The following is a 57,671-nucleotide window of genomic DNA, read 5'->3' as shown; positions in this document are numbered from 1 at the left end:
CAGCGTCACCCGTACGACGGAACAATAGGCATGCTTGCGTACATTTTCCGGCGCCTACTGCTGATCATCCCAACTCTGTTCGGCATCTTGCTGATCAATTTCATCATCATTCAGGCAGCACCCGGCGGCCCCGTCGAACAGGCGATTGCCAAGCTGGAGGGCTTCGAAGGCGCAACCAGCCGGATCGCTGGCGGAGGATCCGAAGTCGCGACTGGGAGCAACAGCTATCGAGGCGGGCAAGGCCTGGACCCTGACCTGATAGCCGAAATCGAACGCCTGTACGGCTTCGACAAGCCGGCACCAGAACGTTTCTGGATCATGCTCAGCAACTACCTGCGGCTGGATTTCGGTGAAAGCTTTTTCCGCGATGCCAGCGTGACCGATCTGATTATCGAAAAAATGCCGGTGTCGATCTCGCTAGGGCTATGGAGCACGCTCATCATGTACTTGGCATCGATCCCACTAGGGATCGCCAAGGCAACTCGACATGGCAGTGCATTCGACGTCTGGACCAGTTCGGCCATCATCATTGGCTACGCAATACCCGCGTTCCTGTTCGCCATCCTGCTGATCGTGCTGTTCGCCGGAGGCAGTTATTGGAACTGGTTCCCACTGAGGGGGCTGACCTCCGGAAACTTCGAAGAGCTTTCGCTCACCGGCAAGATCATCGACTACTTCTGGCATCTTGCGCTTCCCGTTACGGCGTTGGTGATCGGAAATTTCGCGACGCTCACCTTGCTGACCAAAAACAGCTTCCTCGATGAAATAAACAAGCAGTACGTCATCACAGCACGCGCCAAAGGCTTGAGCAAAAATCGCGTGCTGTATGGCCACGTGTTCCGTAACGCAATGCTGATCATTATTGCTGGCTTCCCCTCAGCATTTATCGGCATGTTTTTCACCGGCTCACTGCTGATCGAGGTCATTTTCTCGCTAGACGGCCTTGGCCTGCTTAGTTTCGAGGCAGCCATCAATCGTGATTATCCCGTCGTGTTCGGCACGCTGTTCCTCTTCACCTTGCTCGGTCTGGTGGTCAAGCTCATCGGCGACCTGACCTACACGCTCGTCGATCCCCGAATCGACTTCGAAAGCAGGGAGGCTTGAGATGAAGCTGTCGCCGCTGAACCAGCGCCGGTTCGCCCTGTTCAAGGCCCACAAGCGCGGCTGGTGGTCACTGTGGATCTTTCTGACCCTGTTCGTACTCAGCCTAGGCGCCGAGCTGATTGCCAACGACAAGCCGATCGTGGTTCGTTTCGATGGCGACTGGTATGTACCCGTGTTCAAGCGCTATCCAGAGACCGTCTTCGGGGGCGAGTTTCCACTGCAGGCCAACTACAAAGGACCTTACATTCAGGAACTGATCGAGAAGAAAGGTGGCTGGATGGTCTGGCCGCCGATTCCCTTTCATCATTCCAGTATCAACTACGATCTGCAGGTACCCGCTCCCGCCCCGCCATCCTGGGAGAACTGGCTAGGCACCGATGACCAGGGGCGCGACGTGCTCGCAAGAGTCATCTACGGCTTTCGGATCTCGGTTTTGTTTGCGCTGACCCTGACACTTATCAGCTCGGTGATCGGCGTAATTGCCGGCGCGCTGCAGGGTTTCTACGGCGGCTGGGTCGACCTCGTTGGTCAGCGAGTCCTAGAAATATGGTCCGGCCTGCCGGTGCTCTATCTGCTGATCATCCTTGCAAGCTTTGTGCAGCCGAACTTCTGGTGGCTGCTCGGCATCATGCTGTTGTTCTCCTGGATGAGCCTGGTCGATGTAGTTCGGGCTGAGTTCCTACGCGGCCGTAATCTCGAATACGTACGGGCAGCACGCGCCCTGGGCATGCGCAACGGCGCAATCATGTTCCGCCACATTCTGCCCAACGCGATGGTGTCGACCATGACCTTCATGCCATTCATCCTTACAGGAGCGATCGGCACCCTGACCGCCTTGGATTTCCTTGGCTTCGGCTTGCCGCCTGGCGCGCCTTCGCTGGGTGAGCTAGTCGCACAAGGCAAGGCGAATCTGCAGGCGCCGTGGCTGGGCATTAGCGCATTCATGGTGCTAGCCGTCATGCTGACCCTCCTGGTGTTTATCGGAGAGGCTGCTCGCGATGCTTTCGACCCAAGGAAATAGCATGACCGAGAACCTTATCGAGGTCCGCGATCTGGCCGTCGAGTTCGTCACGAATGGTCAGGCCCAGCGCGTGGTGACGGGTGTGAGCTTCGATATCCGCAAAGGCGAGACGCTGGCGCTGGTTGGCGAAAGCGGATCCGGCAAATCCGTCACGGCGCACTCGATCCTGCGGCTGCTGCCCTACCCACTCGCACAGCATCCGGTAGGTGAAATTCGCTATGGTGGTGAGGACTTGCTCAAAGCGAGCGAAAAACGCATGCGCGGTATACGCGGCGACCGCATCGCGATGGTGTTCCAGGAGCCGATGACCTCGCTGAACCCGCTGCACACCATTGGCAAGCAGATCAATGAGGTGCTGCAGATTCACAAGGGGCTCAACGGCAAGGCAGCTACAGCCCGTACCCTTGAGCTGCTTGAGCTGGTTGGAATACCCGAGCCTACCAAGCGAATCCGAGCCTACCCTCACGAACTTTCGGGCGGCCAGCGCCAGCGCGTCGTAATCGCCATGGCTCTGGCAAACGAACCCGAGTTACTGATCGCCGACGAACCCACCACTGCACTGGACGTCACAGTGCAACTGAAAATACTCGAGCTGCTCAAGGAGCTGCAGGCCCGACTAGGCATGGCTCTGCTGCTGATCAGTCACGACCTGAATCTGGTTCGCCGAATCGCTCACCATGTATGTGTCATGAAGAGCGGTTGTGTCGTCGAACAGGCACCTTGCGAGGAATTGTTCCGATCACCGCAGCATCCCTATACACGGGAACTGCTCGGGGCAGAGCCTAGCGGCGGACCGGTGCCGGTTGAGCCCTCGTCGCCAACACTGCTGGAAGTGAATGATCTGCGTGTCTGGTTCCCAATCAAAAAGGGGCTTTTCAGGCACACCGTCGACCATATCAAGGCAGTAGATGGCGTCACGTTCAACCTGCCGAAAGGTCAGACGCTGGGCATTGTCGGCGAAAGCGGCTCGGGGAAATCCACGCTGGGTTTGGCTATTCTGCGTCTGCTTTCGAGCAGCGGCGAAATCCGCTTCCAGGGCCATGCGCTTGAGGCGATGTCACAACGGGCGGTACGTCCATTGCGCCGGCAAATGCAGGTCGTGTTTCAGGATCCTTTCGGCAGTCTGAGCCCTCGCATGTCGGTGGGGCAGATCGTCGGAGAGGGGCTCAGTATCCATGGCTTGGGTTCGGCCGAGGAGCAAGCGCAAGCAATCATCGATGCACTGGTCGAGGTTGGACTCGACCCAGAAAGTCGGCACCGTTACCCCCATGAGTTTTCGGGAGGCCAACGGCAGCGAATCGCCATTGCCAGGGCCTTGGTCCTCAAGCCTGATCTGATCCTGCTTGATGAACCAACCTCGGCATTGGATCGAACCGTACAGCGGCAAGTAGTCGAGCTACTGCGCTCACTTCAGGCCAAGTACAACCTGACCTACCTGTTCATAAGCCACGACTTGGCAGTGGTTCGGGCGCTGAGCCATCAGATGATGGTGGTCAAGCAAGGTAAGGTCGTTGAGCAGGGAATGGCAGAAGCAATCTTCGCCGCTCCCCAACATCCATATACACAACAGTTACTGGAATCAGCGTTCATGGTCCCAGCTACTGATGAACAACCAGAAGAGGGACAAGCACATGGGTTTTCTAACCGGTAAGCGCGTATTGATCGTCGGCGTCGCCAGCAAGCTGTCGATTGCCTCCGGAATCGCCGCGGCCATGCATCGTGAGGGCGCCGAGCTGGCTTTCACCTATCAAAATGAAAAGCTCAAGGGCCGCGTCGAGGAGTTCGCTGCTGGCTGGGGCTCGGGGCCGGAGTTGTGCTTTCCTTGTGATGTCGCCAGCGACGACGAGATCGTCAAGGTATTCGAAGAGCTCGGCAAAAAGTGGGACGGTCTGGACGGTATCGTTCACTCAGTCGGCTTTGCTCCGGGCGATCAGCTCGACGGCGACTTCACCGAGGTCACTACACGTGACGGCTTCCGCATCGCCCATGACATCAGCGCCTACAGTCTCGTCGCGCTGGCCAAGGCTGGACGTCCGATGATGAAGGGGCGCAATGGCAGCATCCTCACGCTCTCCTACCTCGGTGCTGAACGCACCATGCCCAACTACAACGTAATGGGCATGGCCAAGGCCAGTCTCGAGGCAGGTGTTCGCTACCTCGCCGGCAGCCTGGGCCCAGAGGGCACTCGCGTCAACGCTGTGTCCGCTGGCCCAATCCGTACGCTGGCAGCCTCTGGGATCAAGAGCTTCCGCAAGATGCTGGCGGCCAACGAAAAGCAGACGCCGCTACGCCGCAATGTCACCATTGACGAGGTCGGCAATGCGGGTGCCTTCCTCTGTTCAGATCTGGCTTCCGGTATTAGTGGCGAAATTCTCTATGTCGACGGTGGTTTCAACACCACTGCGATGGGCGCAATGGAAGACTGATCCACCCGGCGCTATAAAAAACCCGCATATGGATGCGGGTTTTTTTGCGCTAGGACTTGCTCAGAAGGTCTCGATCTCAGCGTCCGCATGGAGCATCTGACGGTAGGCAGCGAAATCTTGCTGGCCACTCCGCGACGCCAGGAAACGACGATAGTTCTGCTTGTCTTCCTGCGAGAGCTCCGCTTTGGGCTCGCTTACACCGCTCAGACGAACCACGACGAGATCTCCGTCGGGCATGCGAACACTGCTGTAGCTCGGCTTGTCGCCTTCCACCGGTTTCGGCATCCGAAACACTTGTTGGAGTACTGCCGGCTCAACCCCTTCCTGGTTGCGCGAGGCGGCTTCGACAGGCTGCCACTGCTGCTGAACCTGTCCGCCACCACGTAGGGTAGCGATCAGCTGCTCACCGGTTTCAATTGCTTGTTCTGCCGCCTTACTGCGCTTGAGTTGAGCGATGATGTCGTCCTTCACCGTATCGAAAGGCAACACTTCGGGTTTCAGGTGCTCCTTCACTCGCACAGCAACGACGGTGTCCGGATCCAGTTCGATCACACCGCTATTAGCACCGTCGATCAGAACCTCATCACTGAACGCTGCCTGGATGACCTGCCGATTTGATGCGACGTCAGCCCCACCTTCACGGCCGAACGCCTCAGTCGTTTGTACCGAAAGACCCAATTCCTGTGCCGGCTGGACAAGATCGGCAGATTCGAATGCCGTATCCTCCAGCTGCTTGCTGGCCTCAACGAAGCGCTGCTCAACCTGTTGAGCTTTGAGTTCTCGCACCAGTTCAGGTTTTAGGCTTTCCAGTGTTGGGATCTCTGGCGACTGAACATCCAGAAGCTTGATCAAGTGCCAGCCGAAATCGGAGCGAACCGGCGCAGAGACCTGACCCTCCTCCAAAGCGTAGAGCGCCTCCTCGAAAGCAGGGTCGTAAACGCCTGGACCAGCAAAGCCGAGGTCGCCCCCTTCGCTCGCAGATCCCGGATCTTCGGAAACCTCCTTAGCCAACGCTGAGAAGTCCTCGCCTGAGGCCAAACGCTTAGCGACCTCTTCGATCTTCTCCCTGGCGCTTGCATCGCCAGCCTCATCGGTCTCGATCAAAATATGCGCCGCACGGCGTTGTTCTGCCAGGTTAGCGATACGCTGCTGATACAGATCCTGCACCTCCTCCTCCGACACCTCGACCTGGTCAAAGAAGGACTCCTTATTCAGCTCGACATACTCGACGATGACCTGCTCGGGCGAGCGAAAGCGGTCGGTATTTTGTTCGTAATACTCGCGCGCCTCGTCACTGCCCACTTCAACGGCATCGGTATCAGCCGGCACGGTGATGGTTGCGAAATCACGTGTCTGCTGCTCAAGCCGAGCGAAGGCTTCGATCTGGTCATCTGTGACGAAACCGGAACCGGAAATGCCGGCGCGAAGTTGGCCAATCAACATTTCCTGTTTCAACAGCTCGCGGAACTGCAGCCGGGTATAACCCATTTGCTGAATTACCTGATCGAAACGCGCAGCATTAAATGCGCCGTCCACGGCAAACTCAGGAGTTTGCAGGATCAGCTGATCAAGCGCCGTTTCGGAGAAGGCGAAATCCGCATCGCGGGCACCTTGCAGCAAAAGCGCACGGTCAATGAGCGCGCGTAGTGATGACTCGCGTACCAGCTTGTCGTCCAGCATCGACGGGTCGAAGTTGCCTCCTAGCTGCTGAGCCAGTTGGCGACGCTGCATGTTCATGGCCTGGTTGAGCTCGTCCAGTGAGATCTCCTCACCGTTGACCTCAGCGGCATTTCGGCTATTGCTGGCGGCATTGAAAATGGCGTCAAAGCCGGTCAAAGCCAGCAGCATCACGATGATGCCTATGATGGTTTTGGCAATCCAGCCTTGTGAATTGTCCCTGATATTCTGAAGCATGCGTCCCCCAGGAGTCAGCTGCGCAGTCGTCGCTGCAGCGCGGGAATCCGGATAAAAAGAAAGGCGCATCCAGGGATGCGCCTTCTCGGAGCTTTTGGAGCAGCTGGGCTTAATCCCCAAGCCCGAACGCAACAAGCAGTGCCTGTTCGAATAACCGCCCCAAGCCAGGGCCAGCGCTAACTGGCAACTGGCCGGATCGAAAACGCTTAGTTGACAGCGTCTTTCAGAGCCTTACCTGCCTTGAATCCCGGGATCTTGGCCGCGGCGATGTCGATCGGCTTGCCAGTCTGGGGATTGCGGCCAGTGCGAGCAGCGCGCTCCTTGACAGCGAAAGTACCGAAACCAACCAGCACCACGGAATCACCAGCCTTCAGAGCGCCTGTAACGGATTCAATTACTGCATCCAGCGCGCGGCCAGCAACAGCTTTCGGGATATCAGCAGATGCGGCGATAGCATCGATCAGTTCCGACTTGTTCACTCTAAGTCCCCTTATTTCTGTTGAGTCGTATCTATAATTTTTAGGTGTAAGCAAAGCGGTGCCGAAATAGCAACTACACAAAAGGCCGGCTTATATCAAGGCCACCGAAAATGTGTCAACCAAGCCTCTCGGACTAATGCGTGCTGATTCGCTCCTTGGAATCAGACTCGCGCTTGTCATCCTTTGCAACGATATCTGGAGCCGCATCGGGCAAGGGCTCCGGCGCGTATTGCAGCGCAATTTGGAGGACTTCGTCAATCCACTTGACCGGTTTAATCTGCAGGTCCTGCTTAATATTCTCAGGAATCTCTTTCAGATCACGCTGGTTTTCTTCAGGAATGATCACTGTCTTGATACCGCCGCGGTGTGCCGCGAGCAGTTTCTCTTTCAAACCGCCAATCGCCAGCACCTGCCCGCGCAGGGTAATCTCGCCGGTCATGGCAACTTCGGCCCTAACAGGAATCTGGGTCATTGCCGAAACCAGCGCCGTGCACATGCCGATGCCTGCGCTAGGACCATCCTTCGGCGTAGCGCCTTCCGGGACATGGATATGAATATCCTGTTTTTCGTGGAAATCGACAGGGATACCGAGACTCTTCGCGCGGCTACGCACCACGGTTAACGCTGCTGTGATGGACTCACCCATCACATCGCCCAGCGACCCAGTTTTGGTCAGCCGCCCCTTCCCTGGAACGACGGCTGCTTCGATGGTGAGCAACTCGCCACCAACCTGAGTCCATGCCAAGCCGGTGACCTGACCGACCTGATCTTGCAGCTCGGCAAGCCCGTAGCGGAATTTGCGAACCCCCAGGAAGTGCTCCAGCGATTCGGCTGTAACACTGACTTCAAAGCGCTTCTCTGCGGCATGCTCCTTCACCACCTTGCGGCATACCTTGGCTATCTGACGCTCCAGTCCGCGAACGCCGGCCTCGCGAGTGTAGTAACGAATGATGTCGCGAATAGCTTCATCATCGAACAACAACTCTGTCTTTTTAAGCCCATTGGCCTGAACCTGCTTCGGGACCAGATAGCGGGTGGCAATATTGATCTTCTCGTCTTCCGTATAGCCGGGCAGACGAATGATCTCCATACGATCAAGCAGTGGCGCCGGGATGTTCATGGAGTTGGCTGTGCAAAGGAACATCACGTCTGACAGGTCGTAGTCGACCTCGAGATAGTGATCGTTGAAGTTGTGGTTCTGCTCAGGGTCTAGCACCTCAAGCAGAGCAGACGCAGGGTCTCCGCGCATGTCGTTACCCATCTTGTCGATCTCGTCGAGCAGGAACAGGGGATTGCGCACACCGACCTTGCTCATCTTCTGGATCAACCGACCCGGCATGGAGCCGATATAGGTACGACGGTGTCCACGGATCTCGGCTTCGTCCCGCACCCCACCCAGCGCCATGCGCACGAACTTGCGATTCGTCGAACGCGCAATGGACTCGGCCAGCGAGGTCTTACCCACGCCTGGTGGACCGACCAGGCACAAAACCGGACCTTTTAGTTTCTTCACACGTTTCTGCACTGCGAGGTACTCAAGAATCCGATCCTTGACCTCTTCGAGGCCGTAGTGATCGGCATCAAGCACTTCCTCAGCCTTGGCGAGATCAAGGCGAACCTTGCTGGCCGCTTTCCACGGTACGTTGACCAGCCAATCGATGTAGGTCCTGACCACGGTAGCCTCGGCCGACATCGGTGACATCTGCTTGAGTTTGTTCAGCTCGGTGGTCGCCTTGGCATAGGCGTCCTTGCTCAGGCCGGCATTCTCGATGCGCTTCTTGAGATCATCGATTTCATTGTGGCCTTCGTCGATATCGCCCAGCTCTTTTTGAATGGCCTTCATCTGCTCATTCAAATAGTACTCACGCTGGCTGCGCTCCATCTGCTTCTTGACTCGGCCACGAATGCGTTTTTCCACCTGTAGCAGATCGATTTCAGCATCAAGTAAGGCCAACACATGTTCGACTCGCGCCGGCAAATCGGTGATTTCGAGAATTGCCTGCTTCTGTTCGATTTTTAGCGCCATGTGCGCAGCCATGGTATCGACCAGACGCGCCGGCTCGTCGATGCTGGCAAGCGAGGACAGCACCTCGGAGGGCACCTTTTTGCCCAACTGAACATATTGCTCGAACTGGCTCAAAAGGCTGCGGGTGAAGACTTCGGCTTCACGCTCTTCGATCTCCGATTCGTCGATCAGTGAGACCTCGGCCCGGCAATGGTCTTCAACGTCGAAAAACCGGTCTATGACGCCACGCTGTTCGCCTTCGACAAGCACTTTTACTGTGCCATCCGGCAGCTTCAGCAGCTGCAGCACAGTTGCGACCGTACCCACACGATAGAGCCCCTCTTCGCTCGGGTCGTCATCGGCTGGGTTCTTCTGGGCCAAGAGCAAAATCTGCTTGTCGCCAGCCATTGCTGCTTCAAGGGCCTCAATGGATTTTTCCCGCCCAACGAACAGCGGAATCACCATATGCGGGTAGACCACTACGTCGCGCAGCGGCAAAAGGGGCAATTCGATGGTTGTCTTCATAAATTCAGCTCTACGACGGCCATACGGCGGTAAACGGGAAATTCATACCCTTGGCAATCAAGATGAGGGCGCGCAACTCAAAAAACAAGGAGACTGTAGAAAAGCAAAGGGGCCCGGAGGCCCCTTGTTCTATCACGCGTCCGGCGCGGCCTTGGCAGGCGGCTCGCTGTTCTCGTATATGAGCAGCGGCTGAGAAGTCCCTTCAATGACGCTCTCGTCGATGACTACCTTGCTGACATCCTTCTGAGAAGGAATCTCATACATGGTATCCAGCAATACGCCTTCGAGGATTGAACGTAGTCCGCGAGCACCCGTTTTGCGCTCCAGCGCGCGAGCCGCGACTGCTTTCAGTGCGTCGGCACGGAACTCCAGATCGACACCTTCAAGCTCGAAAAGCTTGCCGTATTGCTTGGTGAGCGCGTTCTTCGGCTCGGTAAGGATCTGAATCAGCGCCGCCTCATCGAGTTCGTCGAGCGTAGCGATTACCGGCAGACGACCGACGAACTCGGGAATCAAACCAAACTTCACCAGATCGTCCGGCTCAACCGAACGTAGCGACTCGCCAATTTTCTTGCCCGGCTCCGTACTACGGACCTCTGCATTGAAGCCGATGCCGCCTTTGGTTGCACGACCCTGAATAACCTTCTCAAGTCCGGCAAACGCACCGCCGCAAATAAACAGAATATTTCGCGTGTCCACCTGCAGGAATTCCTGCTGCGGATGCTTACGTCCACCTTGCGGTGGTACGGAGGCAACCGTGCCTTCGATCAGCTTCAGCAACGCCTGCTGCACACCTTCGCCAGAGACGTCACGGGTGATCGAGGGATTGTCAGACTTACGCGAAATCTTATCGATCTCGTCGATATAGACAATGCCCATCTGGGCCTTCTCCACATCGTAATCACACTTTTGCAGCAGTTTTTGAATGATGTTTTCAACGTCTTCGCCCACGTAACCGGCTTCGGTCAGCGTAGTAGCGTCAGCGATAGTGAAGGGAACATTCAACAAACGGGCCAGCGTTTCCGCAAGCAACGTCTTACCAGAACCGGTCGGTCCGATGAGCAGTATGTTGCTCTTGCCCAACTCGACTTCTTCCTTCTTATCGCGCTGGTTGAGTCGCTTGTAATGGTTGTACACAGCCACAGCCAGGATCTTCTTGGCTCGCTCCTGACCAATTACGTACTGGTCAAGGATGCCGCTGATTTCCTTGGGTGCGGGCAGCTTTTGCGATGTACTCTCAGCCTGTGCCTCTTGCACCTCCTCACGGATGATGTCATTGCACAGGTCGACGCACTCGTCGCAGATAAAAACCGAGGGCCCGGCAATCAATTTGCGTACTTCATGCTGGCTTTTGCCGCAGAAAGAGCAATAGAGCAGCTTGCCGGAATCCTCGCCGTTGCGGGTGTCAGTCATTCGATCGATCCAATCGGGGAAGGCTTGTAATACAAGATGAAGGCAAATGCAGGCATTTTCAAGGGCGCGCAAAGCGCACATGACGGATGCCCGCTAACTACGCCCTCCTAGACCAGCGTTAGACCGGCAGCTGCCGCTTCTCATGAACTGCATCGACAACGCCATATTCCAGCGCTCGTGTAGCACTCATGAAGTAGTCACGATTGGTATCGCGCTCGATCGTTTCCAAATCCTGGCCGGTATGGTGAGCCAGCAACTGGTTCAGCCTCTCGCGAATGTAGAGGATTTCGCGGGCATGAATATCGATATCCGACGCCTGCCCCTGAAAACCACCCAATGGCTGGTGGATCATCACTCGGGCGTTTGGCAGACAGAAACGCTTACCTTTGGCCCCGCCAGCGAGAAGGAACGCACCCATGCTGCACGCTTGACCGATACAGGTAGTAGAAACGTCAGCCTTGATAAACTGCATGGTGTCGTAGATAGCCATACCAGCAGTCACCGACCCACCAGGGGAGTTGATGTACAGGTGAATGTCCTTCTCAGGGTTTTCCGCCTCAAGGAATAGCATCTGCGCGACAATCAGGTTGGCCATATAGTCTTCAACCTGGCCAACCATGAAAATCACCCGCTCCTTAAGCAGGCGGGAATAAATGTCATACGCCCGCTCGCCACGAGCGGACTGCTCGACGACCATCGGCACGAGGCCGCCAGCGGCCTGAATGTCTGGTGCTTGCATAAACGGATTGCCGGACATGTCCAACGATACTCCCTATGTTACGCCGCAAAGACATAAGCCAGCTCGAGGCTGGCTTATGAATGTGCATTAAACGATTAAAGAAACTCAGGCAGCTTGCGGGGCTTCCGCAGGCTTCACTGCTTCTTCGTAGGAAACCGATTTGTCGGTCACTTTAGCCTGCTGCAGGACAGTATCTACAACTTGCTCTTCGAGCACAACAGACCGGACTTCGTTCAACTGCTCGTCGTTCTTGTAGTACCAGGACACGACCTGTTCCGGCTCTTGATAGGCAGAGGCCATTTCCTCGATCAGCTCGCGAACGCGCGCATCATCAGGCTTTAGCTCGTACTGCTTGACCACTTCGGCAACGATCAGACCCAGCACAACACGACGCTTGGCCTGCTCCTCGAACAACTCAGCAGGCAGCTGATCAGGCTTGATATTACCGCCGAACTGTTGAACAGCCTGAACGCGCAGACGGTTCACTTCGTTATCGATCAGGGCCTTTGGCACTTCGATCGGGTTGGCGCTAACCAGACCGTCCATAACCTGGTTCTTGACCTTGGTCTTGATGGCCTGGCGCAGCTCGCGCTCCATGTTCTTTTTAACTTCGGCACGGAAGCCTTCCACACCACCTTCCTGAACGCCGAACTGGGCGAAGAACTCATCATTCAGCTCTGGCAGTTGCGGAGCTTCTACGCCGTTCACGGTAACAGTGAACTCAGCTGTTTTGCCTGCCAGGTCGAGGTTTTGGTAGTCCTCAGGGAACGTTGGGTTGATAACCCGCTCTTCACCAGCCTTGGCGCCAACGAGTGCGGATTCGAAGCCGGGAATCATGCGACCGGAACCCAAGACCAGCTGCGTGCCCTGAGCGGACCCGCCAGCGAAGGCCTCGCCATCGATTTTGCCAACGAAATCGATGTTCAGCTGATCGCCGTCTTCGGCAGCACGGTCAACCTTTTCGAAACGTGTGTTCTGCTTGCGCAGAATCTCAAGCATGTTGTCGACATCGGAATCCGCCACTTCGGCCTGCAGACGCTCGACTTCGATGGCGTCCAGACCAGCCACCTTGAACTCTGGGAACACTTCGAATGTGGCTACGTACTCGAGATCCTTACCCTTTTCGAACACCTTAGGCTCGACCGCTGGCGCGCCGGCAGGGTTCAGCTTTTCCGCAACGACAGCTTCATAGAAGGTCGCTTGAATCAGGTCGCCTAATGCTTCCTGGCGGGCAGCCGCTTCGTAACGCTGGCGAATGACGCTCATCGGCACCTTGCCGGGACGGAAGCCTGGAATCTTTGCACGACTGGCGGTCTGTTGCAGACGCTTGTTGACTTCGGTCTCGATGCGCTCGACCGGCACGCCAATGGTCATGCGGCGCTCAAGAGCGGAGGTGCTTTCAACAGAAACTTGCATGGATTTTCCTCGTTGCACAGACATAAGCCGGCGTTCCGGCCCCAGAATGGGCAAGCATTCTAGTGGCTCGTACCAGAGAAGTCACCCTGCCTATCAGGCCGCAACCAAACACAGCAGCGAGTGGTTGAGTTGCAACTGCCGGAACGCAACCTGAGCGCTGGCAGCTGTACACAAAATTGCTGTAGCTGATAGGAGATTGATCTGATCTGAAACGCACACGGGGCTGCGGTCGATGACGATTAGCCATGCACGCAGCATTCACCGACGTACCTCGTAGCTGGAACGAGCAACGGGGCCTGCCTATGACGCCTAGCTCTTAGGAACTTGCCAGAGCATCCACCCTCTCAGTGGTCTATCTTTTGAGTAGCGTTACGACCGATCCTGAGCGCGAAGGATGAAACGAACCATGACCGATGATCTGGGCAAACTGGTATTAAGGGTTTCGGTGGGTGTTCTGATTCTCTTGCATGGCATCTTCAAGTTGCAAAACGGAGTCGACGGCATTGCCGGCATGCTCGGTAATAATGGCCTACCCGCGTTTTTGGCTTATGGCGTTTATATAGGCGAAGTAGTCGGACCAGCCCTGGTCATTCTGGGTGTGTTTACCCGGATTGGCGCATTACTCATAGCGGGCAACATGCTCGTCGCGTTTCTACTCGCCCACATGCAGGAGCTTTTTTCGCTCGGCAAAATGGGTGGCTGGGCACTCGAGCTACAAGGCATGTTTTTGCTTGGCGCGATTGCGATAGCCCTGCTTGGCGCCGGCAGATTCAGCGTTGGGGGCATTGCGGGGCGCTACAACTAATGAACGTGTATCGATAGCCCGCTTCGGCAACAAGAATCGGACGTCGATCGCCATAGCGCATAAGCCTTCTTGCAAACACTGACGCGCTTCGCCCTTATCAAAACTCACATGGTCTCCGATCGCTTCGTCGGCGCAGCAAACACATGATCGTAGCTATTATCAACCCATGACCGCCTCCGTGCCGATCCGTCAACCCTGCCCGCCTGCCGCCTGCATCTGCGGGCGCGAGCAGTTGCTGAAAGACCCAAGCAAAGCCGACCTGCGCATCCTGCGGCTGACCCGCCAAGAGGAAAATCGCCTGCTAGCGCGCCTGGAGAACATTGAAAATCTGGCTGACCTTGAGCGCATGCAGCAACGAATCTACGAACAACTGGGGATTCGCCTGCATATTGCGCCGGGCATCAACGAAGTGCGCAGCATGCGCGGCATTCGCATCGATATGTCCGAGCTGCCTGGCTTGTGTCGTAAAACCCGGCAATCTATTCCGGCTGCGATCCGTCGCGGTTTGGAAAAGCGCCCGGAAATCGCCTTCAGCCTGCTCAACGCGCACGACCTTTTGCGCGATGCCTGACTAGCGATCGCACTCCGACGAAAGATGAGCTATCCGCAATGGCACTCACTGTTGCCATCTGCGATAGTTGTCCGACCAGTCGAATCCGGCCGGTATGCCACCTGCCCACAAGGCCGGCGGCACCTGTGACGCCTTGCGAGTCTCGCTGCTTCCTATCCGCACGCAGCCTACCGCGTCCTTCGCGCAACCCGCGCGTTTCGATGGTTTACCAGCCATCGTTGAGCCGAGCACTATGCTCAGTGCCGGCCGTTCGCCAATAAAAATTCCGATCCGAACAAGGACGCCCCATGAAACTGACCCGCTGCCTAACCGCGCTGGCTGCCGCTGCTGCGCTTTCTGTCACTTTTGCCGCTTCGGCTCGTGAGTATTCCGTTTCCACTGTGCTTTCCGACGCCTTCCCCTGGGGGCAAGCCGCCCAGAAGTGGGCTGACCTGGTCGAGGAGCGCTCGAATGGCGAGATAACCCTGCGCGTATACCCCAACGCGCAATTGGTTGCCGGCGACCAGACCAAGGAATTTTCCGCCATGCGCTCCGGCTTGATCGACATGGCTGTCGGCTCGACCATCAACTGGTCACCACAAGTACCAGAGCTGAATCTTTTTTCCCTGCCGTTTTTAATGGCCGACAGCGCCGATCTAGACGCCATTACTCAAGGTGAGGCTGGCAAGCAGACGTTCGCTGCTATCGAGAAACGAGGCATTGTCCCGCTCGCGTGGGGTGAGAACGGATTTCGTGAGATTTCCAACTCGGTCAAGCCTGTGAAGACGCCCGCCGACCTAAAGGGGTTGAAGATTCGCGTAGTTGGTTCGCCGCTTTTTCAGGACACCTTCACCGCCCTGGGCGCCAACCCGACGCAGATGAGCTGGGCCGATGCCAAACCGGCGCTGACCACCGGCGCAGTTGATGGCCAGGAAAACCCGCTGTCGGTGTTCGATGTGGCGCGGGTCGATCAGGTTGGGCAGAAGTACCTGACGCTCTGGCATTACATGGCCGACCCGTTGATCTTCGCGGTCAACCAGCGTGTCTGGAAGGAACTGCCGGAGGCCGACCGCGAGCTGCTGCGCCAGGCCGCCATCGACGCTGGCAAGTGGGAAATCGAGCTATCGCGCAACGCCGAAGCCAAGCGATTGGAAGACATCCGCGCTCGCGGCGTCGAAGTCACCGAACTGAGCGAGGCCGAGCATCAAGCGTTCGTCGAGGCGACTCGCAGCGTGCAAGAAAAGTGGACTTCTAAAATCGGCGCCGACCTGGTCGAAGCAGCTCGCACGGCCGTAGCAAAGTAAAACCGTTCTACCCGGCGGCGAGATGCCGTCGGGATTCGAGGAAACCCATGAACAATCGACAGGACGCGCGCCTTGAGCGCGTGCTGGCTACCCTAGCGCTGGTGATCATCAGCGTGATCAGTCTGGCCAATGTGGTGGTGCGCTATTTCACCGATGCCTCCTTCGCCTTTACCGAAGAAATTTCCGTTTTTCTCCTTGTGATTCTCACCTTCGCCGGCGCCTCGGTGGCCATGCGCAGTAACCGCCACATCCGCATCGGCTTTGCCGAGCGGATGTTTCCGCGCCTGCGTACGCCGCTGATCCTGTTGCAGTGGCTGGCCAGCGTATTGGTGCTCGGCATGGTCCTCTGGTACGGCGGGCAGTTCGCGCTGGAGGAATACCAGTGGGAATCCGAGTCTCCCGGCCTGGGGCTGCCGAACTGGTGGTATGTGGTCTGGCTGCCACTGCTGGCGCTGATGATGCTTATACGCCTGACCCAGATGACGATCGACAGGCTGCGTGGGAGGCTCACCGATGAGCCCTGATCTCTGGATGCTCGCTAGCTTTCTAGTGTTGTTGCTGATTGGCGTACCGGTTGCGTTTTCCCTGGCGCTCTCTGGCGCCATTGGCATTCTTGCTGGTCTATCACCGGACATGCTCGCCACGCTCGGCACTAACACCTACAACGGCGTAGCCAAATACCCCCTGATTGCTATTCCGCTGTTCATCCTCACCGGCCTGGTGTTCGAGAAATCCGGCGTGGCGCTACGTCTGGTGCGCTTCGCCCAGGCCCTGATCGGCCCGCGCCACGGCGGCCTGGCGATGGTCGCCATCCTGGTCTGCCTGATCATGGGTGGCATGAGCGGCTCCGGTCCCGCCGATGCTGCCGCGGTGGCCATGGTGATGTTGCCGAGCATGACCCGCGCCGGCTACCCCAAGCCATTCTCAGCCACGCTGATAGCTGCATCCGCCTCGACGGCCATTCTGATTCCGCCTTCCATTGCGCTGATCCTGTATTCCATCGTGGTTCCCAGCGTCGACCTGAGAGCCTTGTTTGCAGCCGGACTTTTCCCGGGAATACTTGCAGGTCTTGTGTTGCTGCTACCTGCCTGGCTGTTGGCGCGCCGCTACGGTTGGGAGAATCCAGAAGGTGCTGAACGTCCACCGCTGGCTGACAGTTTCCGCCAGGCATTGCCAGCGCTCTTTGCCCCTGTACTGATTCTGGGCGGCCTTCGCAGCGGCCTGTTCACGCCGACCGAGGCAGCGGTTGCCGGCGTGACCTATGGCGTGGTCATCGGCTTGTTCGTTACACGCGAATTGGACTGGCGCAACCTCTGGCGGCTCTGTGGCGAGGCAGCGGTGATCTCTGGCGTAGTGATGCTGATTATCGCGTTGGCGGGCATCTTCGCCTGGGCTGGCACGATGCTCGGCACCTTCCGCCACCTCGCCGAATGGCTGATTTCGCTGTCAGATAGCGGAGCGGTACTGCTCATCCTGGTGATGGTCGCAGTGTTGCTGGCCGGCATGCTGCTAGATGCAATTTCCATCTACCTGATTCTGATGCCGATCCTGATTCCCGTGATGCAGCACTTCGGCTGGAACCCGGTGTGGTTCGGTATTTTGCTCGCGATGAACATTGCCATCGGCCAATTCACCCCACCGGTCGCAATTAATCTTATGGTGACCGCGGAAGTTGCCAAGATCCGCCTGGAGCAAACGGTTGGTTGGGCCTTGCTGTTCGTTCTGGTGATGGGCAGTGCACTGATCCTAGTGGCGGTTTTTCCGGAAATCGCCCTGTGGCTGCCTAGAATGCTTGGCTATGCGGTCTAGTTGAGCTGGATCTCCTACCCGAGCGCACGAGTCAGTCGTCGGAACGGCTGCAACAACAGCCGATCCCGGTCACCGAGATCGGCTGTTCTCGACGCGTGAAAATAGGGTGGTGCTCCGAACGCTTGAACGAACAGAAAAAAGTCGGCTGGCTTTCGCTCAGTACTGGTCAGCTGCCCATCACCGCCAAAGCGGCGCGCCCATGGTCGGCCGGCGGTTTCTGCAGGACGCCAGCCGCAGATGCAGCGCGCTGTTGCATGACGATGTCCAGAGCACGGCTGGGCAGGATGTCGATGTCATCGAAGGTGATGAGCTGCCCCGGCTCGACCGCCCTCCTCAATGCAGTCTTGCGCAGCAGTCCGATCGGGACATGATCGGGGTGCCGATCGAGCTTTAGGGCCTCGCCGCGAAACTGGAAGCCGCCGATGCCTCGCTCGATCAGCTCACCTGGGCGCATGGCTCGCTTTGCGATGGCGCCCACACCCAGAGTCGGTGTGACTGAGTTGTTCAGCAGCACATCACCACCACTGAGCACTCGGCGCACGGTTTTACCAACTTCCAGCGAACAGAGATGGAACGGGCGCACCAGCGTGTAGTAAGGGCCGGGGCCGAGCTTGAAATACTCGATGGCAGCCCGCTGATCGTCATCATGGCGACAGACCAGGAAAACACCGCCCGCGGGATAACCGGAAGGAATCAGATAATCCACAAAGGGTTGCCCCAGCCGCTCGGCCATCATGCCTAGCAGGTTGCCCGACTCAGTTAGGTTGGTCGAAGCCAGGCCTTCCAGCCCCTGCTTGGTGATCGTTGCGCCTAGGCCGTTGCCGACTATTGCCTGTTCGATCTGCACTTTGGTGCCGTCGGTGAACGAAGTGGTCTGGTCTACGCTTATGCCTTGGCGCTTTGCCCAGTACCGCATGTCCTCAACCGAGGGATCGTGGTTCAGGTAGCCTTTCATGTTGCCGTAGACCAACGGTTTGAAGCCCATCATCAAGGCTTCTTCATGAAGTGCCGCTAATGACCCCGGCTGGTCGCCCTCGGCCTCGGTAATGAAGCCCTTGCCAGCCAAGTACGAACCCGTAGTGACCTGAAGCTCAGCATTGATTGTCACCACCGGCAAGCCAGCCTCGAACGCACGTTCGATGACCTCGGTGCCATGAAAGACATCACCGCTGCACTCGACGATAAGGTCAGAATCAGCGATCAGATGATCAATCGAATTGGTAAGGCGTTCAGACAGCGGAAAATCAGTGAAGGAATTCAATGGACGGCGAGTCAGAACTCGCGAGATTTCCAGATCGTGATAGTGCTGCTTGATCAGCCGGATGAAGCAGTGCGCGATCATCCCTGTGCCGGATACACCGATCTTCTTCTTGATGTGCGAGCTAGACATAAGCGAATCCATTCAATAGGCAACGAATGCTCTGACCGCAGCGACAGAAAAAGATTTTACGGTGCTGCAAATCAGCGCCTGTCGCCGTTGCCTGGCACGGCTGCGTTTGGAAAACCACGTACTGAAGCTAAGCGTCAGCAGGGCTATTCAGCCAATTGATTAATGGCAGAGAAGAGGCGCGGCTCGGGTGTATTTTTGTCGTCAGATTTCAGAAGCAAAGGAAGCGGCGTTGCACCGCTTCCTATTGGCAGCGCTTATTTAAGCGCCGCAATCGCAGCGTCGTAGTCCGGCTCGGAACCGATCTCGGCAACCAGCTCGCTGTGAAGCACCTGATCCTGTTCATCCAGCACGACGACAGCACGAGCCGACACACCGGCAAGCGGGCCGCTCGCGATCAGTACACCGTAGTTCTCTAGGAACTCGCGCCCGCGCATGGTGGATAGGTTGATGACATTATCCAGGCCTTCAGAGCCGCAGAAGCGCTTCTGCGCGAAAGGCAAATCGGCAGAAATACACAGCACCACTGTATTAGCCAGTTCGTTGGCCTGTGCATTGAACTTGCGCACCGAGGTGGCACAGGTCGGCGTATCGATGCTTGGGAAGATGTTCAAGATCTTTCGCTTAGCCGCGAAGCTCGCAAGCGTCACGTCCGACAGATCTCCGCCTACCAGGCTGAACGGCGCCGCCTTCTGGCCAGCCTGCGGAAAGTTGCCGGCAACCTGGATCGGGTTGCCTTTCAGGGTTACTTCAGTCATGCGAACTCCTCTCAGTCATGGGCCGCGGGCGTACCCGCGGCGCGGGTTTTTAAGCGGCGTGTGTACGGGCAAAGTATTCCTTGGTCAATTTGACCACCACCGGGCTCAGCAGCAGCAGCGCGACGAGGTTAGGAATCGCCATCAGCCCATTCAGGGTGTCCGCCAACAGCCAGGCGAAATCGAGCTGAGCGATCGCACCGAACGGAACAGCGAGGACCCAAATGACCCGGAACGGCCAGATCGCCTTGGTACCGACCAAGAACTCCCAGCACTTCTCGCCGAAATAGCTCCAGCCCAGGATCGTGGTGAACGCGAACACCACCAGTGCAATGGTTAACAGCGCCGCACCAACACCGGGCATTGCCGACTCGAAGGCTGCTGCAGACAGCGCCGCACCGCTTTCGCCACCGGTCCAGACACCGGAACAGATGATCGCCAGGCCGGTGATCGAGCAGATGATGATGGTGTCGATAAAGGTACCCATCATGCCGATAAGACCTGAGCGTACCGAGCTTTTAGTGGTGCCGGCGGCCTGGGCGATACCTGCAGTGCCCAGCCCCGCTTCGTTGGAGAAGATGCCACGCGCCACGCCGAAGCGAATCGCAGCCATCACAGCCGCACCGGCAAAGCCGCCGGTCGCAGCGATTGGCGAGAAGGCGTGCGTGAAGATCAAGGCGAACGCAGCCGGCAGCTCAGCAGCATGCACCACCAGCACCACGATGCCGGCGATGACATAGGCCACGCACATGAACGGCACCAACGCGGCGGCTACCGCACCGATGCGCTTGATGCCGCCAAGAATGACCAGCCCAACGAACAGCATGGTGACCAGACCGGTGACCCACAGCGGTACTGAGAACGTGGCGTCCAGCGCCAGCGCCATGCTGTTGACCTGCACCATGTTGCCGATACCGAACCCAGCCAAGCCGCCAAAGATGGCAAAGGCGCCGCCCAGCCATAACCAACGCTTGTGCAAGCCGTTCTTGATGGCGTACATCGGTCCGCCGACATGCTCGCCGCGGTCATCCTTTTCCCGGTAATGCACCGCCAGCACGACTTCGCAGTACTTGGTCGCCATTCCCACCAGCGCCGTGCACCACATCCAGAACAGCGCGCCAGGCCCGCCGAGAAAAATTGCGGTGGCGACACCGGCAATGTTGCCGGTGCCCACGGTTGCGGCCAGACACGTCATCAGCGCTTGAAACGGGCTGATTTCCCCTGTGTCGTCGTCGCCTTTTGTACGTCCGCGCCAAATCAGTGCGAAACCAGTACCTATGCGCACCAGCGGCATGAACTTGAGCAGGACCATAAGGAAAAGACCGGTACCGAGAATCAGCACCAGCATGGGCGGTCCCCAGACGAGACCGTTGACGCTATTAACCAGGTTTTGCAGGAATTCCATTCAAGGCACCCTTATTGATTATGTTAGACATCCTTGCCCGAGCGGGCCGAGTCGGTACGAACAATGAACGGCGCGTGGAGTACGCGACTTCAACTGCTGCCCGAACGACCCGGTAATACTCCGACTTCAATGTCCGGAGCGTTACCGACAACCTGCAAGACTCATGCTAGAGCCTCGCATCAGCCGCCATGCAAGGAGCGACCGAGCGATCCTACCACCACCTTTAGCCCTTGGCGCCACACCCTTTGTGTGGGATCTGCAGCGTATGAGCGGGACGAGCAAGCGACCGGTTAGTCAGCCTGCGAACCCGCGCCAGGTTGCCGCATACGGAAGCCTGTGAGCGTAGCCTAGCGCGGCGCCAATGCCAGTCGATCCGCGGCATTATTTTGGGGGAATGATCAGAAATCGCGCCTGTAAAAGACGTCCAATGAACTGGCTAGCCCGCTGGCCGCTTCGAGGAAAATCCGCTTGGTCAGCTGATAGCGCAACGCAACCGTATTGGCGGGCTCGAACACCCCAACGCCATAACGTAAGGTCAGCCGATCCGTTAGCTTCCCGCTCGCGACTATGCTGGTGTCTGTACCGCTGCCTTCAGTGTCCAGCTGAAAATCCTCGATACCCAGGCGTTGCGCGACGTTGCCGGTGATCGAGGCGCTGCCGGCCAAGCCGAGTCCAAGGGCCGCTTGCGCCAGCAGATTGCTGTCACCAGTCTCGGCGCCAAGGGGCCGGCCAAGCACCAGGTAGGACAATGCCTGTTCCTGGCTCATGGCGGGCTCGGCAAATACATCGACGCGTGGCTGCTCTGCGCTGCCGGTAATACGCAGGCCCGCAATGACATTCTCGTCTTCGATACGCCGAATGGCTTCGATATCCAGGTAGGGTTGCGACAGCACACCCGTGAACAATAACCGGGCGCGACGGATCGTCAGACGCTGACCGTAAGCGCGGTAACGACCCTTGTTGAGGCTGAGCTCACCACGTGCATCGAAGTCGTCGCCTATGTGCAGGTAGCCGGCAAGATCCGCTGTTAGACCGAAGCCGGAAAAGCGCAGCCTGTCCTGCCCGACTTCAACGTCGACATCCATGCGAATGGCCATGGGTGGCTTGTTCTCTTCCGCTTCGGCGCCGACGATGACCGCATCCTCAGACACCTTCACTGTCGAAGGCGGCAGCTCGCGGACAGTAATTTCGCCGCGTGGCACACGAAGCTTCCCGCTTACGGCCAGCTGCTCGTCAGCCAACTGAATGCGTAGATCGGGCGCGATTTCGAGCTCAGCATAGGGCTCGACTATCACAGGCAACTGACTGCCGCTGATTCGCAGATCGAGGTCCAGCGCCTGTGCCCAATCGATCGTTCCCGCAATCTGCCCCTGGCCCTGCTCGCCGCTGCGCCAGTCACCGTCGACACGAACCCGCTCGCCGTCGATGATGGCCGTGACCTGCAGCTGCTCGAAGCTGACCGGCAGCTCAGCGCCCGCGATCTCGCCTTCAGTAAGCCTCAGCTCTCCGTTGATCTGCGGCTGTTGCAGCGTGCCAGAGATCTGGCCATTGCCGTTCAGTTGTCCGTCGAGTCGCTCGACCTGCGCAACAAAAGGCTTGATAACAGACAGATCGAAGTTGCTTAGCTGGAAATTGCCAGAGATTGGCTTGACCTCACCACTGGGGTCTACCTGCAGTCGGACATCCAGATCGCCAAGATCACCTCCCTCGAATCGCAGCCTGCTATCCACCTGTTTCGGGGCTAGTTGGCTAGTCAACGACAAGGTCTGGTACGGGAAATCGAGCCACTGCTCACCGTCGCGCATGCGCAACATGCCTGGGCCGGCGTCGACACGGATAGACCCGCTTGGACCCGCGCTCGGCAGATCCAGCGTTAGATCAGCATTGACTTCGCCCTGCCAGATCAGATTGTCCGGCAGGTATTCAGCAAGCGACTCGAGCGGAAAGTCGCGCAGGCGGTAGCGCAACTGTGGGTCAGGTTGCAGCCGCTGATCGTCGGCACACAGCGTGGCTTGCCCTGAGAGCCAGCAGTGCGCGCCGAACGTAATCCGGCCGTTCTCCAGGCGCTGCAGGGTCGCTGGGTCCCGCAAGGCCCACTGCTGCCCCTGGGCATCCAGTTCGGCTTCTACCAACCGGCCCCGCCAATCGCCACCTTCGAGCCCACCGGTCAACGCCAACGACAAGTCGAGCAATGGCCCTTGCAGCAGCAGGCTCGCCTGGTGGTCGGTTTGCGTGCCTTCGGCGCTCAGTTGCAACTGACCCACTTCGGTCGCTCCGGCCTGTAAGCCTGTTGCGTCCAGGCTGAGCTGGCCGCGCTCGCCCTCCAAGAGACTGGCAGCAAATTGCAAGCGCTGGATTCGATTGTTCTGGAACGCAACATCAGCGCCGCTCAGCGCCAGCTTTCCCTGAGGTGCGTCTGGCGTGCCTGCCAGGTCGAGGTTACCCGTCAGTTTGCCGCTCAGGTCAGGCCAAAGCTGGCCCAGACGCGAGAGATCGAGCGCCAGGTTCGCCTCAAGCTTCTCAGCCCAGCGGCCACTGCCCTGGATGCGGTTGTCGCCAAGACGCAGATCGACCGTCGGCAGGTTCCAGGTGGCGTTTTCGCCGCTCGCCTGTAGCTGAAGCTTGAGCGGCTGTTTGCGCAACGTGCCGTTCAAGTCGAGAGCGGCCTCAGCCTGCAGATTTTCGTTTCGCAAGGCTCCGCTACTGCTCAACGTGCCGCCGATCTGCCCTGGCAGCTCCGCGACCCAATAAGACGGATCGAATTCGCTCAGCTTAAGCCGAGTCGTCCAGTCGACGCCGTCTGCGAACCCGACGCTGAGGTTTCCTTCGGCCCTGCCCTGTCCGGCTCGCAGTTCCAGCTGCGGCAGGTGCACCACTTCGAGGTTGCCGCTGACAGGGCTCTGCAGGGTGAAATCACCGGAAGGGCCTGTCAGCGCAGCATTGAAATTCCCGAGGTAGTTACCGTCGTCATACTGGATCTGCGCATCGAGGGTTCGCAGCGCAACAGGTGGTTCCTCAATATCGGGATAGAGGCGGCGCCATGGGAAATTACGCCAAGCCAACTGGGCTTCTGCATCCAGACCGTCCTGCCAGCTAACGGCACCGCTCAAGTCGACGCCCTGCTGCTCGCCCGCATCCAGGGTAAAGGCCTCGATCTCTGCGTGCACCTTATCCACCAGGCCGTTCAGCGCAACAGCCACCGCACCGCCCTCGCCTTGCAGGGCCCCGTTACCGTCCAGGCGATAGCCCCGTTCCATATCGCCTTTGACGGTCAGCTCCAGCGCCTCCAGACGCAAGGCATCTGGCAGCTCCGGTGCGGCCTTGAAATTCTCCAACGCCAACAGCAGATTTGCTGGCACGTCCGGTTCAAGCGGGCGCACCCAGCCGCTGAGTTTGGCGTCCAGGTAGCCCTGGCTTTGCAAGTCGACCACCAGGCGTTCGCGCAGCTCGCCATCAACCTCGAACTTCAACGCCCAGGGCTGCGCGTTTGGCGAGCGGATCGCCGCGGTCCCCTCCAGCGCCAGCGGCCAGTCGGCTTTGGTCAGCAGGCGGCCCGCAAGTTCGAGCACAACGTCATCACGGCGAACCGTCAAAGACCTGATGGCGAGCCCCTGCTCGTCCCAGTCTGCCTGCAGTTCGGCCCCCTGCAATTGTTGAACGCCGTTGAGATTGACCGCACCGATGTCGACGCGCTCGATGCGCAGCTCGAGCGGCAGATCAAGCTCAGGCAATTTAAAGGGCTCGCTTGCTGTCTCTTCTTCGTCAGCAGGAGGAAACCGCAGATCGATATCGCCAGTGACCAGCTCTTCAATGCAAAGGGTCTTACGCAGCAAGCAACTGGGCGACCAGCTCATCTGCGGCGACGCCACCTCGACCCGACGACGATCTTGTTCCCAGACCAGACCGTCCGCCTGCCAACGGCCGCCGAGACGCCCGCTGAATGCTTCGACCTGCAGCCCAGGGAATTTGCCCAACACCCAACGACTACCGGCTTCGGTACCAACCAGCAGGCCAACCGCCAGAACGATGGCCATGAGCAGGGCCAACGGAAACAGCAGTACCCAGCTGACTATCTTCGCACTACGCCTCAAAGCTCCGGCCCCATGGAAAAATGCAACCGAACACCGCCTTCCCCATCCAGCGGATGAGCCAGATCCACGCGAATCGGCCCAACCGGCGAGACCCAGCGCACGCCGACACCTACGCTGCTTTTGAGGCTCGGCAGCTCTAACGAGTTGAACGAATTCCCCTGATCGACAAAGGTCGCCAGGCGCCATTTCTCGGTCAGTGAATACTGGTACTCGGCGCTGACCGCGAGCTGGTAACGCCCGCCGATTCGGTCGCCATCGGAGTTGGTCGGTGACAGGCTCTGGTAGTCGTAGCCCCGCACGCTTTGGTCACCACCGGCGAAATAGCGCAGCGATGGCGGCACGTTGGTGTATTCGTCCGTCCAGTTGCCGCCCACTTCCACCCGCCCGAGAAAGCGATGCCGAGCGCCCAGCGTGGTCAGGCCCTTGACCGTCGCGTTGGCATGCACCAGATCAGCGTCCGAGAACACGCCTTCCTTCGCCGCGCCCAGCTCGAACCTCAAGCGATAGCCATGACTGGGATCGAGGCGGTTGTCGCTGCGCAGAAAGCTGTAGGCCACACCAGGCATCAGCAAGGTGCTGACCCCCGAATCATCGCCCAGCTCGTACTGCTCATGGCGCCACTTCAATGCCCAAACGCGCTGCCAACCGCTGGGCAACCTGCGGTGCCACTCGGGGCCAACCGTCAGTAGTCGACTCAGGCTGTCTTTGTCGCTCAGCTCTTCGTATTGATAGCCAGCCGCATAGCGCAGTTTGTCGGTCAACGGTGGGTCCAGCGGCACGTCATAGAAGAAGCCGACGTTCTGCCGCGGCGCGGACAGTTCGGACTCGATGCCGTAGCTGTGGCCCTGCGGGTTGACCCAATGACGGGTGAAATCGAAGCGTATACGCGGACCGACGTCGGTCGAATAGCCCAAGCCAAGTCCGAGCGTGCGCGGCTCTCGCGTGGTCAACTGCACCGCGACGGGAATGCGCTGTTGGTTGGCGTTGGCCGGATTGGCATCGACCCGCACACCTTCAAAATAGCCGCTGGACTGCATCGCCTGGTTGAGCTCGGCAATCAGCTCCGAGTCATACGGCGTGCCGGGTTCGAAAGGCACCATCCGCGCCAGCAGATCCGGGTCAAACGGCGAGTCACCTTCGAACCCAACATCGCCGAGCAGATAGCGCGGCCCGCTGTTGAAGACCAACTCGACGTCAGCGGTATTCGTGTCGGGGTTGATCTCCAGACGTTGGCGCTCGAAATGTCCGTCGAAAAACCCATAACGCGAGGCCTGGTTGAGAATCCGTTGTTTGACTGCTTCGTACTGCCCGTGATTGAGCACAGCGCCTGGTTTCAAGGTGTTGCGCGGCACCCGAAACGTCTGCAGTTCGGCGGCCGGTCCGTTGACCTGCACCTTGATATCTCGCAGACGAACCGGCTCGCCGGGCTTGATTCGCAGCGCCAACTGCGGATTTTCCCCATCGGTGACCCTGGTTTCGATTTCAGCATGGTAATAGCCCAACGCCTGGAGGGCTTTGTTCGCCTGCTCCTGGGCGATACGGCTGTAGCGCAGCAGTTCTTCTTCGTTGCGATCGCCTAGCTCGCCGATGTAGTTCTCGACGTTTTCCCGCAGCGCATCGTTTGATGGCGTGAGCTTGACGTCGAGTTCAGCTGCGTACACCGCTGATGCACAGCACAACATGAGGCCTGTCGGAACGACACGGCGAAGGAGACAAATAGGCATGGCCAAGGATGCTAGCACGCTGCGCACTGGGCTTTGGCGAAGTGTCGATGCGTGTAGCTCGGCATATACAGCGTCAGACGAGAGCATGGGAGCACTTCTTGGAACAACATCAGTAGGACTGTCGCCCCGGCGCAAAATTCGCTCTATGCAGTAGATGATTCGACCTGTCGCGGCGCCGGATGGAAGAACACATGCTCAACGACCGGGCCGATCGCCACCTGGCCAATGTCCTGGTAACCCTGACGTTCATAAAAGTGCAGGTAGCGCGGGTTGCCAGTGTCGATCACGAGGCCTTCCGATGCCGAGTCCGCAGCACACCAGTTATGCAGCGCTTCAAGCAGCTGTTCGCCGTAGTGTTGCCCCTGGCACTTGGGATGAACCGCCATCAGCGGCAATACATGATAGGAGCCCGGCGGCAGACAACCCAGCACCGCGGCGTGGTAATCAAGGTAACGCCGCGTACAGCGAAAGCCCGCTGTGAGCAGCATGCGCATTCGCCAGGCCCAGCTTTCGGTAATGTCCAGCCGACGCTGCGGTGGCGCAATCAGCGCGGCAGCGATCAGCCGATCATCGAGCAACAGCCCAAGCGCGGGCTGATCCTGCAGCAGGTGCTGATTGACCAGCTCGCGGACGGTTGCGCGGACACGCTGCTCGTAGCCGGGGCGATCAGCTTCGAACAGATAGGCGAAGGTCGGTTCGTGTCGGTAAGCGTTGTACAGAAGCGAGCGTATTTCCCTGGCGTAACCACTGTCGAGCATTCGTACTTCTGCAGTCATCGGCATGGCAGTTCTCTTGTTATGTCCTCGGAGCTTGTTTCACGTTAGCACCCGTATCGGAGTCCTGCCGGACGAGAACCGAATTGATGATTACGGCTCGCCGTAGCGCCGCCATACCAGTAGAATCGCGGTTTTGCCGGAGTCGCTGCCGATGAAGCTTGTTTCTTTCAATATCAATGGCTTAAGAGCTAGACCTCATCAGCTTTCTGCCATTATTGAGAAGCATCAGCCCGACGTGATCGGTCTGCAGGAAACCAAAGTTGCGGACGAGCAGTTTCCTCAAGCCGAAATCGAAGCCCTTGGCTATCACGTTCATTTTCACGGCCAAAAAGGGCACTACGGTGTCGCGCTGTTATCTCGACAGGCTCCACTTGAGATCCACAAAGGCTTTCCCGGCGACGGCGAAGAATCGCAGAAGCGTTTCATCTGGGGCCGCTTTGCCGATGCCAACGGCGAGCCGGTTACCGTCATGAACGGTTATTTCCCACAAGGCGAAAGCCGCATTCATCCCACCAAGTTTCCCGCCAAAACCAAGTTCTACGCAGATCTTCAGGCGCTGCTCGAAGAGCGCTTTACCCCGGAGCAATCCGTAGCCGTGATGGGCGACTTCAACATCTCGCCCGACGACAGTGACATCGGCATTGGGGAGGTGAACGCCAAGCGCTGGCTGCGCACCGGCAAATGCAGCTTTCTGCCGGAAGAACGCGAGTGGTTAGCTCGCCTGAAGAACTGGGGATTGCAAGACAGCTTCCGTACGCTCAACCCTGAAGTCGTCGATCGTTTCAGCTGGTTCGATTACCGCAGCCGCGGATTTGAAGATGACCCACGCCGAGGGCTGCGCATCGACCTGATCCTGACCACTGCAGGCTTGCATGAGCGCGTGACAGATTGCGGTGTCGACTATGACATCCGCAGCATGGAAAAACCCTCGGACCACTGCCCCGTGTGGATCGCACTGCGGTGATGATCATGCTGCTGATGCCGCAGGTTGGGCGAGCCTGCACATAGTTTTGCGATCTGATCGACAACCTCGACCCGCCGCCGTCGACTGTCACATAACGGTAAGCAAAGCGTCTTAATCTCCCCGCTTCTTTAAAAGGGAGAGTCATCGCATGACAGGTTCAGCGTCCGTAAGCGGCAAGGGAAAACGGGCGCTGCGCCTGTGGGCCTTCGGCCTACTTTGCGCCAGCCCGCTCGCGCTAGGCGAGCCATTGGCTACCCCCGTCAACAACAGTCCGGTCCTGCGTATTCAGGGATCAAACACGGTCGGTGCGAAGCTCGCACCGATGCTGCTGGCCGGCCTCTTCGAAGCGCAGGGCCTGAGTTCGGTGCGAATCAGCCCGGCCGGCAAGGAGAACGAACAGCGCATCAGTGCCATCGACAGCTCCGGCCGAGCGGTTCATGCCCTTGTTGCAGCACACGGCACCGGCACCGGTTTCGCCGGGCTTAAAGACGGCTCCTCCGATCTCGCGGCTGCTTCGCGCCCCATCAAGGACAGCGAGTATGCAAGTCTCTCTGCCATCGGCGACTTGCGCAGCGCAGCAGCCGAGCAGGTGATTGCGATCGACGGGCTGGCAATCATCGTCAACCCCGACAACCCAGTCTCCTCACTGAGCGTTGAGCAGGTCGCCAACCTGTTTGCCGGTGAAATCCGCAACTGGAAAGCGCTCGGCGGCAAAGATATACCTGTGGAGCTGCACGCGCGGGATGACCAGTCCGGCACCTTCGACACCTTCAAGGAGCTGGTGCTCGGAGCGCAGGGGAAGACATTGGCCGCCGATGCCGCCCGCTATGAATCCAATGACCAACTCTCACAGATGGTCAGTGGTCGCCCCGGCGCGATCGGTTTCGTCGGCCTCGCATCGGTGGGTAAAGCCCGCGCACTGGCAATAGCAGACGGTGATTCGCAGCCCATGCTACCCAGCACAGCACTGGTGGCGACCGAGGACTATCCATTGTCGCGGCGGTTGTTTTTCTATGCGAACCCGGCTCAGCAGTCGGAGTGGACCCGAACCTTTCTAGGCTTCGTGCACAGTGCTGCTGGCCAAGCCATCGTCGCCAAGTCGGGCTACATCGGGCAAGCCATCAACGCGATCACCCTATCTCCATCGCCTGGCATGCCGCAGCCGTACCAAGACCTCGCCAGCCAGGCGCAGCGTCTGACGGTTAACTTCCGCTTCGAGGAAGGTAGCGCGCGCTTGGACAACAAGGCGCAACGTGACGTCGAGCGGCTGATCGAGTACCTGCAGAGCACCAACAAAACGATGAGCGCGGCGGTCCTGGTTGGATTCGGGGACGCTCGGGGCGACCCGGCGCGTACCGCTTTGCTCTCCAAACTTCGCGCCATGGCGGTTCGTAGAGAGCTCGCCCGGGGCGGAATACTCGTCAGAGAAATCAACGGTTTAGGCGACGAACTTCCAGTAGCCTCGAACACGCATAGCGGTCGCGTAAAGAACCGCCGTGTCGAAGTATGGGTGTATTAAGGACGGCGCACCTGTGCAAAATCGTATCGATCGATAGCCTGCGGCGTACTGTTACGTCGTGACGGGCACGATTAAGCTCAAACGATTTCCAGCAGCGGAAATGATCATGTATCTGGTTTGTGGCGAAGCCCTGTTCGACGTTTTTGTAGCGCCCGGGGGCACCCTGCGCAACCGCTTAAGTCTCGACGCGGTGGCTGGCGGCTCGCCCTTTAACGTAGCGGTCGGCCTCTCCCGCCTCGCGACGCCGTCGGCTTTGCTCACGGGCATGTCCCGAGACCACTTGGGGCAGCAACTGCGGCAAGTGCTTGAGGACGAAGGAGTCGATACGCGCTATCTGATCGACTTCGATGCACCCACCACACTGGCGATGGTCGCCCTGGGTGCCAACGGTTCACCCGTCTACAGCTTTCGCGGCGAAGGCTGTGCCGATCGACTCCCACGCGACGAGCATCTCGCCTCGCTCAGCGATGAGATCCGCGGCATTCACGTCGGCTCCTACTCCATCGTTACCGCCCCGATCGCCGACACCCTGCTGTCGCTGGTCCGCCGCGAAAGCGAGCGCCGGCTTATTTCCTTCGATCCCAACATTCGCCTAAACGTCGAACCGGACCTGGCCCGCTGGCGCGAGCGTGTCGAGGCGATCGCTGCGCTTGCGCATCTCATTAAGGTCAGCGATGAGGATCTGGCTCTGCTTTATCCCGGCGAAACCCCCGAATCCATCGCCCGGCGCTGGTTGCAAGGAGGCTGCGAACTGGTGGTGTTGACCCGAGGCAGAGAAGGCGCACAGTTGTTCAGCCGCCGCCAGGGCGAGTTTTATGTGGAGGCAAAACCTGTGAACGTGCGCGATACGGTGGGTGCCGGCGATACTTTCCAGGCCGCGCTGCTCAGCTACCTGCACGAACACAAGCTGGATACAGCCGCAGCCCTCGCTCAGATTCAGCGCGACCAGTTGCAGGCCATGCTGGCGTTTGCCGTTCAGGCAGCGGCAATCACCTGTTCCCGTCGCGGCCCGGACCTGCCCTACCGATACGAAATTGTCTGACGGTTGGCCACAACAGCGCGAACGTCTATAACCCCAAGGGGACAACAATAAGGACGGAACCGGGCATGAAAGCGTTAAAGATCTCCGACCCATCCTACGAACTGATGGACGATCACCACGGCAACTCGCTGATCTACCGTGAGCATGGTTTTCCGTGCCCGCTGGTGCGCTGGCACAACCACAAGGAATACGAACTGCATTTGATCGTCGCCAGTTCGGGCAAGGTCTTCGTTGGGGATTATGTCGGCAATTTCGGTCCCAACAGCCTGTTCCTGACCGGCCCGAATCTGCCACACAACTGGATCAGCCAGGTCGATGAGGGTGAAGTGGTCTCCAAGCGCGACATGCTCGTCAATTTCACCGACGAACTGTTCGAAGCGGGCCACAACGTGTTTTCCGAACTACGCAGTTTGACGCCGATGCTCGAGCGTTCACGCTATGGGATCGAGTACCGCTGTCCGCAGACCATTGCCGAGGCCAGCAGGCTGATGCATCGGGTCGCCGGCAGCGGCGGGGCCACCCGCCTCGGTTATTTCCTGATCATGCTAGAGCTGCTGGCCAGCTGCGACGACTATCAGCTGCTCTCCGGCGCCACCTCGTCGCAGCTGGGAGATGAGCAACACGCCGACCGCACCAACATGGCGGTCAACTACATCTTCGACCATTACATGCGCGAACTGCCGCTCGAAGAAGTCGCGAGTCACCTGGGCATGAAGCCCACCTATTTTTCACGCTTTTTCAAACGCGCCACTGGCCGCTGTTATGTCGAGTTCGTCAACAGCCTTCGCATCAGCAAGTCCTGCGAGCTGCTGCTGGACAACGACAAGCCGGTCACCGACGTCTGCTTTGAGTCAGGTCGTCATCGCCCCTGGCTACACGGTGTCCAAACTCTTGTGGATGAAGGAGCAGCATGCCGAACTGTTCGAACGCATCGCCCATATCCTGCTGCCCCACGACTACCTCAACTACTGGCTGACCGGACGCTGTACCAGCGAATACGGCGACGCGTCAGGGACGGGTTATTTCAATGTCCGCTCCCGGCAATGGGATTACACCATTCTGCGCCAGATCGATCCCACGGGCCGGCTCGAAGCCGCACTGCCCGAGCTGATCGAGCCCTACCAGCCGGCCGGGCGAATACACCCTGAACTGGCCGCCCAGCTGGGCCTGAATCCTCAGGCGCTCGTGGCCAGCGGCGGCGGCGACAACATGATGGGCGCTATCGGCACCGGCAATATCAGCCCAGGCGCGATCACCATGAGCCTCGGCACCTCCGGCACCTTGTACGCATTCGCAGAAGAACCCCGGATCAGCCCGCAGTCCTCAGTCGCCACCTTCTGCTCGTCCAGCGGCGGCTGGTTGCCACTGATCTGCACCATGAACCTGACCAACGCGAACGGCGCCATTCGCGATCTGCTGCAGCTCGACCTCGATCAATTCAATGTCCTGGTGGCGCAGGCGCCGATTGGAGCCGACGGCGTCACCCTGCTGCCATTCCTGAATGGCGAGCGCGTACCTGCCCTGCCCCAGGCCACAGCCAGCCTGCACGGCCTGACTGCAGACAACCTGACTCGGGCCAATCTCTGTCGTGCCGTGGTCGAGGGCGTAACCTTTGGCCTGCGCTATGGGTTGGATCTGTTGCGGGAAAGCGGGATTCGCAGCGAACGTATCCAACTTATCGGCGGCGGCGCGAAGAGTCCGCAGTGGCGGCAGATGGTTGCCGACATGATGGCGACACCGGTGGTCTGTACCGCCCATAGCGAGGCCGCTGCGCTCGGCGGTGCAATTCAGGCTGCATGGTGCCATGCGAGACAGAGCGATTCGCATGCCAGCCTCGCAGCCCTTTGCGAGCGCTGCGTCAGTTTTGACGAGGCAACCGCGGTCGAGCCTGAACCCAGCGCAGTTCAGAGCTATGAACGGGCCTACCGGCGGTATCGACGACTGGTTAGCAGCACCTACGGTCAGAACACACCGCCGGATCTGACGACGGTTGCGCCGTGATGAATTGAGCATGGTCCTTACATTGAGAAGCGAAGCTCGTAGGTCCGGGCTACTGGTGCGTTGGTGATCTCTGCCAACTCTCGCCCCCTGATCGCGAGCAAGCTCGCTCCTACAAAAGCGACTCAGTTGTTCACCTGTAGGAGCCAGCTTGCTGGCGATCCGAGCCGTCTGCTGCTGCTGCTGCTGGGCCGAGCGTGCTCGCGAACCAACGCCACCACACCGCAGGTGCCGGCAGACGCAAGCTAACTCTCCATATCCCGCTTGCAGGCAAAAAACAAACATAAAAAAGGCAGAGCCATGTTCTACGGCTCTGCCTTCTTGGTAACGCCAGCTAACTGTCAGCGGCTACGCAACATTTCCCGCGGGAAGTACTTGCCCAGTTCATGCTTGGCGATCGAAGCGCGGTGTACCTCGTCCGGGCCGTCCGCCAGACGCAGGGTGCGCTGCATGGCCCACCAGTGGGCCAGCGGGAAGTCTTCGGACACACCGGCACCACCATGAATCTGAATAGCGCGGTCGATCACCTTCAGCGCAACGTTTGGCGCCACAACCTTGATCTGCGCAATTTCGCTCGCCGCGATCTTGTTGCCCACCGTGTCCATCATGTACGCGGCATTGAGCGTCAGCAGGCGCGCCATGTTGATCTCGATGCGGCACTCAGCGATGTGGTCAAGGTTGGCACCCAGTCGCGCCAGCGGCTTGCCGAACGCCGTGCGGTTCACCGAGCGCTCGCACATCAGCTTCAATGCGCGCTCGGCTACACCGACGGAGCGCATGCAGTGGTGAATACGGCCCGGGCCGAGGCGGCCCTGAGCAATCTCGAATCCACGGCCCTCACCCAGCAGCACGTTCTCGTATGGCACCCGAACGTTTTCCAGCAGCACTTCAGCGTGGCCGTGCGGGGCATCGTCGTAGCCGAACACCGGCAGCGGACGCAGGACTTTCAGCCCCGGTGCGTCCATCGGCACGAGGATCATCGAATGCTGCTGGTGACGCGGCGCATCAGGGTTGGTAAGGCCCATGAAGATCATGACCTTGCAGCGCGGATCGCAGGCACCGGAGGTCCACCACTTGCGACCATTGATGACCCATTCGTCACCCTCGCGAACAGCGCGGGCTTCCATGTTCGTGGCGTCGGACGAAGCTACGCCTGGCTCGGTCATGCCGAAGGCCGAACGGATCTCGCCACGCAGCAACGGCTCCAGCCACTGCTTCTTGTGCGCTTCGCTGCCGTAGCGAACCAGCACCTCCATGTTGCCGGTGTCCGGCGCCGAGCAGTTGAATGCCTCCGGGCCAAGGCCCGAGCTGCCCATGATTTCTGCCAGCGGCGCATATTCGGTGTTGGTCAGCCCGGCGCCCAGCTCGGAATCTGGCAGAAACAGGTTCCATAGGCCCTCGGCTTTTGCCTTGGCCTTAAGCTCCTCGACGATGGCGGTCGGTTGCCAGCGATCACCTTCGGCGACCTGCTGATAGAAGACCTTTTCGGCGGGATAGACGTGAGCATCCATGAACGCTTGCACGCGCTCTCTCAGCTCTTGAACCTTCGGGGAGTAGGCGAAATCCATGGGCGACAACCTTCTGGCAGGTAATGTTTTGTAGTTTTGAATGCTAGAGGAGGCCTGGTGATTTATCTAAGCTATTTTCCTCGTGTATAAACATTCATCACCGATATATGATCGGCGAATTCCGATACACGCCGGAGAGCACAACAATGAACCTGAACAAGGTCGATCTGAATCTTTTCATCGTCTTCGATGCCATTTACACCGAAGCGAACCTGACCCGTGCCGGGCAGATCGTCGGCATCACCCAGCCAGCCGTTTCCAACGCCCTGGCCCGCCTGCGGGAAACCTTCAACGACCCGCTATTTGTGCGCACCGCGCAAGGCATGGTGCCGACGCCGATGGCGCAGAACATCATCGGCCCTGTGCGCAACGCGCTGCAGTTGCTGCGCGTCTCGGTGCAGGAAAGCCGCACCTTCAACCCGTTGCAGGCAAACAAGACCTTTCGAATCAGCATGACCGACCTAACCGAGGCCGTGGTGCTGCCGCCGCTGTTCCAGCGCCTGCGTCGACTGGCGCCAAACGTGAAAATCGAAAGCATGCTCGCCAAGCGCCGCGAAACCACGAAGGAATTGGCGGCCGGACGCCTGGATTTCGCCATGGACGCACCGCTGAACACCGATCCGCAGGTGCGCCACGTCAAGCTGCTGGAGGACCGCTACGTCTGTGCCATGCGCCGCGGCCACCCGCTGGCGAAGGACAAGCTCAGCGTCGAGGAATACCTGTCGCTGTCGCACATTCATATTTCCAGCCGGCGCAGCGGGCTCGGCATGGTTGACCTGGCACTCGGCAAGATGGGGCAACAGCGCAAAATTGCCTTGCGCTCGCAGCACTACATGATGGCCACCCAGGTGATTCAGCAGACCGATATGGCAGTGACCGTCCCTGAGCGTTTCGCCCGGCGTCATGACCTGTATCAGGTGCCACTGCCGGTGGATATCCCGCCGTTGGAGACACACATCTACTGGCACGAGAGCACCGATCAGGATCCGGCCAACCGCTGGATGCGCGAACAAATGATCGAGATCGCTCAGCAGGTTACGGCGGCGCAGCAGGCCGACTGATTTGCCCGCTTAAATGCCAGATCGGCCGGCACGTGCAATGCGTGCCGGTTTGACTCATGCGCTTTCGCGCATCACCACTTCAAAACCTACATCGATACGCCGCTGCGGTGGCGACTCGCCGCGCATCAGGCTCAGCAACATTTGCCCAGCCAGCTTGCCAATCTCGCCGCGAATGGTGCGGACCGTGGTCAGCGCCGGGTGCATCCAGGCCGCGGCCGGCAAGTCGTTGAACCCGGCAACCGCCAGCCGCTCCGGCACGGCCAAGTTCAGCTGGCGAGCACGAAACAGTGCGCCCAACGCCAGATCGTCGTTATTAAAGAAGATCGCATCGATTTCTGGATGCTGCGCCAGTAACCGATCGAGCAACTCGGCGCCCAGCCCGATGGATGAAACCTGCGGTGTGAGCACCTCAAGTGCGGCATCGTAACGCGAGGCCTCGCGCATGACCTGGCGATAGCCTTCGGCACGTTGCAGGGTTCGGGGGTCAAGTTGCGCGGCCGCAAACGCGATGTTGCGGTAGCCGCGGTCGAGCAGCTTGCGGGTCATGGCCGCTCCGGCTTCCAACTGCGAAAAACCGACGCAGTACTCTTCCTCGCCATCGCTCAGCTCCATCAAGGTCACGATCGGACTGGTGTAGCTGCCAAGCACTTCGCGCGCGGCATCGCTGCGCTCGAAGCCGGTAACCAGCAGCCCTGCCGGTTGATGCGCGAGGTAGGCACGCAACAGGCGTTCGTCTTCTTCGGGATGGTAATGGCTGACGCCGATCATCAGCTCGTAACCCGCCGGCATTAGCACGCGCTGAATAGCTTCGACGGTGTCGACAAATACTGCGTTCGACAATGAAGGAATGATCACAGCGACAAGATTCGAACGTGCGCTCGCCAGGTTTCGCGCCGCCGTGTGCGGGACGTAACCCAAGGTTTTGACCGCAGCCATCACCCGCTCGCGCAAGGCGTCCGACACCCGTTCGGGTTGCGATAGCGCACGCGAGGCGGACATCAGCGAACAACCGGCAGTGCGAGCCACATCGGATAATGTGGCGCGCTCCAGCGAACGGCGACGGCGAGAGCTCATAGCGGGATCCAGCAGCGAGGGGGCGGAGATTCTATACGGGAAGGCGCCCCGAAGCAGGTCATGCGAACGCTATTGCTCGCTGGGTTTTACATGGCCTGCATGGGGCGCGTCCGATTACTTCGGGGCTTTCTCGACCGCAGCCTGTACTTCATTGAACAGAGGCTCGCCAACCGTATCGATGACGGTCTGGATGGCCGGTTTAGCCTGTTCCCGCATGCGCTGGATCTCTTCCGGGCTGACCTTGTTCACCTCCATACCCTGCTCCTTGATCTTGGCCAGGGCCTCGCGGGCTTCTGCGCGAGTGTCCTCACGTTCGAAATCACGAGCCGTCTGCGCCGCCTTCATGATGATGTCCTGCTCAGTTTTCGACAGGCCATCCCACCAGCGTTTGGATGCCGTGACGATCCATGGGCTGTACACGTGATTGGTCACGCTCAGGTACTTCTGTACCTCGTAGAACTTGGACGAGAGGATGGTGTTATAGGGGTTTTCCTGACCGTCGACTGCCTTGGTTTCCAGTGCCGTGAACAGCTCGGAGAACGGCAGCGGGACAGCGTTGGCGCCCATCAGCTTGAAGGTATCGATGAACACGGGGTTTGGCATCACGCGCAACTTGATGCCGTCGAAGTCTTCCAGCTTCTCGACAGGACGCACGTTGTTGGTCAGGTTACGGAAGCCGTTTTCCCAGTACGCCAAGCCAACGAGGCCCTTTTCTTCCAGCGCATCCATGACCTTCTGACCGACCGGGCCATCCAGCACGTGGTCGGCCTGCTTCTCGCTCTCGAACAGGAACGGCGTGTCCCAGACTGCCATTTCTTCGGCAACACCGACCAGGGTAGCCGTCGAACCGACCATCATTTCCTGAGCGCCGCCCATCAGCGCGTTCTGCATCTGATCATCAGAACCCAGGCTGGCAGAACCGAAGGTACGAACCTTGAGCTTGCCATCGGACGCCTTGGCGATCTCCTCAGCCAGGAGCTTCGCGGCGCGCCCCTGATTGCTGTCTTCGTTGAGCCCGTAGCCAAAGCGAATCATCCGTGGCCGGATATCGTCGGCTGCCTGAGCGGTCACTGCGGTGATAGCGCTGCTAAGCGTAGTGGCGGCCAGGGCCGCGATGAGAAATCGTTTCATATTCACTTACCTTTTGTTGTTGTGGATAAAGGGTTGATGCTCAAGCCTCGTGTCCGTCACCGCAGCCATTCCAACGGCACGGTGATGATCGACGGCACTGCTATCAGCAGAACAACGATGGCCAGATAGATGAGGAAGAACGGGATGACACCGCGAACAAGCGTTTCCATTCGCAGCCGCCCTATTCCGCCGACAACGTTGAGTACCGTGCCAACGGGCGGCGTGATCAGACCAATCGAGCCGATCAGCACGAACATCACGCCGAAGTACACCGGATTGATCCCGGCCTTCACTGCAATCGGCGCCAACACCGGCCCGAGAATCAGGATGGTCGGGGTCAGGTCGAGCACCATGCCAATCGCGATCATCAACACCATGATGGCGACCATCAGCAGCTTGGGATCTTCTGCCAACGGACCAAGCATCGAGGCGATTTCGTCCGGCAACTGGGCCAGCGTAATCATGTAGGCGGAGACGATTGCCGCTGCGCAAAGGAACATGACCGACGCCGTGGTGCGGCTGGCGCGGGTCAACACCTCAATCACACCGTTCCAGCTCAGTTCGCGGTACAGCAGCGTCGACACCAGCAGCGCATAGACTGCCGCTACCACAGCAGCCTCGGTCGGCGTGAACAGGCCGAAACGCAAGCCGCCCACGATGATCACCGGCAGCATCAGCGCAGCCGCGCCATCGACCAGCGCCTTACGGCGTTCAGCTCCGCTGGCTTTTTCCTGTGGGGGTTCATCGATCCGGCGGGCGATCATCGTCCAGGCCACCACCAGTCCTACGCCCATGATCAGGCCCGGCACCATACCGGCAAGGAACAGCTGGCTGATGGAGGTATTGGTGACAACGCCGTAGATCACGAACGGCATCGACGGCGGGATAATCGGCGCGATGATGCCGCCGGCGGCCACCAAGCCCGAAGACGAGCTCAGCGGGTAACCGCGCTCACGCATCATTGGGAGCAACAGTGTCGCCAGGGCGGCGGTATCGGCCAGGGCCGAGCCGGACATGCTTGCCAGCAGGACCGACGCCGCAATGGCCACGTAGCCAAGGCCACCGCGCTTATGGCCGAAGTAGGCCTGCGCCATGTTGATGATGCGGCGCGAGATGCCGCCCGCATTCATTAGCTCGCCAGCCAGGATGAAGAACGGCACAGCCAACAGCGGAAAGCTGTCGGCACCGGCCTGAAGATTCTGTGCCAGCAGCTGCACATCCCAGAAATCCAGGTACCACATCAGCACCGCGCCGGTAAGAATCAGCGCGAAGGCAATCGGCATACCGAAGGCCATGAAGCCAAACAATGACGATAAGAAGACGACGACAGTCATGTACGGACCTCGGGTGGGCGCATGCCCTTGTTGTTATCGGGGATCAATCGGCCGTTACGTTGGCTTCGGCGATGGGTAACGGCGGCTGTCGACGCCAGACATTCACCAGCTGAATCAGCGCCAGGACGGCGAGAGCAACCATGCTGGCCGCGACCGGAACCATGGCCACGGCCAGCGGATACCCCACCACCGGGCTGTTGATGGTCCAGCCGAACTGCATCTGGTTCCATCCGCCCATTGCGGCCAATGCACTGGCCACTGCGACCATGATCCAGCTGACCGAGTCCACCAACCGGCGGAGCAGATGGGGAAACCGGTCACGAATCATGCTGAAGGCCATCAGCTCGCCTCGGCGCATGCTCGAAGCCACACCGACGAACACCAGCCAGACGAAGGCCAGCCTCGAAAGCTCTTCTGCGCCCGTCCAACCAGTACCGAAGGCATAGCGCAAGACAACACTGCTGAACACCACGATGACCATGAAGGCCAGCAACGCTGCCATCAGCCAGTCAGTGATCCGGTCGAAGCCCTGAGCAAACTTGCCGCCGTAGATCGGCTGAGTAGTCAGCTCGGCGCCCTTGGGCTCGACATCCTGACTATCCACCATGTTGGCAGGCTCGCTACTGCGCTGACCGCCGTGCGCGCCGCCGCGCTTGTTAGCGCTATCAAGCGGAGCCGCGGAAAGGTCTTCCTTGGCATTAATAGCCAAACCGCCGTCCTGTTTCATCCAGCGGGTGATCTCGTTCAGAACCTGCTCTCGCGGCTGACTGGCATCGACCACAAGCACGTGGGGCTCGCCTGCCGGCGACTCGAGCGTCGCGAACTGGCTGTCCACCAGCGAAATCGGCATGAAATGACCGGCCCGCCCACCAACGCGCTGGATAGCCGTGTCGTAATCGATGGAAAGGTGCGCAAAGCACAGGCCAGGCACGGCGTCGCGCAACAGGTCGCGGTAACGGCGCTTCAGGGCAGAACAGGCGAGAACGAAGCCAACGTCGTCGTCGATGGCACGCTGCATTTCGATGACGAGCCTTTGCAGCCACTCGACCCGGTCGGCATCCGACAAAGGCGTGCCGGCACGCATGTGCGCAACGTTTTCTTCGGGATGGAAATGATCGGCTTCGATGTGTCGAAAGCCCAAGGCATCGGCCACGGCATGGCTGGTTTCGGTCTTGCCCGAACCACTGACGCCCATGACCACCAATGCGCGGCGATTTGCGGGAAATTCGCTGTGGGAGTGGTAATCCACTGTCGGTCTCCGGCGGCATCGTTGTGCCACATTATGTTTGTGGACCGGATGGTAGCGCTAACATATAGCAACCAGAAACACCGTTCGTCGGGTTTGTCTGCAGACCAACGGTCGATCCCATTCGATTCCCGCTTCGGTTTCCCGGGCTGGATGACTACAATCGCCGCCGCATCCGAGGAGATTCACAATGCCGAAAGCCATGGCCCGCCACATCTTGGTCAAGACCGAAGCTGAAGCCGCGCAGCTGAAAAAGCGCATCGCCAATGGCGAAGCCTTCGATGTGTTGGCGAGGAAGTTTTCGACCTGTCCGTCGGGCAAGAAAGGTGGTGATCTAGGCGAAGTTCGCCCTGGGCAAATGGTGCGCAGCATCGATCAGGTGATTTTCAAAAAGCCGCTGCGTGACGTGCATGGTCCAATCAAAAGCCAGTTCGGCTACCACCTCGTGCAGGTGTTCTACCGCGACTGAGGCTTAATCGGCCCTACCGAAACGCTGCAACTGCATCTCGCGCAATCGGCTCAGCGTGCGGCGAAAGGCAAAAGACAGATAGCCCTCGGTGTAAAGCTCGTCCATGGCAACCCTGGCTTCAAGATACAGCGGCACCCCCCGGTCATAGCATTCATCCACCAGAGCGATGAATCGCCTGACACTATCATCGTGAGCAGCCAGCTTGGGTAGCTCACGATCCCCCGCTTCCACCCGCGCCGCACCATCCTCGGTTCCACGAGCGATGCGTCCTTCACGCTGTTCGCTGCCCAACCGCGGCACGTCGCCAATCAGGATCGCCTGATAGCGATCGCATAGCTCAATGAAATCCAGCGCCGAGAATGGCTGTGCGCACAGGTCTGCAAAGCGACACCAGAGTACGGAGTCGCTGCTGCACACAACTTGAAGCGGCCGGCGTCCGATGAGGACCGGCTCGGTCGTAGCGGTCGCCCCGCCGTTCAACCTGTCGAAGACCGAACGTAGCACCCCGTCTTCGTGGGGATCACGGACCCAGTAACGCTGCTCGCCCACGCCTGGACGCAAGCGATGATCAGCACCGCCGTCCACGTTCACTACATGCATGTGGCGCTCGATTGCATCGATGGCAGGCAGGAAGCGCTCGCGGTTGAAACCGTCAGCATAGAGCTGATGAGGTGGCTGGTTGGACGTCGCAACGATGACCACGCCCTGCTCGAACATCACTTGGAACAGGCGGCCCAGGATGATCGCATCGCCGATATCCGCCACGAACAGCTCGTCGAAACACAGCACCCGCACGTCTTCGCTCAGCTCCGTCGCTAACGCCTGTAGCGGATCTGACGTGCCGTTGAGCTGAAACAGACGAATGTGTACCCAGCGCATGAAGTGGTGAAAATGCTGACGCCTCGCCGGCACCTTAAGGCTGCGATGGAACATGTCCATCAGCCATGTCTTGCCGCGCCCGACCGGTCCCCACAGATAGACACCGCAGCGCAATTCACGGGCCACGTTGCCATGCAGCGTCTCGTAGCAATGCTGCAGCTGTTCCACCGTGCGCAGCTGAGCTGCGTCACTGACGTAGCCCTCACGGGCGATGGCTTGCCGATACATGGCAAGCGGAGCGCTGGTGTTCATTTAGGCGGCCGTTCCGAAACACGGCTGCAATGGTACCGCAGACCTGAAACACGTACCGCTCGTCGACCGCGAAAACCTGTGTCATAAAGCTGTCGCAAGCCGCACATAACGTCACAGTTCCGTCGATTACCTATGGAGCTGCACCGTGACTGACGATAGTCAAAACTTACTGTTCGGCAACGGCGATGAACTGCCGAGTAACCATTCCGCCAACCCTCACATCCAGGATGTCATTAACCAAGGCCGTCGCAAGGTCGTGGCGAGCGGAGCAGCGTTCGGTGTGCTCGCCTTTCTGGGCGGCCTGCCTTCGATAGCAGGAGCAGCCGAGCCGGCTAAGATCGGCAGTGGCCAGCCCTTCCAGCTTCGTAATCGCCTCCCCTTTGGTGCAGTGCCGGTAACCCGCGCCGACACCATCACCGTGCCCGCCGGTTTTTCCGCCAAGACGTTCATTCCGTGGGGCACGCCAATCTGCGGTAGCTACCCCGCTTTTCTGGAAGACGCCAGCAACAGTGCAGAAGACCAGGCTCAGCAGACCGGCATGCATCACGACGGCATGCATTTCTTCCCGATGGACGCACGCTTCAAGGGCCGTAAAAGTGATCACGGTCTGCTCGTACTGAATCATGAGTACATTGATGCCCCGCTGCTGCATCCCAACGGCCCAACGGTGGTCAATGGCAAACGCGTGGATGCCGATGAAGTGCGCAAGGAGATCAACGCGCACGGTGTTTCGGTCGTCGAGGTACGCCGTGGGCCTCAGGGAGACTGGTCGGTACTGCCATCCGCACGCAACCGCCGCATAACCGGCGCGACGCCGATGCATATCGAAGGCCCGGCTCGTGGCCATGAGCTGATGCAAACCCGCTACAGCCCGAGCGGTACGTCGACCCGCGGTACGCTGAACAACTGCTCGAATGGCTACACGCCATGGGGCACCTACCTGACGTGCGAAGAAAACTGGGCGGGCTATTTCGCAGTGCGCGACACTGAATTGCCTCGCCACCTGGAGCGCTACGGCCTTCGTTCGAGCGGGCGTTACGGCTGGGAGACGGTCCGCGGCGACGAATTCGAGCGTTTCGATGCGACCACGACAGCCGCAGACGCGCGAGCCGACTATCGTAACGAACCGAATACGTTTGGCTGGATTGTCGAAATCGACCCCTTCGACCCGGATTCAACTCCGGTCAAGCACACTGCGCTGGGCCGCTTTGGCCACGAGGGCTTGGTGTTTGCACCTACCAAACCGGGCTGGCCGCTCGTCTGCTACTCCGGCGACGATTCGCAGAACGAATACATCTACAAGTACATCAGTCGCGACAAGTACCGCCCGCAGCGCAGCGACGGCCGGCTACTCGACGATGGCACTCTATACGTCGCGCGCTTCAACCCGGACGGCAGCGGCGACTGGCTAGCGTTGGATATCGAAGACGCGGCCTTCCAGCAGGCATGCGCTGCAGCAAACGTCAGCTTTGCCGATCAGGGCGAAGTACTGATCAATACTCGTCTGGCAGCGGACGTCGTTGGCGCGACTAAAATGGACCGCCCTGAGTGGGGCGCCGTTCATCCGGACACCGGTGAGGTGTATTTCACGCTCACCAACAACAGCTCGCGGGAGGAAGCCGACGCAGCCAACCCTCGCGCGCCGAACCCCACCGGACACATCATCCGTTGGCGTGAGCTGGGCAAGAATCAGATTGGCACGCAGTTCCAGTGGGATCTGTATTTGCTCGCTGGGCCAGAGAGTGACAGCCGAGATCCGCGCGGTCGGCCACTGACTGACGAAAACATCATGGCGAGCCCGGACGGGCTTTGGTTCGACGAGGAAGGACGACTCTGGATCCAGACCGACATGAGCGGAAGTCAGCTCAGAAGCGGCCCCTTCGGCAACAACCAGATGCTGATATCGGACCCGAAGAGCGGCGAGACCAAACGCTTCCTGGTCGGACCCCTGGGAGCCGAAGTGACCGGTATCACCGCTACTCCGGACTTCCGCACGCTGTTTGTGAACATCCAGCACCCAGGGGAAGGATCAACGCCAACGGAATACACCAGCACCTGGCCCGACGGCCCTGGCCGCAGACCGCGTTCGGCGACGGTGATCATCACGCGTGACGATGGCGGGCGTATTCTCTAGCCCAAGAGCGGCGTCCGGCTCCGCCGGACGCCTACTCGGGTGTAGGTTTAGCGTCAGGGGTGATGAACAAGGCCCACGACGACATGAACAAGGCAGCAATCAGCGGCCCTATGACGAAGCCATTCAGGCCAAACAGGGCGAGACCGCCCAACGTCGAGATCAGCACCAGATAGTCAGGCATCTTGGTGTCCTTACCCACCAGGACCGGCCTGAGGAAATTGTCTACCAGGCCAATCACCAGAATCCCGTAGAGCGTCAGGATCACGCTCTGGATGACCATACCCTGCACCAGAAAGTAGATCGCAACCGGCGTCCAGATCAGGCCGGCACCGATTGCTGGCAGCAAGGATAGAAACGCCATCAGCACGCCCCAGAGCAACGATGCCGGTATCCCAAGAATCGCAAAGATCACCCCGCCGAGAAATCCCTGAGTAGCTGCCACCACGATGTTGCCTTTGACAGTGGCGCGAACCACCCGGGTGAACTTGCTGAACAGCCTGCGTTTCTGGTTATCGCTTAGCGGCAGCGCGCGGCGGATTTTCAGAACCAGCTCGCGCCCGTCCCGGATGAAGAAGAACAGCAAATACAGCATCACAAAAAAGCTGACGAGGAACTGAAAGGTGCCCTGTCCGAAACTGAACGCCTTGGTCGCAAGGTACTGGCTGCCCTGCAACGCGCCACTGGCAAGGCGTTCACGCATCTGATCCAGATTGCCAAAACCGAAGCGTTGCAGCTGCTGCTGCAGCGAGTCCGGCAGCAGGTTCTTCATCCCACCCACGAACTGGCCGACGTCAAGCTCACCACTTTCCATCTGTTGGTAGAGTGACGAACCTTCCTGGACCAGAAGACCGGTAATCAGAATCACTGGGAGCACCGCAACGATCAGGCAAACCAATAAGGTAATGATCGCTGTCAGGTTTCGCCGGTACCCCATATGGCGTTGCAAGCGGCGTTGCAGCGGCGAAAAGATGATTGCCAGAATGACGGCCCAAAATACCGCCCCGTAGAACGGATAAAGTATCCAGCCGAAGGCAATGCTCACGACGAGCAACAGAGCAAGAAAGACTTTCTGCTCAAGGGTTGATTTCACGAATGCATCCTATCGCTGCGGTTGTATCCGTTAGTCAGCGATTGTCGTCAGGAGTGCTGATAGAGATGGAGTGAACGCGCCGTTGCAACGACGCGTATGGCACCTGGGAAGCGTTAGAGCGTCATTGCAGCAATCCAGCCGAATGCGAGTAGCGGCAGGTTGTAGTGCAGGAAGGTCGGCACCACGGTGTCCCAGATATGGTTGTGCTGGCCATCAGCATTCAACCCGGCGGTTGGGCCAAGTGTCGAGTCCGATGCTGGCGAACCGGCATCTCCGAGCGCACCAGCCGTGCCCACCAGGCTGACGATTGCCAGCGGACTGAAGCCGAGCTCCAACCCGAGCGGTACGAAGATCGCTGCGATGATTGGCACTGTCGAGAAAGAGGAACCGATGCCGATGGTGACCAGCAACCCCACCAGTAGCATCAGCAGCGCGCCGACAGCCTTACTGTTACCAATCCAGGCAGCAGACGCATCGACAAGGATTTTCACCTCGCCGGTCTCGCGCATCACTTCGGCAAATCCCGCTGCAGCAATCATGATGAAGCCAATCATGGCCATCATCTTCATGCCCTCGGTAAACAGGTCATCGGCCTCCTTCCAGCGCACCACGCCGGATACGGAAAACGTCACGAAACCGACCAGCGCACCGATGATCATCGAGTCCAACCACAGCTGAACAACAAAAGCGGCTGCGACCGCTAGCCCTGCAACCAACAAGGTCAGCGGGCTGTAGCTGACACTGATCGCCTTTGACTGGTCGACTTTGGTCAGGTCGTACGTTCGCGACTTGCGGTAGCTGAACATGGCGATCAGCAGTCCGGTCAGCATGCCGATAGCCGGAATCAACATGGCCTGGCTTACTTTGATCCCGGTGATGTCGGCACCGCTCTTGGCTACGTTCGCCAGCAGAATCTCGTGCAGAAAGATGCTGCCGAAGCCCACCGGCAGGAACATGTAGGGTGTGACCAGACCGAACGCCAGCACGCAAGCAATCAGACGTCTGTCGATCTGCAATTTGCTCAGCACGTAGAGCAACGGCGGCACCAGCAGCGGGATGAAGGCGATATGGATCGGCAGGATGTTCTGCGACGACACAGCGACCGCCAGCAGCAGCCCGATCATCAACCACTTCACGGCTCCAGCCGACTCCGATTCGCGTTTGCCTACCATGGCCAGTGCACGATCAGCCAGCGCGTGGGCCAACCCGCTCTTGCCGATCGCAACAGCGAACGCACCCAGCAAAGCGTAAGAAAGCGCTACCGTCGCGCCACCACCTAGCCCCTTGTTGAACGCGGCGAGGGTCCCTTCCAGCCCCAACCCACCTAAAACGCCGCCAGCTAGAGCGCCCGCAATCAGCGCCACCACCACATGGACCCTGCACAGGCTGAGAATCAGCATGATGCCGACTGCCGCTACCACTGCATTCATTTCAACTCCCCGAAAGCGGCGAACGCCGATAAAAAGCCGGGCACTTTGCCCCAAGCTCGAGGGAGTGTCAAAAGCACCGCGCAAGCAGTGGTGAAGTTGCACCTTGCAGGCTGCTGTCCAGCAACGACAGCTGAGTATAAACCAGTAGAATGCCGCCTTTCGCCCTTATCCGGATGCATCAGTGGAAATATTCAAAGAGTTCACCTTCGAGTCCGCGCACCGCTTGCCCCACGTACCCGATGGGCACAAGTGTGGCCGTTTGCACGGGCACTCGTTCCGAGTCGCGATTTATCTCGAGGGCGAGGTGAATGCCCAGACAGGCTGGATTCGCGATTTCAGCGAGATCAAGCAGATCTTCAACCCCATCTACGAACGGCTCGACCATCACTATCTGAACGATCTGCCGGGCCTCGACAACCCGACCAGCGAAAATCTCGCGATATGGATCTGGAACGAGCTGAAGCCGTTGTTACCGGAGCTCTCGCGGATACGCATCCATGAAACCTGCACCAGTGGCTGCGAATACCGCGGCCAGTGATAGCGCAAGGCCAAGTTAGCGCTGTTTTGCCCGCTTCACCGGACGCGTAAATCAGTGGACAAATGGCGCCCCGTTAGCAACCAGGGCGACCTTCGCTTACATGGCCACGTAGCGGGACCTGCCATGCAGGCCCCAGCCGCGCACCGATTGACGGCTAGCTTTCGAGGGTGGCAAGGCGCTTTAGAAAGGACGCTTCGTCGTCCACTTCCAGCCCCAGTTCGTTGGCTTTAGCCAACTTGGAGCCGGCGCCCGGCCCAGCCACCACGACACTTGTCTTCGCCGAGACTGAGCCTGAAACTTTTGCGCCCAAGGCTTCCAGCCTTGCCTTGGCGTCGTCCCGGCTCATGCTTTCCAGCGTGCCCGTCAGCACCCAAGTCTGGCCGGCCAGCGGCAAGCCTTCCGCGGCCTTTCTTTCGCTCTCCCAATGCATGCCGAATTCCTTCAGCTGGGCTTCGATGGCACGAGCACGCGCAGCATTTACCGGGTCGTCGAAATAGTCGCGCAGTGCGCGGGCCGCCTTTTCGTTGAGCCGTTCAACCTGACGCAGGTCCAGCCAGTCGGCTTCGATAATGTTCTGCAGACTGCCGAAACGATCGGCGAGACGTTGGGCGCCGGTGGCGGCAATAAAGGGGATATTCAGCTTGTCGAGCAATCCGGCGAGCGTCGCACAAGCGGCGAACTCAGGATGCACGTCGCCCTCCTCCTGCAGCTGCACACCGCGCGTGCGTAACTGCGCGATGACGGACTGGTTATGGTCATCGTTGAAGAAACTGTGGATTTCGTGTGCCACCTCCAGGCCGATATCCGGCAGATAGACCAGCACATCGGGCAATGCTCGACTGATGCGATCCAGCGACCCCAAGGCACGCGCCAGCAATTTCGCAGTGCCTTCGCCAACATCCGGGATACCCAGGGCAAAGACGAAGCGCGCCAAGGACGGCTTGCGGCTGGCGTCGATCGACTTGAGCAGATTGCGGCTCGAAACCTCGCCGAAGCCCTCCAATGCCAAAACTTGCTCGAAGCTCAGGGAATAGAGATCCGCCGGCGAACTGACCAGCCCCGCATCGACCAACTGCTCGACAATCTTGTCACCCAGGCCATCAATGTCCATGGCCCGGCGGGAGACGAAATGGATGATTGCCTGCTTGAGCTGAGCCTGACAGGCCAGGCGGCCGACGCAACGATAGATCGAACCTTCACTTACCGACTCCCGCCCCTTGCTGCGCTTGATCAGCTGGGTGCGTTCGACGGCTGAGCCGCAAACAGGACAGTGCTCCGGCACATGCACAGCACGCGCACTGTCGGGCCGGCGCTCCGGAATGACCCCGAGGATCTGCGGAATGACATCACCGGCGCGACGCACGATCACCGTATCGCCGATCATGACACCCAGCCGGGCGACCTCATCCATGTTGTGCAGTGTGGCATTGGATACCGTCACGCCGGCGACCTGTACCGGCTGCAGCCGCGCAACCGGCGTGATGGCGCCCGTGCGGCCGACCTGAAACTCCACATCGAGCAGTTCGGTCACTTCTTCCCGTGCTGGGAATTTGTGCGCGATCGCCCAACGTGGCTCGCGAGCACGAAAGCCCAGCTCGCGTTGCTGAGCCGTCGAGTTGACCTTGAACACCACGCCGTCGATCTCATAAGGCAGCGCGTCGCGCTTCGCCCCAATGGCCTGGTAGTAATCGCGGCATTGCTGCACGCCTTTGGCCAACTTGAGCTCTCGGCTGATCGGCAAGCCCCAGCCCTTGAGCGCCTCGAGGATGCCGATATGGGTATCAGGCAAATCGCCGTCGCTGCGGCCGATGCCATAGGCACAGAGCTCCAGAGGCCGGTTGGCGGTTATCTTTGAATCCAGCTGGCGCAGGCTGCCCGCGGCGGCGTTTCGCGGGTTGGCAAACGGCTTATTACCCGCCTCTAGCTGACGTGCATTCAACGCCTCGAAGCCTGCCTTGGGCATGTAGATCTCGCCACGGACTTCCAACACCGCGGGCCAGCCGTCGCCGTGGAGCTTCAGCGGAATATTGCGCACTGTGCGTACGTTTGCGCTGATGTCCTCTCCGGTACTGCCGTCACCGCGAGTCGCACCTCGCACCAGTTTGCCGTTTTCGTAAAGCAGGCTTACGGCCAGACCGTCGAGCTTGGGCTCGCAGCTGTATTCCAGCTCGACACCACCGCCGAACAGGTCGCCTGAAGGTAGATCCAGGCCTTCCCGGGCGCGACGATCGAAGTCGATCAGGTCCTGTTCTTCGAATGCATTACCCAGGCTGAGCATTGGCATCTCATGGCGGACCTGGCCGAAGGCCGCCAACGCCGCGCCGCCGACGCGCTGGGTAGGCGAGTCCGGGCTGACCAGCTCAGGATGCTCGGCTTCGAGTGCTTTGAGTTCATTGAACAGGCGGTCATATTCAGCGTCAGGAACGCTGGGCTCGTCGAGCACGTAATACCGGTAGTTGTGGGCGTCGATTTCGCTGCGCAGTTCGGCTATGCGTGCTGCGGCGGTCTGGGCGGACGTCATGGTATTGGGGCCATAGCTGCAGGCCGGACCGAGCACAGAAGCAGCGCGCCGGTCGACCTTAAGTGGATGTTCTACGCAGGATTTTAGCCTGTTTGCGTGATGGCATGGAGCGTCGGGCGGGAGGGGATCGGCCACCAGCAGAGCTAAGCGAAAAGGCTTCGGTGGGCTGAAGCCCACCCTACGAGGCTCGATGAGGCCAGACGGATCAATACCCTAAAAAAAAACCGCTCCTGGGAGCGGTTTTCTGGATCAACGCTTGGCCGTCATCTGCCTGCGTTCGTAATCGACGATGCGCTGGCGATAGTGCTCGATGGTCTGAGCTGTCAGCACGCTGCGCTGATCATCCTTGAGTTCGCCGTTCAGCTCCTGCGACAACTTCCGAGCGGCGGCGACCATGACATCGAAAGCCTGTTTCGGATGACGCGGACCAGGCAGACCTAGAAAGAAGCTCACGGCTGGCGTAGTGAAATGGTCAATGTCGTCCAGATCGAAGGTTCCAGGCTTAACCGCATTAGCCATGGAGAAGAGCACTTCACCGTTGCCCGCCATGCTCTCGTGGCGATGGAAGATGTCCATCTCGCCAAAGCGCAAACCGCTTTCGAGAATGTTCTGCAGCAGAGCGGGACCACGGAAGCCATGCGAGTCGCGGGAGATCACATTGATAACCAGCACTTCCTCTACCGGAGGCAGGTCCTCATTGGACTCGCTGAGTTTGTTTTCATCATCCGCTACCGGGTCAAGCAGCGTAGGGACTGGAGCATCATCGCTGGAAAAATGCAGGTCGCCTTGGCGTGGTTCTGCGGTGCGACGCTTACCGGTCTCACGTGCGCTCATCGAGGGAAGATCGGTTTCGTCCAGTGAGGGCTCGTTGTTGCGACTCACGACACGCGGCGGGCCCAACAGCTCGTTCGGCTCGTCTTCATCAGGAAGATTGCTCGCGATATTGCTGTCCAGCTTGAATTTCAACTTGCCCTTGCTACCACGCATCCGCCGCCAGCCGTCAAAAAGAATGCCGGCGATGACAATGATGCCGATGACGATCAGCCACTCGCGCAGACCGATATCCATTAATGCTTGAACCCCTGAAATCGATGATAAAGACGCAGATTCACAGCCGCTGAACAGGCTCATCTGCGCATCGTAAAAATTGCGCTCTAAACTATCACGACGAACGGTAGATTTGCACCGCCCGGCGCGGCTCTTTTATTGGTCGATGAACACCTTCCACTGCGCTTTAAACCGAGCGCCCCTCAAGCTTCCACGAGCGCCACCGCCTGCTCCACATCAACCGCGACCAGCCTTGAACAACCTGGCTCGTGCATGGTGACTCCCATCAGCTGGTCGGCCATTTCCATCGCGATCTTGTTGTGCGTGATGTAAATGAACTGCACCTTTTCCGACATCTCCTTGACCAGACGCGCATAGCGCCCGACGTTAGCGTCGTCCAAAGGCGCGTCCACTTCGTCCAGCATGCAAAACGGTGCCGGGTTGAGCTGAAAGATCGCAAACACCAATGCCAGCGCGGTCAGTGCCTTCTCACCGCCAGACAGCAGGTGGATGGTGCTGTTCTTCTTCCCGGGTGGTCGCGCCATGATCGCCACCCCGGTATCGAGTAAATCTTCCCCGGTAAGTTCCAGATAAGCGTTGCCGCCGCCGAAAACCTTTGGGAAAAGCGCCTGCAGACCACTGTTGATCTGATCAAACGTCTCCTTGAAGCGATTTCGCGTTTCCTTGTCGATTTTACGGATAACGTTTTCCAGCGTATCGAGCGCTTCGGCAAGGTCGTCGTTCTGTGCGTCGAGGTAGCGTTTACGTTCCGATTGCTGCTGATATTCATCGATCGCCGCGAGGTTGATCGGCCCGAGACGCTGGATGCGGGCACCCAGACGCTCGAGTTCGACTTCCCACTCGGCCTCGCCGGCCTCGGCGGGCAGCGTCGCCAGTACGCCATGCAGATCGAAGCCCTCCTCATGCAACTGGTCCTGCACCGTCTTACGCCGAACGCTAAGGGCCTGCCAGTCCATGCGCTGCTGCTCCAGCTGGCCACGCAGCAACTGCGCCTGCTGCTCGGCCTGGGTTCGGCGCTTCTCGGCATCTCGCAATTCGCGATCAGCATCTTCGAGGGCCAAGCGTGCCAGCTTGAGCTCGTCTTCAACGCCCATGCGCCGCTCCAGCAGCTCCTCGAGTTTCATGCGCAGCTCTTCGAGTGGCGCCTCGCCCTCCTCCAGATTCAAGTTCAGTTGTTCGCGGCGTTCGACCGCACGCTCGAATTGCTGCTCAAGACGCTCAAGCGCTTGGCGGATCGAATCATGCTGGGCTCTTAGCGAACCGATTCGGACGGCCAGTTGATGCGCGTGATCCTTGTGCTGTCGCGCTTCCTGGCGAACCCGGTCCAACTGCTCGCGAATGCCGTCACGGCTAGCCAACAGTGACTCGCGCTGCTCGGTATCGGCGGCCATCGCGTCGAGCGCATCTTGCAGATGCAGGCGCGACTCGCCCAGTTGATCGGTTTCCAACGCGCGCTGCTCGGAAAGCTCGACGAGCTCTTCGTCCAGCCGGCGGCAACGCAAGGTCAACTGTTCCAGCCTGGCCTGGCTGGCCGACAGGCGAGCGTTCAATTCGCCATGCTGACGAGACAGATCCTGATGCTGACGGCGCTGCTGTTCCCGGCACTCCTCCTGTTCGCGTTGTGCCTCGCGCAGCTGGCCGAGTTGCTCCGTCAACTGCTCAAGACTCGCCTCGCACTCATCACGTTCGGCTTGCAACCGCGCCAGTTCCTGGCCGCGCGCCAGCACTCCGGACTCGGCCTCTCCAGCCCGTCTGATTCTTAGAAAATGTCGACCAACCCAGTAGCCATCACGACTGATCAGACTCTCGCCATCACCGAGCGAGCCTCGTGCAGCCAACGCCTGATCGAGGTCGTCCACAGTGCGCACCCGGCCGAGCCAAGGCGAGAGGTCCATGGCGGACTCGACTTTATCCAACAGGCTTCCGCTGATCACGCCGGCACGCTGCGTGGCGCTGACCAGACGTAGATCGCCCTGCTCGAAGCCGTTCAGATCCAATTCGTCGAAGCTGTCCAGCAGCACCGCTTGCAGATCTGCGCCCAGCACGGTCTCGACCGCCAGCTCCCAACCCGACTCTACGCGAAGCCCTTCGGCCAGACGCGGTCGCTGGTCGAGCCCTCGCACATGCAGCCAATCGGAAACGCCTTTGCCCGGGTCCATGGCAGCCTGCTGCAAGGCCTCAAGCGAAGCGATACGGCCACCCAGACGCTGCAACTGGCCTAGCGCTTCCTGCTCGGTGCGACTCGCCTGCTGCAGTTGCTCGCGGAGCAGCTCAAGCTGTTGCTCGGTTTGTTCTTGCGCCGCGGATAGCTCTTCCAGACTCAGCTCGCCAACGGCCAGCTGCTCACTTATCTCGGCCACCGCGGCGTCCTCAGGATCGCCGGCGAGCGAGGCGCGCTCATCCTCAAGGCGCCGCTGACGTTCTGCCAAGCGCTCTAGGCTTTGTTCCAGTTGCTGGATGCGCGACTGCTGCACTTCCGCCGCCTGGCGCGGCTCGGCGCTCTGCTGGTTGAACCGCTCCCACTGTTCTTGCCAGAGCTGCATTGCCGCCTCGGCTTCTTCGAGCTGGGCGGCAGATTCTTCGGCCGTCGCGCCTGCAATTTCCTGCTCCGGCTCGAGCATGGCCAACTCTTCGCCAAGCGTGGCGAGCACGGTGCGGTCATGCCCCAGGTGGGATTCAGTTTCCAGCCGGGCTCGCTCGGCTTCGCGCAGATCGTCTTGCAACTGACGCAAGCGCTGTTGACCATGCTGAATGCTCTGCTCGACCCGGGCGATATCGCCGCCGACGGAATAGAAGCGGCCCTGGACCAGATTGAAGCGCTCCGACAGGTCATGGTGGCCGTCGCGCAAGCGCTCAATGCTGGCGTCGGCGTTGCGCTGTTCGGCTATCAACGCCTCGAAACTGACCTCCTGATCGCCGATCACTTGCTCGCGTTGGCCGACTTGCTCGTTCAAAGCCTGCCAGCGCAACGCCGACAGCTGGGCCTTCAGCTGGCGCTCCTCGGCTTTGTACTCCTGATATTTCTCCGCCGACTGTGCCTGACGATGCAAGCGCTCCAGCTGACGTTCCAGCTCCTCACGCAGATCGGTCAGGCGAGCCAGGTTTTCATGAGTGCGGCGGATACGAGTTTCGGTTTCGCGGCGGCGCTCCTTGTATTTGGAGATGCCGGCCGCCTCTTCGATGAAGTTACGCAGGTCTTCCGGCTTGGCCTCGATCAGCTTGGAGATCATGCCTTGCTCGATGATCGAATAGCTGCGTGGCCCCAGACCGGTACCCAGGAAGATGTCGGTGATGTCGCGCCGACGACATTTCACACCGTTGAGAAAGTATGTGTTCTGAGCGTCACGCGTCACCCGCCGGCGGATAGAGATTTCTGTGAACGCCGCGTATTCGCCCAGCAACGTACCGTCCGAGTTATCGAAGATCAGTTCGATGCTGGCCTGGGTCACTGGCTTGCGGGTGTTCGAGCCGTTGAAGATGACATCGGTCATCGACTCGCCGCGCAGGTTCTTCGCCGAGCTTTCGCCCATCACCCAGCGCACGGCATCGATGATGTTGGACTTTCCGCAACCATTGGGGCCGACCACTGCCGCCATGTTGCTGGGAAAGCTGACCGTGGTGGGATCGACGAAGGATTTGAAGCCGGCAAGCTTGATGCTTTTCAGACGCATTGAGGCCTATCCGTGGCAGTCAGCGTAGGGATGAACAAGCAGAGTCGCCGTGAACATCGGAAGTCCTAGAGTCGGGTGGGTGCTGGCATAAGGCCGCGGAGTCTATCACGCCGCTTTTACCGCATCCTGCGTAGCAGTGCAGCAATCTCGACCTTGCAGGCTGGACGTAGGGTAGGCTTCAGCCCACCAGTGATCACATATCAGGCGGCCTGAAGCGGAGCGTTGCTCCACCCGCCTTACAGCCAATTCAATGCGGGTCGGCAGGAATGAGTGATGGGCCACGGTGGATGAAAAAAGCGTCATCCACCCTACGAGCAGTCCGGGCATCAAGCGCGACGTGGGGTGGGCTTCAGCCCACCGATAACGATGTATCACGTGGGCTGAAGCAGAACGCCGTCGGGCCCATGCTAGCCCTATCAGGTGGGCTGAAGCCCACCCTACTGTCGGTCTGCGATGCCGGCTGCCTCAACCGCCCGTCATGCTCATGAAGCGCACCACCTGGACCTGCTCGTCCGTGCGGAATTCATGTTTCTCAGGCTTGAGCTGCAGCGCATCGACCAACGCCTGGCGCAGCCGCTCACTGTCGCCGGGGTAGCGACGCATCAGGGTCTTGAGATCCAGCGCGCCTTCGTGACCGAGGCAGAGCACCAGCTTGCCTTCGGCGGTGACGCGTACCCGGTTGCAACTGCCACAGAAGTTATTGCTATGAGGCGAAATGAAGCCCACCTGGGTATCGCTTCCGGCGACTTGCCAATAGCGTGACGGGCCTCCGGTGGTGTGGCTGCTTCGTACCAGCTGGTGGCCGGCTTCGATACGCTCGCGCACTTCCTCGCTGGAGCAGAAAGTAATCTCGCGCTCATGGCTGGATACGTTGCCCAGCGGCATTTCCTCGATAAAGCTGATATCCAGCCCGCGCTCGATGGCGAAATTCACCAGATCCAGGACTTCGTCGTCGTTACGGCCTTTCTGGATCACGCTGTTGAGCTTGATTCGGTCGAATCCGGCACTGCGAGCAGCATCGATGCCAGCGATCACCTGCGCAAGCATGTCGCGGCGCGTGAGTTCAGCGAAACGTTCACGCTTGAGCGAATCCAGACTGATATTCAGACGCTTGACGCCAGCATCACGAAGCACGGGCGCGAGGGTCGACAGTTGCGAGCCGTTGGTCGTGATCGACAGATCTTCCAGCTCTTCACGGGCACCCAGACGACTCAGCAGGCTCGGCAATCCCTTGCGCACCAGCGGCTCGCCACCGGTCACACGGATACGCTTGACGCCCAGACTGATAAACGCATCAGCCACCGCATAGAGCTCTTCTAGCGTGAGGATCTGAGCGCGCGGTGCGAAGACCATGTCCTCGCTCATGCAATAGGTGCAACGAAAATCGCACCGGTCGGTCACCGACAATCTCAGGTAGGTGATGCGTCGGCCGAACGGATCGACCAACTTCGAATCTGGCATTTCGCACTCCAGCGGATTGATGCGCTTGGTGCAAGACTATGCCTGAAAGTGATCCGAGGCAAAGCCAGCTGACCAGACGGTGGGCTTTGGCCAGTGCAAAGCAGAGCCGATCAGTCACTGAGGAAACGTACTCTGCAATAGCGCCTGCAAACCGTTTCGATGGCGCCCCTGGCGATACGTTCGCAACGATGCTTTGAATGCGCGAGTCTTAGTCGACAATAATCCAAGTCTTTGCCGAACCGGGAGCCTGAGCAGATGGATAACGAAGCCCTCCGATCGATGGGCTGGCGCGAGCGCCTCTACGTCATCATTTTTTTTACCAACACGTCGGCCGGCAAGCGATTCGACACCTGGCTGCTGATATTCATCATGGCCAGCCTTCTGGTTGTAATGTTCGACAGCATTGCGGCCTACCGAGAAGCGCACGGGACGCTGCTGGCGGGTCTCGAGTGGTTCTTCACGGCCGTATTCGCCATCGAATATCTGCTGCGCATTTATACCCACCCAGAGCCACGCAAGTACATCTTCAGCTTCTACGGTGCGATCGACCTGCTCTCGGTGCTGCCAGCATTCATCGCTTTGCTGCTACCTGATGCCCAATACCTGCTGGTGATTCGCGCGATCCGGATGCTTCGGGTGTTCCGCGTGCTCAAGCTGACGCAATACCTGAGCCAAGCCAACTTCCTGCTGGTAGCGCTTAGGGGCAGCAAGCAGAAAATTATCGTGTTCCTGCTTAGCGTCACCACCATGGTGTTGATCTACGGCACGCTGATGTACGTGATAGAAGGGCCTGCCAACGGCTTTACCAGCATCCCGATGAGCATCTACTGGGCGGTAGTGACCCTCACGACCGTTGGCTTCGGCGACATCGTGCCCCTCACCCCTCTGGGAAAGGCGCTGGCTACATTGGTGATGATCACCGGTTACTCGATCATCGCCGTCCCAACGGGCATTTTCACTGCGGAACTGGCGACCGCTATGCGTGAGGACAGTCTTCACTATCGCTGCCCGAGCTGCGAAAAGCTTAGCCATGAACCCAACGCGTCGTTCTGTAGCCGCTGCGGTACACAACTATTCAGTCGTAAGTCACTGCAGGACGAGAACGTCCAGACCGCGCATGACCCCGAAGCCGACTGAAGCGGGTAGTTCCGACTAAACCTCAAACCAGACGCTACGCATTGGCCCCGAACCGCTCCGGCACGAGGTTGTCACAACCTCTGACTTGCCGCGGGCTGGACGGAGACATGCATGCCCTTGCTCAAACTGGTGCACTTCGCGGGCTTGCTCTGCTGGTGCGGCACCCTGCTCTACCTGCCGGCGCTAATTGCCGCGGGCACTCGACGCAGTGACCCACTCTTCTACCGTGACCATGCCCACCTGACTCGCATGGTGTTCAACCTGATCGGAACGCCGGCCGCCCTGGTCGCCATCGGCTCGGGTACGGCCCTGTTTCTGAGCCAGGGCCTGGTCGCCGGCTGGCTGATCGTCAAGCTCAGCACCGTGGCTGGGATGGTGCTCTGCCACGCCCTGTGCGGCGTATTGGTGCTGCATGTTGAGCGGGCGCCTGAGCAGA

43 protein-coding genes and 2 pseudogenes (2 of these 45 running past the window's edge) are annotated in these 57,671 nt (G+C 59.2%); 21 read left to right on the top strand and 24 right to left on the bottom strand.

All coding sequences use genetic code 11. The features are described 5' to 3' along the window. The 5 genes in view from RT21_RS00755 to fabI are tightly spaced (at most 2 nt apart) and all read left to right on the top strand, a layout consistent with a single transcriptional unit that may run on beyond the window. Positions 1–28, top strand: the end of a protein-coding gene (locus RT21_RS00755) for an extracellular solute-binding protein (RefSeq protein WP_046161191.1). The gene continues 1,850 nt to the left of window position 1, outside the view; the window shows 28 of its 1,878 coding nt (coding positions 1,851–1,878); its start codon lies off the left edge, out of view; the stop codon is at positions 26–28. A 2-nt stretch (positions 29–30) separates the two neighbouring features. Further along, on the top strand, positions 31–1,104 hold the full coding sequence (locus RT21_RS00750; protein WP_045427631.1) for a microcin C ABC transporter permease YejB: 1,074 nt from the start codon (positions 31–33) through the stop codon (positions 1,102–1,104). A gap of 1 nt (position 1,105) precedes the next feature. Beyond that, positions 1,106–2,125, top strand: coding sequence for an ABC transporter permease (locus RT21_RS00745; RefSeq protein WP_045427634.1), 1,020 nt, complete (start codon positions 1,106–1,108; stop codon positions 2,123–2,125). Position 2,126: 1 nt separating this feature from the next. Then, entirely contained in the window at positions 2,127–3,776 is a 1,650-nt protein-coding gene (locus tag RT21_RS00740) for an ABC transporter ATP-binding protein (RefSeq protein WP_046161190.1), read from the top strand. Next, a complete protein-coding gene (gene fabI, locus RT21_RS00735; protein WP_045427639.1) occupies positions 3,757–4,551 on the top strand; it encodes an enoyl-ACP reductase FabI in 795 nt (264 codons plus the stop codon). Before RT21_RS00740 ends, fabI begins: the two co-directional genes overlap by 20 nt. Before the next feature lie 60 nt (positions 4,552–4,611). Here the strand turns inward: fabI and RT21_RS00730 are convergent, their stop codons facing one another. From RT21_RS00730 to tig, 6 genes are all read right to left on the bottom strand, one after another. After that, positions 4,612–6,465 (bottom strand): SurA N-terminal domain-containing protein, encoded by a 1,854-nt coding sequence (locus RT21_RS00730; RefSeq protein ID WP_046161437.1) that lies wholly within the window; start codon positions 6,463–6,465, stop codon positions 4,612–4,614. Between the two features lie 206 nt (positions 6,466–6,671). Beyond that, positions 6,672–6,944, bottom strand: coding sequence for a nucleoid-associated protein HU-beta (hupB, locus tag RT21_RS00725; RefSeq protein WP_019339231.1), 273 nt, complete (start codon positions 6,942–6,944; stop codon positions 6,672–6,674). Between the two features lie 133 nt (positions 6,945–7,077). Beyond that, positions 7,078–9,474, bottom strand: coding sequence for an endopeptidase La (lon, locus tag RT21_RS00720; protein WP_045427642.1), 2,397 nt, complete (start codon positions 9,472–9,474; stop codon positions 7,078–7,080). Between the two features lie 132 nt (positions 9,475–9,606). After that, on the bottom strand, positions 9,607–10,887 hold the full coding sequence (gene clpX / locus RT21_RS00715; RefSeq protein ID WP_045427644.1) for an ATP-dependent Clp protease ATP-binding subunit ClpX: 1,281 nt from the start codon (positions 10,885–10,887) through the stop codon (positions 9,607–9,609). A gap of 118 nt (positions 10,888–11,005) precedes the next feature. Continuing rightward, positions 11,006–11,644, bottom strand: a complete 639-nt coding sequence (gene clpP / locus RT21_RS00710; RefSeq protein WP_045427645.1) for an ATP-dependent Clp endopeptidase proteolytic subunit ClpP — start codon at positions 11,642–11,644, stop codon at positions 11,006–11,008. Between the two features lie 87 nt (positions 11,645–11,731). Continuing rightward, positions 11,732–13,042 (bottom strand): trigger factor, encoded by a 1,311-nt coding sequence (tig, locus tag RT21_RS00705; RefSeq protein ID WP_046161189.1) that lies wholly within the window; start codon positions 13,040–13,042, stop codon positions 11,732–11,734. A gap of 406 nt (positions 13,043–13,448) precedes the next feature. Between tig and RT21_RS00700 the strand changes: the two genes are divergently transcribed. The 5 genes from RT21_RS00700 to RT21_RS00680 all read left to right on the top strand — a co-directional run bounded on the left by RT21_RS00700 (position 13,449) and on the right by RT21_RS00680 (position 17,510). Further along, positions 13,449–13,847, top strand: a complete 399-nt coding sequence (locus RT21_RS00700; protein WP_046161188.1) for a DoxX family protein — start codon at positions 13,449–13,451, stop codon at positions 13,845–13,847. 166 nt (positions 13,848–14,013) lie between these two features. Next, a complete protein-coding gene (locus RT21_RS00695; protein ID WP_046161187.1) occupies positions 14,014–14,418 on the top strand; it encodes a hypothetical protein in 405 nt (134 codons plus the stop codon). 287 nt (positions 14,419–14,705) lie between these two features. Further along, positions 14,706–15,701, top strand: coding sequence for a DctP family TRAP transporter solute-binding subunit (locus tag RT21_RS00690; protein ID WP_046161186.1), 996 nt, complete (start codon positions 14,706–14,708; stop codon positions 15,699–15,701). A 47-nt stretch (positions 15,702–15,748) separates the two neighbouring features. After that, on the top strand, positions 15,749–16,225 hold the full coding sequence (locus tag RT21_RS00685) for a TRAP transporter small permease (RefSeq protein ID WP_046161185.1): 477 nt from the start codon (positions 15,749–15,751) through the stop codon (positions 16,223–16,225). Further along, positions 16,215–17,510: a TRAP transporter large permease gene (locus RT21_RS00680; protein ID WP_046161184.1), complete on the top strand. Its 1,296-nt coding sequence runs from the start codon at positions 16,215–16,217 to the stop codon at positions 17,508–17,510. The genes RT21_RS00685 and RT21_RS00680 overlap by 11 nt, the downstream gene beginning before the upstream one ends. A gap of 166 nt (positions 17,511–17,676) precedes the next feature. On the opposite strand, the gene RT21_RS00675 is transcribed toward RT21_RS00680, so the two are convergent. From RT21_RS00675 to RT21_RS00650, 6 genes are all read right to left on the bottom strand, one after another. After that, a complete protein-coding gene (locus RT21_RS00675) occupies positions 17,677–18,852 on the bottom strand; it encodes an NAD(P)-dependent oxidoreductase (protein ID WP_046161436.1) in 1,176 nt (391 codons plus the stop codon). A 302-nt stretch (positions 18,853–19,154) separates the two neighbouring features. Beyond that, positions 19,155–19,655: a thiol peroxidase gene (tpx, locus tag RT21_RS00670; protein WP_046161183.1), complete on the bottom strand. Its 501-nt coding sequence runs from the start codon at positions 19,653–19,655 to the stop codon at positions 19,155–19,157. A 49-nt stretch (positions 19,656–19,704) separates the two neighbouring features. Continuing rightward, the gene (locus RT21_RS00665; RefSeq protein WP_046161182.1) at positions 19,705–21,057 is read right to left on the bottom strand and encodes an alanine/glycine:cation symporter family protein; all 1,353 of its coding nucleotides are present in this window, start codon (positions 21,055–21,057) and stop codon (positions 19,705–19,707) included. 398 nt (positions 21,058–21,455) lie between these two features. Beyond that, positions 21,456–25,091: a translocation/assembly module TamB domain-containing protein gene (locus tag RT21_RS00660; RefSeq protein WP_046161435.1), complete on the bottom strand. Its 3,636-nt coding sequence runs from the start codon at positions 25,089–25,091 to the stop codon at positions 21,456–21,458. A 53-nt stretch (positions 25,092–25,144) separates the two neighbouring features. Further along, entirely contained in the window at positions 25,145–26,830 is a 1,686-nt protein-coding gene (locus RT21_RS00655) for an autotransporter assembly complex protein TamA (RefSeq protein ID WP_234463659.1), read from the bottom strand. A 185-nt stretch (positions 26,831–27,015) separates the two neighbouring features. Further along, positions 27,016–27,654 (bottom strand): GNAT family N-acetyltransferase, encoded by a 639-nt coding sequence (locus RT21_RS00650; protein WP_045427659.1) that lies wholly within the window; start codon positions 27,652–27,654, stop codon positions 27,016–27,018. Positions 27,655–27,799: 145 nt separating this feature from the next. On the opposite strand from RT21_RS00650, the gene xthA reads away from it, so the two are divergent. From xthA to xylB, 5 genes and pseudogenes are all read left to right on the top strand, one after another. After that, positions 27,800–28,612, top strand: coding sequence for an exodeoxyribonuclease III (gene xthA, locus RT21_RS00645; protein ID WP_046161181.1), 813 nt, complete (start codon positions 27,800–27,802; stop codon positions 28,610–28,612). 148 nt (positions 28,613–28,760) lie between these two features. Then, positions 28,761–30,131, top strand: a complete 1,371-nt coding sequence (locus tag RT21_RS00640) for a substrate-binding domain-containing protein (RefSeq protein WP_046161180.1) — start codon at positions 28,761–28,763, stop codon at positions 30,129–30,131. Between the two features lie 106 nt (positions 30,132–30,237). Continuing rightward, on the top strand, positions 30,238–31,173 hold the full coding sequence (locus RT21_RS00635; protein ID WP_046161179.1) for a carbohydrate kinase family protein: 936 nt from the start codon (positions 30,238–30,240) through the stop codon (positions 31,171–31,173). A gap of 65 nt (positions 31,174–31,238) precedes the next feature. Further along, positions 31,239–32,030: pseudogene (locus RT21_RS00630) on the top strand (helix-turn-helix domain-containing protein); the annotation flags it as partial. Beyond that, positions 32,029–33,174, top strand: a pseudogene (gene xylB / locus RT21_RS00625) (xylulokinase); the annotation flags it as partial. The pseudogenes RT21_RS00630 and xylB, both read left to right, overlap by 2 nt. Before the next feature lie 338 nt (positions 33,175–33,512). On the opposite strand, the gene RT21_RS00620 reads toward xylB, so the two are convergent. Continuing rightward, positions 33,513–34,739 carry an acyl-CoA dehydrogenase gene (locus RT21_RS00620; RefSeq protein WP_045427675.1) on the bottom strand — a complete coding sequence of 409 codons (1,227 nt, stop codon included), beginning with the start codon at positions 34,737–34,739 and terminating at the stop codon, positions 33,513–33,515. Between the two features lie 146 nt (positions 34,740–34,885). Between RT21_RS00620 and RT21_RS00615 the strand changes: the two genes are divergently transcribed. Further along, positions 34,886–35,800 (top strand): LysR family transcriptional regulator, encoded by a 915-nt coding sequence (locus RT21_RS00615; RefSeq protein ID WP_019339258.1) that lies wholly within the window; start codon positions 34,886–34,888, stop codon positions 35,798–35,800. A gap of 54 nt (positions 35,801–35,854) precedes the next feature. Here RT21_RS00615 and RT21_RS00610 read toward each other — a convergent pair whose 3' ends face one another. From RT21_RS00610 to RT21_RS00595, 4 genes are all read right to left on the bottom strand, one after another. Further along, on the bottom strand, positions 35,855–36,874 hold the full coding sequence (locus RT21_RS00610; protein ID WP_046161178.1) for an HTH-type transcriptional regulator GntR: 1,020 nt from the start codon (positions 36,872–36,874) through the stop codon (positions 35,855–35,857). A 114-nt stretch (positions 36,875–36,988) separates the two neighbouring features. Beyond that, positions 36,989–38,005 (bottom strand): TRAP transporter substrate-binding protein, encoded by a 1,017-nt coding sequence (locus tag RT21_RS00605; protein ID WP_045427681.1) that lies wholly within the window; start codon positions 38,003–38,005, stop codon positions 36,989–36,991. 56 nt (positions 38,006–38,061) lie between these two features. Then, a complete protein-coding gene (locus RT21_RS00600; RefSeq protein ID WP_045427684.1) occupies positions 38,062–39,339 on the bottom strand; it encodes a TRAP transporter large permease in 1,278 nt (425 codons plus the stop codon). A 43-nt stretch (positions 39,340–39,382) separates the two neighbouring features. Beyond that, complete coding sequence (locus tag RT21_RS00595) at positions 39,383–40,534, bottom strand: gluconokinase, GntK/IdnK-type (protein WP_046161431.1); 1,152 nt, start codon at positions 40,532–40,534, stop codon at positions 39,383–39,385. Positions 40,535–40,775: 241 nt separating this feature from the next. On the opposite strand from RT21_RS00595, the gene RT21_RS00590 reads away from it, so the two are divergent. Continuing rightward, positions 40,776–41,054: a peptidylprolyl isomerase gene (locus tag RT21_RS00590; protein ID WP_045427687.1), complete on the top strand. Its 279-nt coding sequence runs from the start codon at positions 40,776–40,778 to the stop codon at positions 41,052–41,054. A gap of 3 nt (positions 41,055–41,057) precedes the next feature. On the opposite strand, the gene zapE is transcribed toward RT21_RS00590, so the two are convergent. Further along, complete coding sequence (gene zapE, locus RT21_RS00585) at positions 41,058–42,185, bottom strand: cell division protein ZapE (RefSeq protein WP_046161177.1); 1,128 nt, start codon at positions 42,183–42,185, stop codon at positions 41,058–41,060. A gap of 145 nt (positions 42,186–42,330) precedes the next feature. Here zapE and RT21_RS00580 point away from each other — a divergent pair, with 145 nt between their 5' ends. Continuing rightward, positions 42,331–44,319, top strand: coding sequence for a PhoX family protein (locus tag RT21_RS00580; protein ID WP_046161176.1), 1,989 nt, complete (start codon positions 42,331–42,333; stop codon positions 44,317–44,319). A gap of 31 nt (positions 44,320–44,350) precedes the next feature. On the opposite strand, the gene RT21_RS00575 is transcribed toward RT21_RS00580, so the two are convergent. Next, on the bottom strand, positions 44,351–45,409 hold the full coding sequence (locus RT21_RS00575) for an AI-2E family transporter (RefSeq protein ID WP_046161175.1): 1,059 nt from the start codon (positions 45,407–45,409) through the stop codon (positions 44,351–44,353). A 113-nt stretch (positions 45,410–45,522) separates the two neighbouring features. Beyond that, positions 45,523–46,839 carry a Na+/H+ antiporter family protein gene (locus tag RT21_RS00570; protein ID WP_046161174.1) on the bottom strand — a complete coding sequence of 439 codons (1,317 nt, stop codon included), beginning with the start codon at positions 46,837–46,839 and terminating at the stop codon, positions 45,523–45,525. Between the two features lie 181 nt (positions 46,840–47,020). Here RT21_RS00570 and queD point away from each other — a divergent pair, with 181 nt between their 5' ends. Further along, positions 47,021–47,377 (top strand): 6-carboxytetrahydropterin synthase QueD, encoded by a 357-nt coding sequence (gene queD / locus RT21_RS00565; RefSeq protein ID WP_046161173.1) that lies wholly within the window; start codon positions 47,021–47,023, stop codon positions 47,375–47,377. Between the two features lie 154 nt (positions 47,378–47,531). On the opposite strand, the gene ligA is transcribed toward queD, so the two are convergent. The 4 genes from ligA to moaA all read right to left on the bottom strand — a co-directional run bounded on the left by ligA (position 47,532) and on the right by moaA (position 56,098). Next, positions 47,532–49,898 carry an NAD-dependent DNA ligase LigA gene (ligA, locus tag RT21_RS00560; RefSeq protein ID WP_046161430.1) on the bottom strand — a complete coding sequence of 789 codons (2,367 nt, stop codon included), beginning with the start codon at positions 49,896–49,898 and terminating at the stop codon, positions 47,532–47,534. Positions 49,899–50,147: 249 nt separating this feature from the next. Further along, positions 50,148–50,966: a cell division protein ZipA gene (zipA, locus tag RT21_RS00555; RefSeq protein WP_046161172.1), complete on the bottom strand. Its 819-nt coding sequence runs from the start codon at positions 50,964–50,966 to the stop codon at positions 50,148–50,150. Positions 50,967–51,148: 182 nt separating this feature from the next. Beyond that, a complete protein-coding gene (smc, locus tag RT21_RS00550; protein WP_046161171.1) occupies positions 51,149–54,637 on the bottom strand; it encodes a chromosome segregation protein SMC in 3,489 nt (1,162 codons plus the stop codon). A 465-nt stretch (positions 54,638–55,102) separates the two neighbouring features. Then, positions 55,103–56,098, bottom strand: coding sequence for a GTP 3',8-cyclase MoaA (gene moaA, locus RT21_RS00545; RefSeq protein ID WP_045427710.1), 996 nt, complete (start codon positions 56,096–56,098; stop codon positions 55,103–55,105). A 255-nt stretch (positions 56,099–56,353) separates the two neighbouring features. On the opposite strand from moaA, the gene RT21_RS00540 reads away from it, so the two are divergent. Together RT21_RS00540 and RT21_RS00535 are read left to right on the top strand one after the other, a co-directional pair. After that, the gene (locus tag RT21_RS00540) at positions 56,354–57,235 is read left to right on the top strand and encodes an ion transporter (protein WP_046161170.1); all 882 of its coding nucleotides are present in this window, start codon (positions 56,354–56,356) and stop codon (positions 57,233–57,235) included. Between the two features lie 111 nt (positions 57,236–57,346). Continuing rightward, on the top strand, positions 57,347–57,671 hold the 5' portion of the coding sequence (locus RT21_RS00535; protein WP_046161169.1) for a CopD family protein. Its footprint extends 89 nt past the window's final position; 325 of the gene's 414 nt are visible here — the first part of the coding sequence; the start codon lies at positions 57,347–57,349; the stop codon falls past the right edge of the window.

Source organism: Pseudomonas sp. 10B238, from assembly GCF_000970615.1.
Taxonomy (GTDB): Bacteria; Pseudomonadota; Gammaproteobacteria; order Pseudomonadales; family Pseudomonadaceae; genus Stutzerimonas.
This window is presented reverse-complemented; position numbering and strand designations above follow the sequence as displayed.

Coding starts and splice junctions, on each gene's coding strand:
- tig (WP_046161189.1), bottom strand. CDS start 13,042: ATGCAAGTTTCTGTTGAAAGCACCTCCGCTCTTGAGCGCCGCATGACC.
- fabI (WP_045427639.1), top strand. CDS start 3,757: ATGGGTTTTCTAACCGGTAAGCGCGTATTGATCGTCGGCGTCGCCAGC.
- RT21_RS00540 (WP_046161170.1), top strand. CDS start 56,354: ATGGATAACGAAGCCCTCCGATCGATGGGCTGGCGCGAGCGCCTCTAC.
- RT21_RS00665 (WP_046161182.1), bottom strand. CDS start 21,057: ATGGAATTCCTGCAAAACCTGGTTAATAGCGTCAACGGTCTCGTCTGG.
- RT21_RS00660 (WP_046161435.1), bottom strand. CDS start 25,091: ATGGCCATCGTTCTGGCGGTTGGCCTGCTGGTTGGTACCGAAGCCGGT.
- RT21_RS00690 (WP_046161186.1), top strand. CDS start 14,706: ATGAAACTGACCCGCTGCCTAACCGCGCTGGCTGCCGCTGCTGCGCTT.
- zipA (WP_046161172.1), bottom strand. CDS start 50,966: ATGGATATCGGTCTGCGCGAGTGGCTGATCGTCATCGGCATCATTGTC.
- RT21_RS00600 (WP_045427684.1), bottom strand. CDS start 39,339: ATGACTGTCGTCGTCTTCTTATCGTCATTGTTTGGCTTCATGGCCTTC.
- RT21_RS00730 (WP_046161437.1), bottom strand. CDS start 6,465: ATGCTTCAGAATATCAGGGACAATTCACAAGGCTGGATTGCCAAAACC.
- RT21_RS00620 (WP_045427675.1), bottom strand. CDS start 34,739: ATGGATTTCGCCTACTCCCCGAAGGTTCAAGAGCTGAGAGAGCGCGTG.
- ligA (WP_046161430.1), bottom strand. CDS start 49,898: ATGACGTCCGCCCAGACCGCCGCAGCACGCATAGCCGAACTGCGCAGC.
- RT21_RS00695 (WP_046161187.1), top strand. CDS start 14,014: ATGACCGCCTCCGTGCCGATCCGTCAACCCTGCCCGCCTGCCGCCTGC.
- tpx (WP_046161183.1), bottom strand. CDS start 19,655: ATGACTGAAGTAACCCTGAAAGGCAACCCGATCCAGGTTGCCGGCAAC.
- RT21_RS00650 (WP_045427659.1), bottom strand. CDS start 27,654: ATGCCGATGACTGCAGAAGTACGAATGCTCGACAGTGGTTACGCCAGG.
- RT21_RS00570 (WP_046161174.1), bottom strand. CDS start 46,839: ATGAATGCAGTGGTAGCGGCAGTCGGCATCATGCTGATTCTCAGCCTG.
- RT21_RS00685 (WP_046161185.1), top strand. CDS start 15,749: ATGAACAATCGACAGGACGCGCGCCTTGAGCGCGTGCTGGCTACCCTA.
- RT21_RS00590 (WP_045427687.1), top strand. CDS start 40,776: ATGCCGAAAGCCATGGCCCGCCACATCTTGGTCAAGACCGAAGCTGAA.
- RT21_RS00610 (WP_046161178.1), bottom strand. CDS start 36,874: ATGAGCTCTCGCCGTCGCCGTTCGCTGGAGCGCGCCACATTATCCGAT.
- clpX (WP_045427644.1), bottom strand. CDS start 10,887: ATGACTGACACCCGCAACGGCGAGGATTCCGGCAAGCTGCTCTATTGC.
- RT21_RS00675 (WP_046161436.1), bottom strand. CDS start 18,852: ATGATCGCGCACTGCTTCATCCGGCTGATCAAGCAGCACTATCACGAT.
- RT21_RS00680 (WP_046161184.1), top strand. CDS start 16,215: ATGAGCCCTGATCTCTGGATGCTCGCTAGCTTTCTAGTGTTGTTGCTG.
- RT21_RS00700 (WP_046161188.1), top strand. CDS start 13,449: ATGACCGATGATCTGGGCAAACTGGTATTAAGGGTTTCGGTGGGTGTT.
- RT21_RS00750 (WP_045427631.1), top strand. CDS start 31: ATGCTTGCGTACATTTTCCGGCGCCTACTGCTGATCATCCCAACTCTG.
- RT21_RS00615 (WP_019339258.1), top strand. CDS start 34,886: ATGAACCTGAACAAGGTCGATCTGAATCTTTTCATCGTCTTCGATGCC.
- RT21_RS00745 (WP_045427634.1), top strand. CDS start 1,106: ATGAAGCTGTCGCCGCTGAACCAGCGCCGGTTCGCCCTGTTCAAGGCC.
- xthA (WP_046161181.1), top strand. CDS start 27,800: ATGAAGCTTGTTTCTTTCAATATCAATGGCTTAAGAGCTAGACCTCAT.
- smc (WP_046161171.1), bottom strand. CDS start 54,637: ATGCGTCTGAAAAGCATCAAGCTTGCCGGCTTCAAATCCTTCGTCGAT.
- lon (WP_045427642.1), bottom strand. CDS start 9,474: ATGAAGACAACCATCGAATTGCCCCTTTTGCCGCTGCGCGACGTAGTG.
- moaA (WP_045427710.1), bottom strand. CDS start 56,098: ATGCCAGATTCGAAGTTGGTCGATCCGTTCGGCCGACGCATCACCTAC.
- RT21_RS00605 (WP_045427681.1), bottom strand. CDS start 38,005: ATGAAACGATTTCTCATCGCGGCCCTGGCCGCCACTACGCTTAGCAGC.
- RT21_RS00655 (WP_234463659.1), bottom strand. CDS start 26,830: ATGTTGTGCTGTGCATCAGCGGTGTACGCAGCTGAACTCGACGTCAAG.
- RT21_RS00740 (WP_046161190.1), top strand. CDS start 2,127: ATGACCGAGAACCTTATCGAGGTCCGCGATCTGGCCGTCGAGTTCGTC.
- RT21_RS00595 (WP_046161431.1), bottom strand. CDS start 40,534: ATGGGCGTCAGTGGTTCGGGCAAGACCGAAACCAGCCATGCCGTGGCC.
- RT21_RS00640 (WP_046161180.1), top strand. CDS start 28,761: ATGACAGGTTCAGCGTCCGTAAGCGGCAAGGGAAAACGGGCGCTGCGC.
- RT21_RS00635 (WP_046161179.1), top strand. CDS start 30,238: ATGTATCTGGTTTGTGGCGAAGCCCTGTTCGACGTTTTTGTAGCGCCC.
- clpP (WP_045427645.1), bottom strand. CDS start 11,644: ATGTCCGGCAATCCGTTTATGCAAGCACCAGACATTCAGGCCGCTGGC.
- zapE (WP_046161177.1), bottom strand. CDS start 42,185: ATGAACACCAGCGCTCCGCTTGCCATGTATCGGCAAGCCATCGCCCGT.